This is a genomic window from Winogradskyella pulchriflava (genome assembly GCF_042434315.1).
GTDB classification, from domain to species: domain Bacteria; phylum Bacteroidota; class Bacteroidia; order Flavobacteriales; family Flavobacteriaceae; genus Winogradskyella; species Winogradskyella pulchriflava.
Genome location: NZ_JBHLTQ010000003.1, coordinates 57,672 through 115,342, shown reverse-complemented (window position 1 = coordinate 115,342; position 57,671 = coordinate 57,672). Strand labels below are relative to the sequence as shown.

The window sequence follows — 57,671 nt, the reverse complement described above, 5'->3', positions numbered from 1 at the left end:
CACAAATCCCATACCGTCAGAAAATGCCTGACCAGTGGTTGATAGGAATGTAATGGCACTAGCTTGGGTTGCCATTACAGACAAACCGATAGTCCACCATTTGGTAGTGTTTCCACCTCTTACATAATCCTGTACGTTTTTGCTGCCTCTAGTTTTCCAGGTACCATAACCTACAATTGTAGCTAAGGTTACAATTAAAACTGTCCAGTCTATCCAATCTAAAGTTTGTTGCATACTATGCGAATGAGGCCGTTATAAAGTAAAAAAGTACTATGTATAAAGCGTTAGCAATTAACACAACAGTGTACATTTTTTTCCATTTTTGTTTTTGTGGTGGTTGGTTGTCCATTAGTTTAGTTGTTGGTTGTTAGTTTTTGAGTTTGGTTTTATCTTCTTTACCTGCGGATAACAGATTAGCGAATAATCTATAAGCTCCAGAAACACCTGCTGGAAATTCCCTGAAAAAACTCAAGCCTGTGTAGATATAATTTCCTTTGCCATATTGGGCTACAAGTAAACTTCCTTCTTTAGAACTTTCACCTTTGTCGTTAGAAGCGAGTAGAGGTGTAAATTCATCTGCCCATTCATTCGGAAAATACAAACCGCGTTCCTGAACCCAACCTTCAAAATCTTGAGGTGTAATTTTATTAGGGAAATTAAGAATAGGATGCTCTGGATTTAAAATTCTAATTTCAGCATTTTCATCTGTAACTCTGTCTCTAGACAATTTTAAATCATAAGGTGCTAAATTATCTACTTTTATACCTCTGCTTGTGTTGTATTGAATGACTAAATTTCCTCCGTTTTGTACATAGTCTAGGAGGAATTTTTGTTTAAATTTTAATTCATCAACAATATTATAGGCTCTAATACCCACAACAATAGCATCAAAATTCACAAGATTTTCTGGCGAAATTTGTTCTGGTGAAATTATAGTGACGTTATAGCCAATTTGACGTAAACTTTCTGGCACTACATCACCAGCACCTTCTATATAGCCAATATTATTGCCTCGTTTTTCAATATCCAAACGTACCACTTTACTTTCGCTAGGCATTAAAACTGTTTGAAACGGAATATGCGCATAATCTATTTCAATTAGCTCGTCTGTATAAAATTCACCATTTACATTCACTATTGGTGTAATTAAGCCTTCGCTTTGATTTTTTGGTGGAATGACGGTAAATACGACTTTTTGAATATCTCCTTTGTTGGCAATTTCAATTTTCTGTTTTTGAGGAAAAACGCTCCAATCATTTGGATAAGCCATTTGTACAAAACCTTCTATCTGATCTCTACCAGCTTTTACTATAACCTCTATGTCTTTTTGTTGATCGTTTTCAAAAATAAAAACCTTGTCACTTATGCTTGCTGAAACTTCTGGTATAATTTCAAAAGGTCTGTAGAGCTCACCTTTGTCTGGTTTTGAATACCTATAAACTACAGGTTTTGTGATGGTTATAGGTGTGTTGTTAATGTTTAGATTAAAATCTACAAAAACGGCTCTTGGTGTTTCAGGTAAACCAATAAGATTTTGGTCTTGTACATTATACACTCCTAATGTACTTTTTTTATTGAGCCAATAAGGGGTTGTGTAATTTGTGTTTTTAGGTATGGTTATGCCTTCTTCAAAATTTATGCGTTGATTGGAAGGTAATTCCATGTTTTTTGAAATATCATCTTGAAGCGTAGAAAGGTTATACGATACTAGGTTGATTTTAGAGTCACTACGATTCAAAACTTCCATTTGAAGCTTTACTGAAGCACTTGGCGAAGCCGTTGGTGTGTCTGCTGAAACTTCTAGATATAAACCAGCACAGGCTTCAATAATAGCCTTGAGTTCTTTAGTCTTAATAGTTTTCCAATGCTCATTTTTTACATTTTGAAGCAGTTTGTATGCTTCTAAAAGTTGTAGTAAATGTGACGAAGGGTTTACAAAATTAAAATTGTTCTCTACGTCGTTCATAATGTTTCCTATGGCTTGCCCACCTTCAATTCTGTTCCATGAGGTATCAATTCCTGCAAAAACATCATTGCTGTCGTCTAAAGGTTCGCCTTTTAAAAATTCAATATATTCTTGTTGCGTACCACGAGTAGATAAGCGACCAAAGCCCTGACATAAGTGCTGACTGCTGGCCAAAGAAGCGACTTCGTTATTAGACATACCTTTGGTTGGGTAGTACACACCAATATCGAAATTTAGCATGTTGCTTTTGTCAATTTTATCGAACTCTTCTTGGCTTCCGTAGCGCCACCAAGATGTGTTGTAGAATAAACGCTTGGGTTGCCAGGTTTCAGTAAACTTCAGTTGTGACGCAAATTTAGACGCATCATTAGCCAAATCAAAAGCTTCTATACTCAACATTGCAGAGCTGGTGTGGTGTCCGTGAGTTTGACCTGCTCTTCTATGATCAAAACGATTGATAATGATATCTGGTTTAAATTCTCTTATAGCCCAAACCACATCAGAAAGGACTTCGTTTTTATTCCAAATTTCTAAGGTTTCATCAGGATGTTTTGAGTAGCCAAAATCGTTGGCTCTTGTAAAGCGTTGCTCACCACCATCAACACGTCTTGCGGCTAATAATTCCTGAGTTCTAATAACTCCTAAAAGTTCTCTAATTTCAGGACCAATAAGGTTTTGGCCTCCATCACCACGAGTTAATGATAAATATGCTGTACGTGCTTTAACATGGTTAGACATGTATGAGATTAAGCGTGTATTCTCATCATCTGGATGTGCAGCAATATATAGAACGGAGCCTAAAACGTTTAGTTTTTGAACCGCTTCGTATATTTCTGAGGAATTGAGTCTTTTGGGTTGTTGTGCTTGAAGTGAGACTATTGAACTTATAAAGAGTAAAAGGCAAAGTCTAATGTTTTGCATGAGGCTAATAGTTAGTTATCCTCAAATATATAAAAGTTAGTTTTTTGAGGCCTTGGTTTTAGGTTTTGTTTAACGGTTGCGTATAAATAACAATTTTCTTTTGGTATTCAAATTGGTATCGCGAGACGGTCTATTATAACCGTCAGTTACAGGATTAAAATTAATAATTTTCGGTTTAGAACTGGCGTTAGTAATTCCGAGTGGATTCGGACGCAGTCGAATCCGCCGTAATTGCGGTTATACATTGTTAGCAAACGTTTTTATCCCCATTTTTCTTCCAATTCCTTAAGGTTTCTTTCATAAAACAGCATAAACGCTTTAAGTCCATCTTCTTTAGTCTGTTCCGGAATTATACTACAGAAGTCTTTATCATAATAATCATATTCCACGAGTCCAAACCATTTTGTTTTCTTTCGGGTTATAGGTCTTTTGTAACAAACATAAAATTCATATTCATTTAAATCTCCAACTATTGAAACAGATACTCCATCGCCTTTGTCATCTTCAACGTTCAATGAAGGTGAGCAATGTACTTGATTTTCATTTGCACTTAGTTGAAGTTTGAGTAATTCGAACCATTGAAAGTTTTCATATTTTTTAATGAATTCTTCTTTGGTCAAGAATTGTTCATTCAGTAAATATGATTTCAAAGGGTGAGATTCAGAATATTTCAGTTTCACTTTGTTCAAATGTTTGCTAAACATAAATATACGAATGTATTAATGCAATTTACCTATCATGAAGGTATAATATTAGAAATATCCTACAACCATTTCTTACGCTTAAAGTAAAATAATAAAGCAATAAAAAGTAACACCATAACTCCTAAAAGGACGAAATAGCCATAACGGTATTTTAGTTCTGGGATGTATTCAAAGTTCATTCCGTAGATACCTGCTAAGAAGGTTAGCGGTATAAAGATGGTTGACATTATCGTGAGAACTTTCATCACTTCGTTCATCTTATTGCTAATGGTGGTCATGTACATATCCATTAAACTCCAGATCATTTCGCGATAAATATCTATGTTTTCTGATACTTGAATTAAGTGGTCGTAAATATCTCTGTAATAGGTGATTGTGCGTTTGTAAATTAATGGATGATCGCCTTTTTCAATACGGTTGATAATTTCACGAAGTGGAAAAATAGCACGACGCACTTTTAAGATTTCGCGTTTAAGTTGTTGAACTTCAATATTTATATTTTCCCTTGCGTGACCTTCAAATAACTCCGTTTCTAAATCCTCAATTTTGTTACCTAAGGTTTCAATAATACTAAAGTAGTTATCTACAACAGCATCAATTAAGGCGTACAATAAGTAGTCTGATTTTAAACCTCTAATGCGTCCGTTTGCAAAACGTAACCGCTCTCTAATAGAATCAAAGACATCGCCTTCAGACTCTTGGAACGTGATAACATAATTTTTGCCCAAAACAAAACTCACTTGTTCTATAACTATATTTTCGTCCTTATCGTAATACAACATTTTTAGCACCACAAAGAGGTAATCTTCGTACTCATCTATTTTTGGTCGTTGTGTTGTGTTTACAATATCCTCTAGTACCAAAGGGTGAAGATCGTATTGTTTTCCAATGTTTTCAATTTGGTCGGTATGCTTTAGGCCATCAACATTAATCCAAGTAACAGAATCTGTTTCTTTGTAACTAATAGCGTCTGCAATGTTTAAAAGCACAGATTCCTCAATGGTATCCTTTGTGTAGTCAAAACATTCGACATGAAAGTCTTTATCAGATTTTTGTCCAGTATATACAAGTGTTCCTGGAATTTGTCCAACATGTTTTTTGTATTCTTGGGTACGTTTTTTAATTTTTTTCCTTCTCATGATTTATAGGATACTACTATCGTCTAAGGCATCTTTCTCCATTAAAGTTACAGCTTTTTGAAGAATAAGGTTATTTGGGTATGTTACTAAATCGCCGTTATCTTCTCTAAGAATGAGTTGAAATGCTCTAATATCCTCAATGATAGCTTCCACAGGGTAATCTTTATCATGGATTTTTATTTTATCGCCTACCTTATAAGGAAATGAAAAGAACATAATAACACCAGAGGTAATATTGCTGAGTATAGACCAAATAGCAAATAATCCAATACCGATAACCGCAAATACGGACGAGAATACAAGGGTAATATCACTTGTTTTGGCGCCAAGAATAAAGGCTTCTATTAATGCGGCAATAAGCACTAGGGTTACGGTGACATAACGACCAATTAATGCTGCTCTTGCTTCTGTAGTACCGCTTTTATGTCCTATTTTTTTTACGGTAACAACTATAATTGCCCTTGTAATTAATAATATGACTAATAGGATACCTGTATAGATAATTTCGTCTTTGTAAATGGAATAAAACTCGCTCATGTTAGGTGAATTAGTACATAGCAAATATAACTTTGTTTTTTTATAAAGTATATTTCTATTGCCCTTTTGCTATGTTATTTAATGTTTTGTAGAGTAGGTGTGTAGGCAAACCAACAACATTATTGTAAGAGCCTTCTATACTGGTAATACCTATAGCTCCAATCCATTCTTGTATGCCGTAAGCACCAGCTTTATCTAGAGGTTTATAGGTGTTGATATAGTACCAAATTTCATCGTCTGTTAAAGCCTTAAAAGTCACATTTGTGGTAGTGTTCACAATTTTTTGTCTGTCTTTTTGAGTAAAACAAATTGATGTTACAACTTGGTGTGCGGTGTCGCTTAAGCTTTTAATCATAGAAAAGGCATCTGCTTCGTCTTTTGGTTTGCCGATAGCTTTTCCGTTTAGCCAAACAATGGTGTCGCTTGTGATTAAGATATCCTTATTTTGAAGTGTATTAGTAAAAGGTTCTGCTTTTAGTTTTGCGAGATAATCTGTTATTTCTTCTGCCTTTAAATGCTCAGGATATACCTCTTCAACGGGTTTTAATTTAATTTCAAAATCTAGTTGTAAGGTTTTAAAAAACGCATGACGTCTTGGAGAAGCTGAAGCTAATATGATGTTGAAATCTTTAAGTTTGTCGTTGAGCATAACTTACTTTAGTATAAAATTATATAGCAACAGAGACAGCATGCCTGTAAGCATCACTAATTTTAGCATTAAGCTAATATGTTTGTAATGTGATTTTTGCTCAGCACTAAATATTTTGATGGTAACATAAATAAGAGGAGCTATTACCAAGATTAAAAAATACCCAACTACGAGTTGTTGTTTAAACAAGTACGTAATCACATAATATGTAACAGAAAATATTGGGATTAATGATAAAATAAATACAATTTTATTAGCGCGCTCTCTTCCTATTACTATAGGTAATGTTTGCATACCAACTTTATGGTCGCCATCGATATCCTCAATATCTTTTATTATCTCTCTTATGAGATTAATCATAAAAGCAAAAATGGCATAATCTAAAATAATTTTGAAAAATGTAATTTGTATTTCGCGATTATTGTCTGTTATAGCTGGTAATAATTCAAAAATACCAACAAGCAATATACTCAATGCAACTACAAGGGATACGACGATGTTACCTACTAAAAGAATCTGTTTTAAATATGATGAATAAATGTAGAGCAGTGCAGATGCCATAAAAAATAGCATAAAAAATGCCGACTTATCAACTGTATTAGACAAATAGAAACCTAAGCCAACACCAATTACATTAAGTATAATAAAAAGGGTGAGTCCTTTTTTTTCTGTGATTTGGTTTGAGATAACTACTGCGTTGGGTTTATTTATTTTGTCAGCTTCAACATCATAAATATCATTAATGATATAACCACCAGCTGCGATACAGATTGTTGCCAATACTAATAAAGCAAAACCTAAACCATTTAATGTTGTTACGACACCATGACTTTCAAAAAATGGTAATAATAAAGCGTATTTTATGAGGTATTGCACGAGGGCAATCATTATTAGGTTTTTCCAGCGGATTAAATTTAGAAAGTGCATCATATTAAGCGTAAGTGATAATCTATTTTAGTTGTTTTTTTAATGTGATAGAAAACTGAGATTGCACACTAATCATACTTAGCATCAAAGTTGCCATTCCATTTCCCTTGAACTTTAAGCACTTGTTCTATGACATCTCTAACAGCGCCTTTTCCGCCATTTTTATGAGAAACGTATTTGGAGATTGCTTTTATTTCTGGAGCAGCATCTTGTGGGCAACACGGTAAGCCAACTAATTTCATTACTGGATAATCTGGTATATCATCACCCATATATAACATTTGCGGTTTTGAAATGTTGTGCTTATTCATATAATCGTTGAGCTGTTCAATTTTATTATGCGCTCCTAAATAAATGTCTTTTATACCTAAACCAGCTAAGCGTTTTCTTACACCTTCGTTAGAACCTCCAGAGATAATACATACATTAAAACCAGCATCTACAGCAGTTTTTAGCGCAAAACCATCTTTAATATTCATGGTGCGTAGCATTTCTCCATCAGTAGTTACGGTTATGGTACCATCGGTAAGCACACCATCTACATCAAAAATAAGAGTTGTAATATTTGCTAGGTATTCTTTGTAGCTTTTATCGTTGTCCATGTGTTTTTTTAATTGATTCGGTTAAAAGTTTGTATATCTTCTTGTGTTCTTCAGACTCTATTTGTTTTAAATGGCGCTTTATGGTTTTTTTGTCGTTTCGTTTTGCTGGTCCTGTTTGTGCCATGTAAGGAGACATGTTTTGTACCTTTTGAGCGGTTTCGGTTATTAAGGGTTTTAAAATATCGAAATTAATACTTTTTGCATCGCTAATTTCGTGAGCAATTCTATAGAGTTGATTGGTGAAATTATTAACAAACACTGCAGATAAATGCAAGGTTTGACGTTGTTCGGTATTTATTTTATAACTCTTACAGCCTAAGTTTTCTGCTAAATCTTTTAAAATTTGAAGGTTACGCTTCTCAGTAACTTCAATACATATAGGCACTTCACTAAAATCTAAATCAGCATCTTTAGAAAATGTTTGCAACGGATAAAACACGGCACGTTGATTTTTTTTATCTAAATCGTGTATAGAAACGCTTCCAGAAGTGTGCGCAACCAATCTGTTTTCAAAAGGCAATACTTTAGACAGTTTTGAAATACTATCATCACTTATGGCCATAATATAGATGTCAGCTTCTTTTAAATCTGCTAAACTATCAATGGTTTCTACCTCATTTGCATAAGATGATATAGCGCTATTAGAGCGGTTATACCATTGTGTAACGGTTATGTTTTCTGCTTTACTAAAAGCTTTATAGAGATGTGTGGCAACATTGCCAGCACCAAGTAATACTACGGATATCATGTTGTAAAAATACTAAGATTTTGTGTTTAAGAATAAGAACTTTTTAGATTAAAGCAATAACTTTGATGGATATGGAAAAAAAAGACATTACTACAAGAGAAGATGTGTACTTATTGGTTTCTCAATTTTATGCAAAAGTTAGAGAAGATGCTGTTTTAGGTCCTTTTTTTAATGAAACAATAAGAGATTGGGATGCACACTTGGAACACCTTACCACATTTTGGGAATCGAGTTTGTTTTTAAAAACAAAATATTATGGTAATCCGCTTGAGGCACATATAAAAGTTGATGCAGAACACAATAATAGCATCACCGAATTACACTTTGGCTTATGGTTGAATTTATGGTTTCAAACTATAGATGAGTTGTTTCAAGGTGATTATGCAGAAAACGCCAAACGCAGAGCTCGTAAAATGGGAACCTTTTTGTATTTAAAGATTTTTGAAGCGAGAAATTCCTAAATGTTTAGTGCCTTGTCTTAAATTTGTGGCTTCTAATCACATAAAATTTAAGGCATGAAATTATTGAAAGAATTTAAAGAATTTGCTGTAAAAGGTAATATGATGGACATGGCAATTGGTATTATCATTGGTGCATCATTTAATAAAGTTATAGATGTATTGGCAAAACAGGTTATTTTACCTCCATTATCATTACTTACCGATGGAGTTAATTTTAGCGATAGGAAATTAGTTCTAAGGGATGCTGTAACAGATACCACAGGAAATATAACAACCACTGAAGTTGCCGTAGCTTATGGTAAGTTGTCTGAAGTGTTTTTAGATTTCATCATCATTGGTTTTACCGTTTTTATTGTGGTTAAATTTATGAACAGACTTAGAAGCAAAGCACACGATACTAAGGATAAAACTGTTGTGACACCAAAGGATATACAGTTGTTATCTGATTTAAAAGATTTAATGGAAGAGCAAAATAAATTATTAAAAGCAAGTGTTGCTAAATAGAAAATAACATTTGACAGAATTTTAACGCTTTTTGAAGCTTTAAAAACTACATCTAAATCATCAAAAAGGCTTATCTTTGCACGAGCTTAAAATAAGCCTATAGCTATGCAAAAAAAACTCGCTAATTTCCTATTCTCCACTAAACTTACAGCTGTTTTATTTATTGTATTTGCTGTTGCCATGGCAACAGGAACAATACTAGATAGAAACATGGAGACCTCGCCAACACCATATACCAGAACACTGATTTACAATGCCTGGTGGTTTGAAGCTATTATGGTGATTTTTGTCATCAATTTTGTTGGAAACATCTCTAGATATAGGCTATGGAGGAAAGAGAAATGGGCAACACTAATTCTTCATTTAGCTTGGATTCTTATAATTGTTGGTGCTGCTGTTACGCGTTACATCGGTTATGAAGGGATGATGAATATAAGAGAAGGCGAAACAGAAAGTCAATTCCGTTCTCAAAAAACCTACATCAGTGGACGAATATTAGGTGATTATCAAATCAATGGTCAATTACAACAACGAAACATTATGGAAGAGGTTGATTTTTCACCTCGATTAGATAATGATTTTAAAGAAACTTACAGTTATGGTGATGCTGAAGTAACACTTGAACTTAAGAAATTTATAAAAGGAGCAGAGAAGGATATCGTACCACATGACAATGGTGAAAACTATCTAAAAATTGTTGAAGCTGGTGATGGAAGACCACATAATCACTTTTTAAAAGAAGGTCAGGTCTCTAATTTACATAATGTGCTTATTTCATTAAACAAAGAACAAGAAGGAGCCATTAATATTACCAATACGGAAGACGGTTTGTTTATAAAATCTCCTTACGAAGGCGAATATATGACCATGGCAACAGGTACAACAGGCAAGTTGGTTAAGGATAGCTTGCAGCCGTTGGCATTACGTTCGCGTTATATTATAGGAAATATGCAGTTGGTTTTTCCTAAACCAGTAGTAAAAGGTGTTTTTGATATTGTTCAAAAGCCAAGAATCTTAAAAGGAGATGAAAGTGGTATTGTGTTGGATGTCTCTGCCAATGGTGAAACAAAAAGCGTAAACCTCATAGGTGGACCTGGCACGTATTACGGTATCGAAGAGATAGAAGTTGGTGGATTAGATATAGCATTGCGTTTTGGCTCTAGATTAGAGCAACTACCATTTGCTGTTAAGTTAAACGATTTTATTGCCGAGAAATATCCAGGTACGGAAAAAGCATATTCATCGTACGAAAGTAAAGTTACTGTTTTGGATAAGGAAAAAGGTGATTTTGATTACCATATTTATATGAATCATATTCTAGATCATAGAGGTTATCGTTTCTTTCAAGCCAGTTTTGATGCCGATGAAAAAGGTACAGTACTCTCAGTAAACCACGATCGTTGGGGAACTTATATTACCTATGCTGGTTATATGTTATTGTATTTTGGTTTAATGGCAATTCTGTTTGCTAAACACACGCGTTTTGATGAGATACGTAGCAGACTAGATAAGCTAAAAAAGAAGAAAGCCAAAATGATGACTATGATTGCCTTGTTATTTAGTTTGTCTGGCTTTGCTCAAGAGCATTCAGCAAATGACGGTCACAATCATGCACAAAATTTAAAACCAGAAAAAGCACAAATAGACTCTATACTTAGGGCAAATATTACACCAGTTGAGCATGCAGATAAGTTTGCTAAAATGGTGATACAGGATTATAGTGGTCGTATGATGCCAATGCATACGTATGCTTCAGAGATGCTTCGTAAGTTGAGCAAAAGTGATACTTATGAGGATTTTAATGCCACACAGGTTTTTCTTTCCATACAAGAGAGTCCATTACTATGGTATAATGTACCAATCATATATTTAAAGTCTAGAAAAGCGGATTCAATAAGAACAATTATTGGTTTGGATTATGATGAAAAATATTCGAGTCTTATTGATTATTTTACTCCAGATGGAAGATATAAACTCGGTCCATATCTAGAAGAAGCCTATAAAGCACAAGTGCCAAATGGTTTTCAAAAAGAAGTGAAAGAAGCCGATTCGCGAGTTAATTTATTATATAATGCTATTGAAGGACGTTCCATTAAAATATTTCCTGTTCCAGAGGATGAAAACAATACTTGGATTTCTTCATTAGAATTTAGAGAAGGAGGTTATCGTGATAAGATTGCAGATTCGTTATATGGCAATTTTATTAATAATGGTTTTAGTGCCTATTTGGTAACCTTAAATAATAGCAAGCAAACAGGCGATTTTACAAAAGCCGAAGAACTATTGGAAGGCATAAAGAAAACCCAACAGAAATTTGGTAGTGAGATTATGCTTTCTGATAAAAAAATAGAATCAGAAATCTTATATAATAAATACGATATCTTCAAGCGATTGTTTAGTTGGTATATGTATGCGGCTACACTTTTGTTTGTACTCATAATTGTTCAGATTTTTCAGTATAAAAGCAGAGGACTTAAAATCGCTATTAATACAATGATTGGTATCGTTGTAGTATTCTTTATATGCCATACTTTAGGTTTAATTTGGAGATGGTATTTGTCTGGACATGCACCATGGAGTGATGCTTATGAATCTATGATTTATGTGGCTTGGTCAGTTATGCTATTTGGTCTTTTGTTGGGTAGAAAAAGTAATCTTACTGTAGCTGCATCAGCTTTTGTTTGTTCAATGATTTTAATGGTAGCACATTGGAATTGGATGGATCCTGCAATAGCAAACTTACAGCCAGTACTACAAGGCTATTGGTTGATGATTCATGTTTCTGTTATCGTTGCAAGTTATGGTCCTTTTGCTATAGGTATGATTTTAGGGTTGGTAGCTTTGTTGCTCATGATTCTTACTAATAAGGAGAATAAAGAACGCATGCTAATCAATATAAAAGAGTTGACCATTATTAACGAAATGGCTCTTACAGTTGGTTTGGTGATGCTGACCATAGGAAATTTCCTTGGTGGTATGTGGGCAAATGAAAGTTGGGGACGTTATTGGGGCTGGGATCCAAAAGAAACATGGGCTTTAATTAGTATTATGATTTATGCTTTTGTAATCCACATGCGATTAATACCAGGACTAAGAGGACGTTGGTTGTATAGCTTAATGTCTATTGTAGCTTTTGGAAGTATTCTAATGACGTATTTTGGTGTTAACTTTTATTTGTCAGGCTTACATGCTTATGCAAGTGGTGACCAAATATTGAGCTTCCAATTTATAGCAATTACTTTGGGTGTTATTGCTTTAGTAGCTTTCTTAGCTTATAGAAAGTATAAAGTATTTTATAAATAAGAATCGCTTAAAAAGCCTTGTAAATTATTACTTGGTTTTAATTTAATTATAGATTTTTCAAAAATAATACGCATATTTGCGTCATTATGATTGCTTAATAAAACTTTTAGGGAAAAATTATCGCGACTTCATGCGATGTCTGTGGTCAAACATTTTTGTTTGACTAGGTCTTATTTTAAATTATTAAGTAATGCAATCAAATAAAATCTCAATAAAACAATTTTTTAAGTATTTGAAAATCGCCGTTTCTGGAAAGGAACAAGATTTTACATCTGGAAGTATAAGACGCGCAGTGTTTATGCTTTCAATTCCAATGATATTGGAAATGCTCATGGAATCCATTTTCGCTATTGTAGATATCTTCTATGTCTCAAAAGTAAGTGTTAATGCCGTAGCTACTATAGGTCTAACAGAATCTGTAATTACATTGGTTTATGCTGTAGCCATTGGATTAAGTATGGCTGCAACAGCAATTGTAGCAAGGCGTATTGGTGAAAAGGATAGGGAAGGAGCTTCGCAAGCAGCAGTGCAGGTAATAGGTCTTGGTGTTTTTGTAGCTGCAATAATTAGTGTAATAGGTATTTTATATCCTAAAGAAATATTGCAATTAATGGGAGGTGAGCCAGAGTTAATTGCCGAAGGCTATGGTTATACTCAAGTATTACTTGGAGGCAATGTTACTATAATGCTTTTGTTCTTAATTAATGCCATTTTTAGAGGAGCAGGTGATGCTTCCATTGCAATGTGGGCTTTAGTATTATCTAATGGATTGAACATTATTTTAGACCCAATATTTATTTTCGGTTTGGGACCAATACCTGCTTATGGAGTAAAAGGTGCTGCAATTGCGACGACTATTGGTAGAGGTACTGCTGTAATATTTCAGTTGATGGTACTGTTTTATGGCTGGAGCAAAATAAAAGTAGGATTCAAGGATTTGGTTTTACGAGTCGCTGTAATGGTCAATCTTATTAAAGTATCACTTGGTGGTATTGGTCAGTTTTTAATTGGTACATCGTCTTGGGTATTCTTAATGCGAATTATGAGTGAGTTTGGTAGTGAAGTCCTTGCAGGATACACCATAGCCATAAGAGTCATGATGTTTACCTTAATGCCAGCTTGGGGAATGAGTAATGCCGCAGCTACTTTAGTTGGTCAGAATTTAGGAGCCAAAAAACCACAACGTGCTGAGGATTCCGTTTGGAAAACAGGTAAGTACAGTGCAATTTTTATGGGCTTGGTATCCATCATATACCTCATTTTTGCACCAGAAATAATAGCATGGTTTACGCAAGATACTGCTGTGATAGAAAATGGAGCTTTGTGTCTTAGAATTATAGCTGCAGGTTATGTGTTTTATGGTTATGGAATGGTAATCATTAATGCGTTTAACGGATCTGGAGATACTAAAACACCTACATGGATTAACTTTATTTGCTTTTGGTTATTTCAGTTGCCATTTGCTTATCTCATGGCATTGCAGTTCAATTTTGGACCTTTAGGTGTATTTATGGCAATTACTATTGCTGAGGTTTTAATAACAATTATTGGAATTTTATGGTTTAAAAAAGGCCATTGGAAGTCGGTTAATGTTTAGTTTAATGCCAAATTTAAGTTTCAGCAAATTGCTTAAATGTTAAAATTATACGCATTTAATCGTAAAAATATGCTTTTTGTGGATTTTTTTGAAAATTTAGATTAGATTTCGGGCAGATAGTTCACCTAACCGCCCAAATCTTATGAGAGCTTTTATCAAATTTCAGTACCTACTATTATTTGCGTTTAGTTTTTCTTTTGCGCAATCAGATATTCAAATTGTTAGAATAGATTTTCAAAATCCTGAAGGCTATACGCGACAATTAGCATTAGGCTTTGTGCAAGATAATTCTGCAACTGATGGAGTGGATTACGGATACGACTCACCTAATATAGAAGATTTAGAAGATGACTTAAACTGGATGATTGAAGACAATCGTTATGTTATTCAAGGTGTTGGTGCCTTTGATGCAACTAAATACTATCCCTTAGGAATGTTTTTATCAAATGCAGGAGAGGTTTCTATATCCTTAAATGCTTTAGAGAGCTTTTCGAGCCCAGTTGATGTTTATTTATACGATTTAGAATTAAATTCTTATACTTTACTGAATACTTCCAATTTAACTCAAAACCTATCGGCTGGTACTTATTTAAACCGTTATTTTGTCACATTTTCTAACTCAACACACTTAGCAATAAGTGCTCATTATTTGTTATCCACTAACGAAGCAGAAAAAAGTGAAATAAAATTATGGCATTCAAGAGCCAATAATGAGCTTCACCTTGTTGGTTTATTACCTGATGAAACTGCTAGATTAAGCCTATATAGCTCAGAAGGAAAAAAGATTAAAGAAGGTCTTTTTATGACTTCAGATTATACTATGAGCACCTTAGGAATTTCAAATGGTATTTACTTTGCTATCATCGAAACTTCAACTTTTGTGCAAACAATTAAAGTTTGCATCGCTAAATAACATATCTACTTTCATTTTTAGTAATTTTATAGTTTAAAAATCACTAAAAATGTCAAAGAAAAAAATAGGTCTCAACACTATATGTACTCATGTAGGTGAAATAAAAGACGAACAATTTAAAGGTGCAGTATCGCCTATATATTTGAGTTCGTCTTACGAATTTTTTGATGTCGATGTAAAACGCTATCCACGCTATTTTAATACTCCTAATCAAGAATTCTTATCTAAAAAAATTGCAGCATTAGAGCATACAGAAGCAGCGATGATTTTTGGTTCGGGTATGGCAGCTATTAGTACTATGTTTTTGGCTTTTTTAAAACAAGGTGATCATTTAGTAGTGCAAAATACATTGTATGGAGGAACGGTAAATTTTATAAAAGAAGAATTTCCTAAATATGGTATTGAATATACCTTTACCAATGGTTATAAAGTTGAAGACTTTGAAGAAGCTATTCAACCTAACACAAAACTGATTCATATTGAAACACCTTCAAATCCATTATTGACCATAACAGATATCAAAGCCATTGCCAAGCTGGGCAAATCAAAAAACATCTTAACCTCTATAGACAATACCTTTGCATCACCTGTAAACCAAAACCCAATTGATTTGGGTATTGATATGGTAATGCATTCGGCAACCAAATATTTTGGCGGTCACAGTGATATTTGCGCAGGTGCTGTAGCAAGTACTAAAGAGCACATGGACCGGATTTGGAATGTTGGAAAAAACCTTGGTGGCAGCTTAAGCGACATGACCGTTTGGATGTTGGAACGTAGTATGAAAACAATGGGATTGCGCGTAAAAGCCCAAACCAAGAATGCTATGAAATTGGCAAAGTGGTTAGACAAGCATCCTAAAGTATCAAGGGTTTACTATCCTGGATTAAAATCCCATCCAGAGTATAAGTTGGCAAAATCGCAAATGACCGGTTTTGGCGCTATGTTGTCTTTTGAGTTAGCTATGGATTTAGATTCGCAGCGCTTTCAAAAGGAATTAAAACTTATAAAACCATCTATGAGTTTAGCCGGTATTGAAAGTACAGTGCTTTCACCGCATTTAACATCTCATGCATTATTAACACAAGAAGAGAGAGATAAGGTTGGTATAAGTGATCAATTAATCCGATTTTCCGTTGGAATTGAAGAGGTGAAAGATTTAAAACAAGATATTGAACAATCAATTAATAAAATTTCAAAATAAAAAATAATAATGAAACTAGATATATTGGCTATTGGTGCACATCCAGATGATGTTGAGTTAGGTTGTGGTGCTACTTTGGCAAAAGAAGTTGCAAAAGGTAAAAAAGTTGGAATTATAGATTTAACTCGAGGCGAATTAGGAACTAGAGGAACTGCAGAAACCAGAGATGAGGAAGCGTTTAATTCGGCTAAAATACTAGGTGTAAGTTCAAGAGCTAATATGGGATTTGCCGACGGTTTTTTTGTTAATGACAAGGAGCATCAATTAGAAATTATAAAATTGATTCGTTTCCATCAACCTGAAATAGTGATTTGTAATGCTATTGATGATAGACATATAGACCACGGAAAAGGGAGTAGATTGGTAAGTGATGCTTGTTTTTTAAGTGGCTTACGAAAAATAGAAACAGTTCATAAAGACAAAAATTCTAAACAAGACGCATGGAGACCTAAAGCGGTATATCATTATATACAGTGGAAAGATATAGAACCAGACATTGTAGTTGATGTCACGGGTTTTATGGACAAGAAAATGGAATCAGTTTTAGCCTATAAGACGCAATTTTTCGACCCTAAAAGTAACGAGCCAGAAACACCTATTTCCAGTAAAAACTTTACTGACAGTATAATCTATAGAGCAAGAAATTTAGGAAGACTAATTGGTGTAGAACACGCAGAAGGCTATAATGTAGAGCGTTATCCTGCTGTTGATTCATTATTTGATTTAAAATAGAAAAACAAAAAAAGCCTTTCATTTCTGAAAGGCTTATCTTTTTGGGTGGAAGATGGGACTCGAACCCACGACATCTGGTACCACAAACCAGCGCTCTAACCAACTGAGCTACAACCACCATGTTAATTAGGATTGCAAATGTATATTATTTACTATTTTCTGCAAAACCTTTTTTAAACTTATTTTAAAAAGAAAGACCTTTCAATTGATTTTGAAAGGTCTATGAGTTTTTATTTATATCGCTAAATCTATTTTGAAGCTTTATCTACTACAATTCTTTTGTCTCTATTGGCAACTTCCCATGCAGTATAAAACACCAAGCGTGTTCTATTTTCCAATAAATCGTATTCAATTTTATCTGCTGTGTCTGTAGGTCTATGGTAATCATCATGAGTACCATTAAAGTAAAAGATTACTGGAATATTGTTCTTTGCAAAATTGTAATGATCAGAGCGGTAATAAAAGCGATTAGGATCATTTTCATCGTTGTATTTGTAATCTAATTCTACGTTGCAATATTTGGTGTTTACTTCTTCAGAAATATTGTGTAATTCTGTGCTTAATTTATCACTTCCAATGAGATAGATATAGTTTCTGTCTCCTTCTTTGCGCTTTGGGTCTGTTCTTCCAATCATATCAATATTAAGATCTGCAACAGTATTTTCTAAAGGGAAAATAGGATCGTTATCTGTATAGTGTCTTGAACCTAAAAGTCCCTTTTCTTCGCCAGTAACATGCAAAAATAAAATAGAGCGCTTAGGACCATTACCATCCATCTCTGCTTTTTTAAAAGCTTCAGCTATTTCTAAAATGGCAGTTGTACCAGAACCATCATCATCTGCACCATTATAGATTTCTCCATTTTTAATACCTTCATGGTCTAAGTGCGCAGAAATTACTACAATCTCATCTGGTTTTTCAGAGCCTTTGATGTACGCAACTACGTTTTCAGATGTAATAGTTTCAGATTTATTTTCTATGACTAAGTTCAAATTAGCATTTACACTTTTTTGTGTATCATCCTCTAATATTGAAGGGTATATGGCCTTGCCTAAATCTTCATTTACCATCAACATCACCATATCCTTTTCAAGACTTTTTAATGTTAGTCGTCCTGTTGATCCTGAAGACGCTTGCCTTTGGAAAAAAGGTGCATATTGCGAAAATAATTTATCATCCATATAAATCAGCCCTTTGGCACCATTACTGCTCGCAGCATCTCTCTTGCTCGATAATGATTGGCGTCCGTTGGTCCACTTAGTATCTTCGGTATCACCAGAAGTAACGTAATTGCCATTGGCATCTTTTGGTTCACCAGCTTTTGCAAGTACAATTTTGTCTTTTACATCGATGTTTTTATAATCTGAATAATTATCTGCATCAATACCATAGCCAACATATATTATCTCATCAACAGCGATCTCGTCATTTCCAGAGGCTCTTAAAACAATATGGTCTTCAAAACTCATAAAGTTTTTACCATTAACTGAAATTTTTGCTTCAGAAACGCTTTGTTTTTCTAAAGGCACTTCTTGAAAATAATCATCTCCTCCCAGTGGAGTAGGAATACCCATTGCTTTATATTGCTCCTTTAAGTATTCAACCGCCAGTTTTTGACCTTTTTCACCAGTTTCTCTTCCTTCAAATTCATCTGAAGCATACTTATAGAGCATAGTTTTTAGTTCATCGGTAGTAATAGTAGCAGCATATTTGGTAGGATCTGCCACTTTTGTTTCATCTTTTGATATAGAAGATGAATTACTTTTTGAAGATGTTCCGCAGCTTATTATTAAGCCAGAAACACAAAAAATAAGTATTAATTTTTTCATTATAATAAAAAATTAGAGTTAGTATTTTTTAAAGAATAAGGTGATTGATATTAAACTAAATAGAGGTTAAAATTACAAAAATAGCATAGGGCAGTCGTTTGCACTGAATTTCTTTTAACAAACTTTAACATTAGATAATTTCAACGTTTAAGCGGTCTGGTGAATTTGCTAAATACCAAGCTGTGGCAAAGATAAGTTTTGCGCGTTTTGTTAACAGAGGATAATTAATTTTGTCTGGAGTGTCTGTTGGTTTTGTATAATCATCGTGCTCTCCATTAAAAAAGAAAACAACAGGTACACCTTTTAATGCAAAATTATAATGGTCGGATCTGTAATAATAACGGTTAGTATCTCTTTCGTCATTGTATCTATAGTCTAGATCAATATTTACAAATTCTGAATTTGCTTTCTGAACAATAAAATCGAGTTCAGTACTTGCTCTATCAGCTCCAATGATGTAGATATAGTTGTCACCTTCCTCATGACCTTTATCAATACGACCAATCATATCAATATTAAGAGTGGCTACAGTATTTTCAATTGGGAAAATAGGATTTTCAGTATAATAACGAGAACCATGAAGTCCAACTTCTTCAGCAGTAACATGTAAAAACACAATACTTCGTTTAGGTCTATTACCTTCGTCAGCTGCTTTTTTAAAAGCTTCAGCCATTTCTAAAACTGCGGCTGTACCAGAGCCATTGTCGTCTGCACCTGGATAAATTTCTCCATTAATAACTCCTTCATGATCAGAATGCGCAGTGATAAAGACATATTCGTCTGGAAATTCGGATCCTTCTATATAAGAAATGATGTTTTGTGACTCATTTAAATTATTAGGCAATACGTCTTTCGGAACTTTTTGGTAATAATTAGGATGAGATTCAGGAGCTTTGATGCCGTGAGATTTGTAATAATTCCTAATATAGTTGCAAACTTGGTTATGACCTTCTTCTCCTGTCATTCGTCCATTGTATTTATTTGAAGATACTTCTTCGACATGGACCTTTAATTCTTCAGGTTTTATGGTATTTAGATACTTATCTACAACAATTGTATTGTCATAATTAATGCTGCTTTTTAGATTTTCTATTTTTTCGCTATGTCTAATAGTTGAACAAGACCCAACAAGGATAAGAGCAGATGCCACTAATACTTTCATGTAACTGATTGATTTGCGTAAAAGTAAGATAAAATAATGAAATGTTTTCTTACGTTCAGTTTGTAATTTTAAAAATCTTCATCAATTTCAATATCCTCCAGAATTTCTTTAGAATCTTCAAGATTTTTTTTGTCGCGCTCTTCTAGTTGTTCAGTATCACCGACTTCAGAGGTATAATAGATACTTTTGTATATAGTTAGACCTAAAGCTATAATCAACAAAAGAAATATATACTGTATGGTTTTAGTTTTGACATTATCTTTTTTGGAAAGGAAGAGTATGACCAATCCGCTTATAAAACCAACAACAATCGGAAAAACAGCTAAATTAGAAAGTGGTGTAACTGCGAGAATTACAGCTATGATTGCTGCAATAAAACCAAGAATTATAAATAGCTTTTTCATTTTTTAATTTTTTAATCCAGTTGCAGATTTAATTTTTAATTCACCATTACCAACTGGAATCTTAAACTTTGCATATACAGGTACTTTGTTAGCATCTGCGGTAAGCCATAAGAGATTATCGTTGTTGCCTTTTAATATATCACTACCTTTTATCGATATTGATAGTTTATAACATTCCTTGTTTCCTATTTCGGTAGCAATGGTTTCTTTTCCGATATATTTTAAGGTTATAACAGTTTCTTTATTGTCAAATAAAACCGTAAAGTTCTGCTGGTCACCAACACTTGCTTTATGTATATCTAAATTTCTGATATAATATAAGGTACTTACCAAATCTTTTGTTGAAGCTCCTATTTTCACAGTTTTATTTTCGTCCCAAAAGTTACCTTCTCTATTTTTTTTACGTTTAAGACTCTTAACTAAATGGGTTTTATGGTTGTATTTGTATTGCATAAATTTATAGTAACCACCTTCACTAATATCTCTTTTGTAGAGGTAAGGAGTGAGTGTTTTTGGGTTAACATAGCTTTCGTACAAATCTCTTATTTTAAAAAAATTGTCCCATTTTTTAAAAGTTGTTGCAGTACACTTTAAACGTAACAATGTACTTTTTGAAGTTTTAACTTCGCTAGTTTCCATTTTTACTTGTGCTATATCTGTTAATATACCAGACATATTATAGGATGCCGTGTAAACTAGGCTTTCACCTGCAGCTATTGTATTGTTTTGTGCAATACCATTAATACCAATCAAGGCTAAAAAGAGTAGAATATAATATTTCATAAAGATTGATTTGTGATAATAACGTTATCTTCAACATATATTGTGCCGAAAATACAATGCTAATTTAAATGTTGCTAATTTTTGGTTTTAAATCTGCGTATTGAAATTTATAAAAAAAACTAGAAAAAAACCTTTGCCTACAAGAAAAAGGATTTTATATTTGCATCCGCTAAAGGAGAAATGGCAGAGTGGTCGAATGCGGCAGTCTTGAAAACTGTTGAGGGTCACACCTCCGGGGGTTCGAATCCCTCTTTCTCCGCAAAAGAAACCCTTGTAATCAAATGATTTTCAAGGGTTTTTTTATTTTAACTATGTTCTTTCGTAACTTTATATATAATATTCACTTAAAGTTAATGTACTCTTTTTCTTCTTATCAAGAATTTTGTCAATTTCGGTGATGCATTCACTAATAGTGGTTTTATTAGTGTGTAAAGCAATACTACCATTTCCATAAGGCATATATTTTGCAGTTTTTGTTACTGAGAATAATCCAACAGTAGTTGTTTTAGCAGCACTTGCTAAATGCATTATTCCACTGTCTGCTCCTATAAACAATGTTGTATTAGCTATCACTGATGCTATTTCACGAATATCCTTACTATAAAATGATTGAGCTGCAAAATCAATTTGCGATATATTCTCAATAGGAAGTATTTCAATAATATTATAATCTTTATGGCTAGCCTTTAATTGAGTATAGAACTCATTCCACCATGTTTTTGAATAGCATTTTTTCCCAGTTGCATAAGTAAATATGCTAATGGTTTTTTTATCATTCTGTACAATTTTATCTAAGATGTTTTTGCCTTTTATGAGTTCATTGTTTGTTAATTTTAAATCAAGTTGAGCAATGGACTTGTTGTTGCGTTTTAATCCTATTCTACTAAGGTAATCCCTTAGGTTATAAATTGGATTTTTTGCCATATGCTTACTCTCAGCTGTTTTTAAATCATCAATTTCGCCAAATACTTTGTATTTTGAATTAGAGATACTTGTAAGTAACCGTCCAGAGGAAGAATCTTTTGTAGCATTAACAACCAGATCATATTTAAAGGTCTTTACTTTAACCCAGATATAACAATATTTTATTATTTCGCTAAAGGGTTTTCTTGGTAGGAGAATAAAATTTTTAATGTTACTATACTTACAAAAAACTATAGGTGCTAACTTACCTTTCGCTAATAAATCTATTTCGCAATCTGGAAATTCTTGTACCACTTCTTTAACTAATGGAGTCGTTAGTAGTAAATTTCCTAACCTATGATTTGGTCTAATAATCAATATTTTCTTTATCTCTGGTTTTGTATTTGTGTTTATAACTGTCTTAAATTGAGATTTTCCTACGTTCTTCGTTAAAGCTCCCATTATTTTTCTTCTATATTTATTGATATATCTAGAAAAATCTACTCTTTTTTTATTGGTTTTAAGCGGTTTTGTCTCCATAGCGGCTTAAAATTTTATGGCTAATCCTAGTCCAATTGATTCAGAATCAATCATGGGCATTAAATTAATATTTTCCTTGACTTCAAATGGGTTCCAATCAAATAGATAATCAAAATGATACACCAGTTTGGTTATGGTAATCCCTAATGCTGCGCCAAATAACACATCCGAAAGCCAATGCGCATTGTTTGCCATTCTTAAATATGCTGTACTTGAAGCGAATACATAGCCACTGTACGCCAGTATAGGACTAGAGTCCTTAAATTCTTCATAAAGCACTGTTGCAGATGCAAATGCGGCTGATGTATGACCAGATGGAAACGAATTGTTATTCCGTAAGTTGGGCCTTGGTTTAGATATTGTACCTTTCAAAATATTGGTGGTGTACTTGGTAAGCAATAAAGACAAAGCCAAATTTCTAGTTTGTGCAAACCAGTGATTTTTAGCCTCTACACCCAATAAATCAGCTGTGTACATTTGTAAAACAGGAACATATCGCGTGTAGTTGTCTAATGTGGTACTATAATTATTATTCAGATTTTTCTGTAATTTGTTTTGAAGACGTATTTCAAAATCACTATGTGTAAATAAAAATGCAGCACCAGTAAGGGTTGTTGGTACAATAAACTTTTTCTTTAGAAAAAAGGTTTCATTGTTAACCCTCTCAATAGTGTCGTTTTGGGATGATAAATTAATTGTAAATAAAAGGGCAAATACTATGGAGTAAATTTTCATAGCTCTAAAAGCTATAGAGTTAATCATGCTTGTTTTTCTAAATAATGAATTCTCTTGTGTTTTCATTTCTGTCTGTTGTGCCATTTTTTTTAAAATTTGGTGTGAAGTAATTATTCAGAATAGGCGTAGATATTTAGATTATGTTTTTTGTGTTTAATTAGACTGATGCAGATTTAGTTAATGATTCCACATTCGCTCTTACTACTATTACAGGCAAAAAAGACTTCACCCTATTTTTTAATGAGATATTTTAATTCTTTGAGTATTTTTGAAGTCTCATTGAGGAAAAAGATGCCAAAAAAAGAGCCTTCTGTTTGCGAAGAAAAAATCTATAACGAATTATTTCGAAAGTACTACGCACTTGCAACCAAGTACATCTATTATAAGTGTGGTAATCTTAATCAAGCGGAGGATATTGTTCAGAATGTATTTGTTAAGATTTGGAAGTTTTGTGCCACTATTATATACTCAAAAGCCAAGTCTTATATTTTTTCTGCTTGTAATAATTCGTTTTTGAATGAAGTAGAGCATAAAAAAGTGGTCTTAAAACATCAAAAGACTATTACAGAAAACACAAATTATGAAAGCCCTGATTTTTTAATAGAAGTTGATGAGTTTAGAGTTAAGCTTAAAGAAGCAATTAACACATTAAACCCTAAAGAGCGAGAAGTTTTTTTGCTAAGTAGGGTTGAAGATAAAACCTATAGAGAAATTGCAGAAATAACTGGGCTAACAGTTAAAGCTATTGAACGCAGAATGAGTAAAGCGTTAAAAGAATTACGCGAAATATTAGGAAAACATATTAAGATATAATAGGGTGGAACCTTTTTTTACTGTCTTATTATTAGAAGCTTATAAGTTATGATGGAAAATTACGATACAGATGAAACATTTTTGGCACGTTGGATAGCTGGTGAGCTTTCTGAAGAGGAGCTTATAGCGTTTAAAAAGACTGAAGCCTACAAGCAATATAAACTCATCAATGAAGAATCTCGACAATTAAGTGGTCCTGATATTGATGTTGAAGCTGCTTTGCAAAGCGTAAAACAAAAATTAGAACCTAAACCTTCAAAACCTAAAACTATTCGTCTTTGGCAAACAATAAGTGCTGCTGCAATATTAATTATTTCTCTAGGGCTGTTTCTAAATTCCTCAAAGACTATTAGTAATGGTATTGGAGAAACACAAACAATTGTTTTAGAAGATGGTTCAGAGGTAAACTTAAACGCCAATTCTAGTGTGGTTTTTAAACGTTTCTTTTGGTCAAATGACAAAACAGTAAACCTAACAGGTGAAGCTTATTTCACCGTGACGAAAGGAGATGGTTTTAAAGTAGAAACTTCAAAAGGAACCGTTAAGGTTTTAGGGACAGAATTTAATATCAAGGATAGAACAAATTTTGAACTAAAATGTTACGAAGGTAAAGTTGAATTTTCTCAAAATAATAAGCAATTACCTTCTAGAATATTGACTAGAGGAATGCAAATTAGCATAGAAAATAGTGATGTTAAGGATGTTACATTTAATGAAGATGAACCTTCATGGAAAAAAGGTTTTTCAAAATTTGAAGAGCAACCTCTATACTTAGTGCTTGAGGAATTAACGCAATATTTTGATGTTACTTTTAACACCAAAAACGTTAATGTAGATCGGTTGTTTTCAGGAAGTTTTGATCATAAAAACATAGATATTGCATTAAAGGCAACTTTAGTGCCAATGGGAATAAAATACAAATTAGAACAAAACGTTTATATACTTTCAGAATAAGATATTATATTTAAATTGTCTTAATTTATAAAGTAATTTATGAAGTATGTTATTTTCCTTAGTCTATTATTTACAATAGCAATAGGAAATGCCCAAAAACGACAGAGTTATAATTATAATAATACAAGCTTAAATGAGGTAATTAAACAAGTTGAAACGCAATACAACATCTGCTTTTCTTTTGCAATAGACCTTATTCAAAATAAAAAAATAACCTTAAATGTTGAGGATATTGACCTCAATGAATTGCTCGATATTTTAGAGTCTCAAACCAGTTTAAGTTTTGAGAAAATATCTAATAACCAAATCATTGTCGCTCCCAAAAACACCGATAATAAAATCTGTGGATATGTTTTAGATAAAGATTCAAAACTACCGATTCCATATGCTATAATAAATTCATCCACAGGCGAAAACACTTTTACAGACTCCAAAGGGTTTTTCTCTATTAACAAAACGGAAGACAATATCTATAAAATTAATAACCAAGGTTATGTATCTATAGATTTTTTGGGCAAAGAGACTTGTCAACAAGTCTTTTTAACAGCTAGTAATGAATTGCTTGATGCTGTAGTTATATCAGGTTATGTAACCTCTGGAATAGATAGAAAAAAAGATGGGTCAATAGATGTTACCAGCAATTCGTTAGGCATATTACCAGGTCTTGTAACTCCAGATTTACTTCAAAGTATCCAATTAATCCCTGGAATAAACAGTTTAAATGAATCTGTCTCTGGAATTCAAATTAGAGGTGGCTCACCAGACCAAAACCTTATTTTATTTGATAATATAAAACTCTTTAATACGGGTCATTTTTATGGCATGTTTTCTACACTTAACCCTTATGCAACCCAGAGTGCCAACATTTTTAAATCTGGTACAAGCGCTGTTTATGGTGATCGGGTTTCTGGTATTATAGATATTTCTTCAGGTGAAGACATACCTAGTAAAACTAAAAGTGGTTTAGGTTTTGATGGCATAAGCGTTGATGGGTATATTAAAACTCCATTATCAGATAAACTTGCAGTTTATTTGTTTGCAAGGCGCTCGTATGGTGATGTGGTAAGAAGCCCAACTTATGATAGTTATGCTGAAAAAATATTCAGAAATTTTGGTATTGTGCGAGATATTAATGGTGATATCATTAACGTTCCAAACGATGATGAATACACAGTAGATACGAGCTCTGATGATTTCTCATTTCACGACATCAGCTCTAAAGTTATTTTTGCTCCAAATGACAACAATAAATTTGTTTTAAGTAGCTTATATACCAGAAATGAATTGGATTTTGAATTTAGCGATGATGGTGAAACTAAAGATGATGAAGTAGCTACTGAAAACATAGGTTTTAGTTTCAAATGGAAACACATAAGTTCTGAAACCAATAGTGAAGAAGCAACTCTTTATTTTTCAAGATATAATTCTAAGTACATCACTGAAGAATTTATTGAAGGAGCGTTAGACGAAACAAATATTAGAAATAACTTTATAACTGATATTGGGTTGAATATAAAATCGCATAGGAATATAGGTAAGAGACAGTTTTTAACTTTTGGCTATCAAATTTCAAATAGTATAGTAGATATTAATGTTTATAGTTTTGAACCATCTGAGCCTGAAGATAACCTGAATATAAAAGACAGAGACAAAAATCTTAAAAATGCATTATTTGCGGAGTATAACTACAATGCAAAAAACTCTAGTGTCATAGGTTTTGGATTAAGAGCTGTACACTATAGTAGCTTAGGAGATGTATATATTGAGCCTAGAATAAATGCCGAATACGCTTTAAGTGAAACATTACGAATAAAAGCAAGTATAGAAAGGCGTCATCAACCTATTGCTCAAATTGTAGAATTTGACCAAGGTGAGTTGCGACTAGATAATAATACTTGGCGACTATCTAATAAAACAGATTATCCATTACTGCGAAGTGATCAAATATCTACAGGTTTGTTGTACGACAATAATAGTTGGACAATAGATGTTGATGCTTACCTTAAAAAGCTAGATGGTTTAACGTCCTATACTGACGGTTTTAGCACTCCTCAACTTCAATTAACCAAGGGAAAAAGTTCAATAAAAGGAATTGATATTTTACTAAAAAAACGCGTTAATAATTACCGTATTTGGGCTGGATATACTTTTAATGAAATAAGATTTAAATTTCCTAGCATTCAAGATGGTTATTTTCCAGGCAATAATGATATAACACATAGCTTCAGAATTTCAAATACCGTGACACTTAATGATTTTGAATTATCATTGGGTTGGCAATACAGAACAGGTGAACCTTATACACCTATTAAAAACTTTGATTCAGAAACAACTTTAGTAGAATTTGGTGATATTAATAGTGTCCGTTTAAAGGATTATCATCGCTTAGACGCTTCTGCTATTTATAACTTTAAAATAAATAAAACTAAAAATTGGAAAGCTCAAATAGGTGTTTCTGCCTTGAATGTTTATAATAGAAAAACACCTATTTCTATTGTGTACAGGTCAGAAGATGAAGGTTCAGGCTTAGAATTACAACAAGTCATACAACGTTTCTCATTAGGATTCACACCAAATATTTCCTTTAGGCTATTTTTTTAAAACAAAAATGAATCAAAATAGTCTAATTTAATAATCTAATCTAAATGGGCAATAATTCCTATAAAGTTAGCTTCAGTTTCACAGATAATCAATTTTTTTAGCATTTAAACCATTAATTATGAAGTGCTTCGGTATATAATAATATATTTCAACTCGTTAAAGCCCTGAACTAAGTAAAGCATATTATATTTTGCTTTCGACTTTAGCTATTTTTTTAAAATTCTATCTAACTTTGATGACTATATTTATCATCGATTTAATATTGTAACCTATGCACAAATCACCATTTTTAGAAAAAACAAAAACTTTACCTACAGATGCAGCCAAGGAAATTCATTCTACGGCTATTTCCCATCGTTTTGAAACTGAAGAATTAAGAAGACTTGCTCCAAAAGTTGTGGAACAACTTGCTGCTTCTGGATTATTTAGAATGGGACTACCAAAATTTCTTGGTGGTTGGGAAGATGACCCAGTAGAAGTATTAAAAGCCTATGAAGAACTCAGTAGTTCTGAAGCTGCTATTGGTTGGAGCGTATGGAATAATCATTTAGCTTGTACTTTTGGTCGTTATCTAGACGAAGAAAGTATGCGAGAGATTTATAAAGATACATCTCATGTTTATGCAAACTCAGCACGCCCAGAAGGAGTAGCGGAGATTGTTGAAGGAGGATATAATGTATCTGGAAGATGGACATTAGTATCTGGATGTGAGATTTCAGACTGGTTTGTTTTACGTTGTTTAGTTACAGGTGAAGGCTTACCATCTACATTAGGACCTGGTGCAAAATTAAAATTGTTTTTCATACCTAAAGAAGCTATTGAAATTATTGATACATGGCATGTTGGAGGATTGAAAGGTACAGGTAGCCATGATGTAAAAGTAGAAAATCACTTTGTTAAAGAGGCTTATGCTGTAGATTTTGATAGCCCTGTGGCTATTGACAATGCATATAGTCGTTTACCTATTGGATGTTTAAATTCTGCTGGATGTGCAGCTATTGCTCTTGGTATTCTAAAAGCAGCAACTGATGACCTTGTTAAAATATGTCTGGAAAGAGTTACACCTGGAAAAAATCCTGATTTAAGAGATCGTGATCGCATTCAAAGTGTGGTAGCAAAAAGTATTACAACTTTAAATGCACTTCGTGGACAATTGCATAAATCTGTAGCGGGCATATGGGAAGAATCTAAAAAAGGAAATACATATACAGATATACAACTTGCAGATGTATGGTCTGCTTCTTACGAAGCTGGTACTAATGCTAAAGCTATGGTATCCGAAATTTATGCAGCTGCTGGTACTGTCTCATTATATACTGAAAACAAAATAGAAAGAGCTCACAGAGATATTTTTGCGGTGTTACAACACGGAATTATTCAGCCACATTGGATGAATCAGGCTGGTATGGCTTATCTTGGTTTAAAACCAAATGGAGCAATGTTTAGAATTTAGATTTAACTTGTTAATAATATGATTTAGATTGACTTAACAAATTCATATTTTTTTATAATTTCAATAATACAAATTAGCTATAAAATGATTGAAGCAATAAAAGATAAAGAAGAATGGAAGGAGCAGATAGCATTAGTTGCACATTCAGACTTTTATTATACATACGATTATCATCAACTCTCAGCAAATGATGATGAGCAACCTATACTTATAAAATATTCAGAAGGAGATACTGTAATAGTAATGCCTATGCTATTAAGAGATATAGAAAACTCTAATTATAAAGACCTTACCTCAGTATATGGTTATGCTGGACCATTGGTGCAAAATATTGGTGAAGGTTTTAGTAACGAAAACTTCCAAAATGAGCTAAGTACATTTTTTAATGAAAATAATATAGTCTCAGTTTTTACCAGACTTCATCCTTATATGGACCACCAAGAAATGATTCTTAGTGGATATGGTACAGTGGCTACACATGGTAAAGTTGTTAATATAGATTTAACGGATACCATTGAAAACCAAAGAGCAAAGTTTAATAGAAGACTAAAAACGTATTTAAATAAATCTCGAAGATCATGTACTGTAATAGAAGGAAACATTGATGATCACCTTGATGCTTTTATCAACTTGTACCATGAAAACATGAAAAGAGTTGATGCAAAGGATATTTACTTTTTCTCTGATGAGTATTATCGTGAAATATTATCAAGTAATGAGTATGAATCTGAGTTGTCGTTATGTATTTTTAATGAAACTCAAGAAATTATAGGTGCTTCAATGTTTATGAAAAAAGGTGATATTGTTCAATATCATTTGTCAGGGCTTAGCGAAGATCATTTTGAATTAAACCCTATTAAGCTCATTATTGATGAAATGCGTATCAAATCCACAGAAGAGGGTTATAAGTATTTCAACCTTGGAGGTGGTTTAGGTAGTAGAGAGGATTCACTGTTTAAGTTTAAAAGTGGTTTCTCTAAAGACTTTAGGGAATTTAAAACCTGGAAACATATTGTTAATGAAGAAGCTTATAAAGCTTTAACAAAGGAAAGGCTAGGAGAGGTTGTGGAAACTGATGATACAGGCTTTTTTCCAGCTTATAGATCAAAAAAGATAACTACAGAAGTTTAGTAATTAAAAAAGCCCATTTATAATAAAATGGGCTTTTTATATCTAATTATACATTTATTAAACGCTCAAATCTGTTTTGCGACGCTCTAGTTCTTTAATAAATGGTTGCTTTGTTAAAGATGTTCCGGTTGCTGTTCTTATAGCATTTGCCAATGCACCACCAGCTGGAGGCAATCCTGGTTCACCTAAACCGGTTGGAGATAATTCGTTTTCTACAAAATAGGTTTCTACAATGGGTGTTTCTTTCATTCGGATTAAGCGATATGTATTAAAATTAACATCTTGAGGTTTTCCATTTTCAAAAGAAAAATCTCCGTACATAGCATGGCCAATACCGTCAATCACGCCACCTTCAATCTGGTTTTTTGCCCCAGTTGGGTTTACTACAATACCACAATCTACAGCAACAGTTACTTTTTCAACTTTTGGCTTTCCATTTTTCATAATGATGTCCACCACTTCTGCAACATGAGTATTATGACTATAGTAGGCTGCAAACCCTTGATGAACTCCTGATTTTGGTTTTCCCCAATTACTTTTTTCAGCAGCTAGTTCAATAGTCTCTGTCATTCGTTTTGCTGAATACTCAATGGTAGAATCTTTGCCATCTTCAACATTACTAAGTAAATCTAAACGTAACTGAACAGGATCTATATTCAGCTCTAATGCTAATTCATCAAAGAAACTCTGTTCTGCAAATGCTAAAAAATTAGTGTAAGGCGCGCGCCAAGCACCTGTTGTAATATTGCTTTTGTAATTTCCTGTTTCCACTTTATAATTTGCAATGGCACCAGCAGGAAAGAAATTAGGAATTAAGCCATACATATTAGAATTAATAGCAGCTTCTTTTAGGTGATATCCTGTAACTTTTCCATCTTGTAGTGAAGCTCTAATTTTATATTTTATGGCAGGTCTATAAATACCTGCAGCCATATCATCTTCACGAGAAAAAATTACTTTGACTGGTTGTTTTGTAATGTTTGAAATCTCAGCAGCTTCTAGCGCAAAATCACCATATAAGCGTCTTCCAAAACCACCTCCCATTCGGGTCATTTCTAAGTGAATATCATTTTCATCTCTATTAATTAGGGAAGCAATACGTTTTGCAGTGCCTGCAGGTGTCTGTATTGGACCAACTAGATGCACTTTTTCATTAGTTACATTGGCATAGAAATTCATAGGTTCCATGCAATTATGTGGTAAAAATGGAGACTCATAAACGCGCTCTATAACTTTGTCGGCTTCAGCAAAAGCTTTTTTTACATTGCCATCTTCACGTCGAACATCCAAATTATTGCTATCCAGTATTTTATTTAATTGCTTATCATGGTCAGAAGTACTCTCTAATGAGCCATTATTTATCCATTCAATTTTTAAAGCCTTTTTACCTTTCATAGCTGCCCAAGTATTACTTGCTAGTACAGCTATTTTATCACCAAATTGTATAATATCAGAAACACTAGAAACGGCTTTAGCATCAGTTGCGTCGTAAGAATTTATTTTTTGTCCGAATGCTGGTGGACGCGCAACACAGACATACTTCATACCATCAGTCTTATAATCCAAACCAAATAATGGTTTACCAGTAATGATATTGTCCATATCTACATTAATGGCATCTTTACCTATAATTTTATAATCTTTAGGTTCTTTTAAGGTGACGTTTTCTGGGACTTCCAATTTTGCAGCCTCATTAACAACATCTCCATAATTCAATTCATCACCATTAGCATTTTTTATTATTCCATCTGAAGCTGTACATGTAGAAGCATCAACTCCCCATTTTGCTGCAGCAGCATTAATTAGCATTTGTTTGGCAGATGCACCAGTTTGTCGCAGAGCATCCCAACCAAACCTAATGGACTGACTTCCTCCTGCAACTTGTCTGGTAAAGTTGTTAGTGTCTAAGATACCTTGAGCTACAGAAACATGCTCCCACGGTACATCTAACTCTTCTGCAATTAGCATAGGCATAGATGTTTTTACACCTTGTCCAATCTCTGGGTTTGGAGAAAATATAGTGACATAACCATTATCTGCAATTTTTATAAAAGCATTAAAGTCGTTAAAATTTAATTTTGAAATATCTACAGGTGGCTTCGCTGCTTCCTTACAAGCAGTAAAAAAATTAAATCCTATTAAAAGCCCGCCACTTGCTAGGGCAGAAGTACGGATAAAATCGCGTCTGCTAAAAGTTATTTTTTCTTGTTGTTTCATAATTTTTCAGCTTAAGACATTTTTTTCGCAGCCAATGCTACGGCTTTTTCAATTCGATTATAGCTTGCGCATCTGCAAAGGTTACTATGCATGGCATTTCTTATCTCCTCATTGTTAGGATTTGGATTTTGTTTTAAAAATGAAGAAGCCGTCATTATTTGTCCTGCTTGGCAGTATCCACATTGTGGAACATCGAGTTCTTTCCAAGCTTCTTGCACAGGAGTCAATTTTTCGTCAGCTAACCCTTCAATAGTAGTTATTTCTGAGTCTTCCATTCTCGAAGCAGGAACAGAACAACTTCTCATTGCAATTCCATCGATATGTACAGTGCATGCACCGCATTGACCAATACCACAGCCATATTTTGTGCCTACTAAATTGAGTTCGTCACGAAGTACCCATAAAAGAGGGGTATCGTCGTCTGTGTTTACAGAAACTTTTTTCCCGTTTACCTTTAAATTATAACTTGCCATAGACCTAGTGTATATTCAGCTAAAGTTAAAAAATAATTATGTTAAAACCTCTGATTATTAATTTTTTATGAACAATCATAACCTGAAGAAATTATAGCGATTCTAAAAAATCTTTGTAATCCTTAGGAGTGTCAATATCTTTAAATTCAGTTGTATTTATAGCTATAACTTTTGCTTTCTCAGAATTTAAAAATGTTTTAGCTCCTTTATCACCTTTTAGCTTTAGAAGTTGTTCAAAAGCGGATTTTGGGAAAATAGCAGGAACACCAAATACATTAGAATATTTTGAAGCTATGATGTGTTCAGGATTTTCATCAAAAGCATCCATTAGTTGATTGATATAGCTCGTGTCCAACCGTGGTTGGTCTGCTAACATTATAACGACAGCATCGTAAGATTTGGATTGTATATGTTTAACTCCTTCAATAATGCTGGTGCTTAGACCTTTATTGTAGTTTGGGTTAAGAATAATGTTAACACTTATATCCTTTATGGAGTTTTTAATTTCTTCTGAATTTGCTCCAAGAACTAGATGTACGTTATTTGCTTTAGAGTTCAATGCGTTTTCTAGAGTAAGACCTAAAAGTGTTTTATTACCAACAGGTAAGAGTTGTTTAGGAATTTTCATACGAGAAGAACTTCCGGCAGCAAGAATAAGAATAGCTATATTAGACATTAAAAAGAATTAGGATTATAAAGGTATTCAAAATAAATTGTACTAAAATTCAAATGCTTATTCCTTATTTTTGTAAAAAACGAGAACATGTCGATAATAGATAATTTAAAATGGCGCTATGCCACTAAAAAATTTGATGCCTCAAAAAAACTATCAGAAGAGCAATTACAGGTTTTAAAAGAAGCATTTAATCTTACAGCATTGTCTTATGGATTACAAACCTTAAAAATGGTTGTAGTAAAGGATGACGCAGTTAAGGAAAAGTTAGTTGAATTTTCTTATGGACAGCGTCAAGTAGCAGATGCATCCCATTTACTTATACTATGCATACAGAACGAGATTGATGATAAAGATGTTGATGAACACTTTAACCATATAAAAGCAATAAGAAATACACCAGATAGTATTTTAGAACCTTTTAAAAAAGGCATGAAAACCACTATAAATAATATGCCTGTAGATAAGAAGTATAATTGGGCTACACGGCAAGCTTATATTGCTCTAGGTAATTTAATGACAGTTTGTGCTGTGGAAGGTATTGATAGTTGTCCTATGGAAGGTTTTATTCCTGCCAAAATGGACAAAGCCTTACAATTAGATAAGCATGGTTTAAGTTCCGTACTATTATTACCTGTAGGTTTTAGGTCTGAAGATGATTTTTTTGCCGATCTTAAAAAAGTTAGAAAATCCATATCAGATACCATAGTTGAACTTTAAAAACGTTTTTATACATTGTAAAATGTTACGTTTAATGAGTTCATTTTTCAATTTAAAATTATAAAATTATATATGCCAGGATTTGAATTATTTAGTGATTTAGAGCGAAAGGAAGTTAATGATGTTTTAGAAAATGGTGTACTAATGCGCTATGGCTTTGATGGTATGAGAAATGGTCATTGGAAAGCCAGAGAACTTGAAAAAGAACTTGAAAGTCAACTCCAGGTTAAACACGCTCAATTGGTATCTAGTGGAACAGCAGCTGTTTCCGTGGCATTAGCTTCAGCTGGTATTGGTTCTGGTGACGAAGTCATTATGCCAACCTTTACTTTTGTAGCAAGTTTTGAAGCTATTATGATGCTTGGGGCAATTCCTGTTTTAGTAGATATAGATGACACTTTGACTTTAGATCCTGAGAAAGTAAAAGAAGCCATTACAAGTAAAACAAAAGCTATTATGCCAGTACACATGTGTGGTAGTATGGCAAATTTAGATGCCTTGCAATCAATTTGTAAAGCAAATAATTTAGTTTTAATTGAAGATTCATCTCAGGCAACAGGCGCAACTTATAAAGGAAAACCACTTGGAAGTATTGGTGATTTAGGCTGTTTGTCGTTAGATTTTGTTAAGATTATTACAGCTGGAGAAGGTGGTGCTGTTCTCACTAATAATGAAAAATTTTATAGACATGCCGACCATTACAGCGATCACGGACACGATCATGTTGGTAACGATAGAGGAGCAGAATCACATCCATTTTTAGGCTATAATTTTAGGATTTCAGAACTGCATGCAGCAGTTGGCTTAGCGCAATTAAGACGATTGAATGAGTTTGTTGCCAAACAAAAAATACATTATACAATTATTAAAGAAGCGCTTTCTCAAATTCCTGAGGTGAAATTTAGAACAGTACCAGAAGGAGGTGTAGAAAGTTATTCGTTTTTAAATTTCTTTTTGCCAGATTTGGAGTTTGCCAGAAAAGTTTCAAAATCCTTTAAAGACAATAGTATTGATGCTTGTTTTCATTATTACGATAACAGCTGGCATTATATTAGAGAGTGGCAACATCTTAAAGATTTAAAATCGCTTTATCCTATTTCTAAAGAAGTAAAAAATGGGTTAGCATATCTACAAACAAAAACCTTTGAACAGTCAGACAAATATATTGCTCGTAATATTTCTTGCTTAATTAAAATGTCATGGACTGAAGAGGAAGTCATTAACAGAGCCAATAAAATGGCGCAAATCATCAAAACTATTAATTAAATATATCATTTTTACCTATGAAGAAAGTCTATCTCTCCATAGCGGCAATCCTATTTGTTGCTTTTAACTGTTTATCTCAAAATAATTATGAGGATTTTTGGAACAAATTATTATCTAACGATAGAGCAGAAGCAGAAAAGTTAATTAAAAAACAAAAAAACTCTGATTTAGAATGGTTACTTACCAACGAGATATTGAGAAATGAAACGGGTAAAATTATTTCTAGTAAAAACTTTTTAGATGAATTTTTGTCTAAAGATGACTTTGAGTACTATCTGTTTGCGTTTTGGAATAAATCCTATTTGTTTCAGGATTATTTAGACGAAGGGTTTAATAATAAAGTTTTTGAAACTATTGACGAAATTAGTAATCATGGTGTGTCTCATGTGGACTTGCAGGATGCACTACTTTATTTAAAAGCCATAAAAGGAAGACATAAAAACGATTGGGAAGCCTATTATAGTTTTAATGATAAGATTAATAGTGTTAGGCAATGGCAATATTGTGGAAGTTTTGAGAATTTGAATAAAAGTGGCTTGGATAAATTTTATGAAGCCGAAAACAATCCAAGTAACGATGTAACTTTTGATGCGAGAAGCAATGGTTATTTAGGTTGGTACAATGGCACTAATGATAAAGAAGCTTATCAGTTTTTTACCAATCATAACGAGTATGGTTCTGGTGTAAACTATGCACAAACATTTGTAAACTCAGATGTTGATCAGAGAATTTTTATCCGTATGGGAAGTGGTTCTGCGTTTAAGATTTTTTTAAATGATGTTGAAATCTTTAAAAACGACAAAGATGTTTCCACAGATTTAAATGCCTATGGTGTTACTGTAAATTTACCAAAAGGCAATAATAGATTGCTGGTAAAAACGGCAGAAAGTAATTCTACCTCATACTTTTTATTGTCACTTTTTGATGAGAATAAAAAACCATTAGAAAATATAACTATTTCAAGTAATCCTGTTAGTTATAATGCTTCAAGTCTTGAAACTTTAAATCCAGAAGTGCAAGAAAATGATTTCGAAGCTTTTTTTAAAGAAAAAATAGAAGCTAACCCAAATAACTTTCTATATCATTACGCCTTGTATGCTACCTATATTAGAAATTCTAAATACGAAGAAGCAAGAAATGTATTAATGCCACATTACAATAAGTATCCTAAGAGTTCATTTCTTAGAAACGCATTAATTTCAACATATAATTTAGAAAACGATTATACATCAGCTAACGAACTTAGTGAAAATATAGAACGCGACGACCCAGATTATTACCTTCCTATTCTAAACAAGCTTTCAGAATATGGTGAATTAACCAGACTTACCATGGACGAGTTTGATGAATATATTGTAAAGCTAAAAAATGCATTTGATTCAGAACTCATTAAGACAGGAGCTGATTTTATTTCTTATGCAAGAAAAGAAGACATCAACGGTATTAAGAAGACATTAGAAAACCTAAATACACTAGCTGAAGCATATGGTAATGATAAGTTTAGACTTAAGTATGCGCCATTCTATGATCAAATTTTTCAAGATCAAGAAAAAACCATTTCTATTTTAGAGGACATAGTAGAAAATGGATTTAACCTTAGTGCTGAAAACAAACTTGCAAAGTATTACGAAGATAAAAATCAGAAGAAAAAGTCCTTAGCACTTGTTATTAAGAATTATGATGATTTAAATAAAGATAACATATACTTAAAGCGTATAGTCAATAATTACAAACGTTATCAAATGTATAAGGAAGCTTTACCTTATGTAGATGAAATGCTTGTTAATTACCCTTACAGTTTCACAACTATGGAACTAAAAGGTGATATTTTAAAGCAATTAGGTAAAACAAGTGAAGCTTTAGAATATTACGAAAAGGCACTAACTCATAATAGTGGTGATTCACAATTGAGAAATAAAATAAATGACATTTCTAAAAAGGAAAACCTTATTAACGACCTAGTGATTGCGGAAGCATATGACTATATAGAAGAAAATAGAAATAAAATCACTACTAACAACTATGGTTTTAATATTCTAATGGACGATAGCAATATTGAAATTTTTGAAGAAGGAGGTTTCAAATACCGCTATATCTACATTTATGAAGTTACTTCTAACAATGGTGTTGAGACATTTAAAGAATACGATTTAGGACTAGGTGGATCATACAAATTTTTAAAATCAGAGTTAGTTAAACCTAATGGTAATGTTGTTCCGGCTGATAGAAGTGGTTCTAACTTGGTATTTAATGATATTAGTATAGGTGATGTTATATATATAGATTATGAAGGTATCGTTTCTTCGACAGGTAGATTCTACAAAGACATCTCAGATAAGATACAGATGGCGTCTTTTCACCCAATGGTAAAATCTTCTGTAGAGATTTTAGTACCAAAGTCAGTAACCTTACATTACAAGTACATGAATGGTAACTTGGAGCCAGAGATTATAAAAAAGAAAGACCATAACTTATACAAATGGGAAATAAATAATGCCGAAACACTAATGTTTGCAGAAGACTATATGCCAAATTCTGTAGATCATGTTGGTTTTCTTCATTTTAGTACCATTAACGATTGGAATGACATATCCATTTGGTATTCAGATTTAGTAAGATCCAGAATAGAAATAAATACTAAAGTAGAAGAGGAGTTCAATAAGTTATTCCCTAACGGTTACAAACAACTTAGCGAAGACGAACGCGCAAAAATCATTTACAATTATATAACGTCTAATTTCAATTATAGCTATGTAAGTTTTAAGCAAAGTGGATTTATTCCTCAAAAGCCTGCAAAAACTATAAACACAAGTTTAGGTGATTGTAAAGATTTTTCCACATTGTTTGTAACGCTTGCTAAAATGGCAGAATTAAAATCTAATTTGGTTTTGGTTTTAACATCAGATTACGGAAGAAATAACATGGTGTTACCGAGTACTGATTTTAACCATTGTATCGTTAAAGTAATGATAGATGGTAAACCTCAATTTTTAGAGCTTACCAGTAAGTATTTACCATACAAGTCGTTGCCAACAAGTTTACGTGGAGCTACAGCTTTAGAAATCCCATTTGCATCAGAAAATCTTAATAAGACTTATAACTTAATTCATTTAGACAATGTCAATAGGATTACATCTCATATCGTGAACGAAGTGATTTTAAACGTTAATGAAAACAATATGAACCTTGATGTAACAACTGAAGTAAAGGGACATAATGTATCTTATTATAATGAAATTTTTAGCGAACCAAATGCCGAAGTTATTAAGAACAATATAACTGAAGATTATAAAGCAAAGCTTTCTGATGACTTTACGTTAAACGAGATTTCTGAAATTAAAAAGATTGATGATAATGCTGCTGTATCTTTTAAAACAGATCTAACCATAAACAAGAAATTGAGCAGTATTGGTTCTATTAAGATATTACAATTGCCGATTCTCACTCATCCATATGAAAATTCTATAATTCAATTAGAAGAACGAAATTATGAGATTGATTATTTACAATACGAAAATGTAGATGCTTATAAAACACAATATGTCATTGAAATTAAGGAAGGAGAAACTTTTGTAGAAGTACCGGAAAGCAAAAGTTTTAAGTTCAAAAACCATACATATTCTATTACTTATGAAATGCCAAAACCTAATACATTAAAGGTAACGATAGACTGTAAAACTCCATTAGAAAATATTAAGCCAGAGGATTATGCAGCTTATAAAACCTATGTAAAAGGAATTTTAGATGCTGAAGTTGAGTATATTGGTTTTAAATAATTTATTCAATTACCTCATATTTTTTTGATAACTTTAATAGTTGAAATCAACTATTAATGAGGCGAATAAGTTTATATTTTCTCTTATTTTCATTATCTCAATTTTTGCTATCGCAGAATAGTGATGTGCAAGTAGCGTTTAATGAATTGACAGTGGAGCATGGCTTGTCACAAAATAGTGTGGTGAGTATCGCCCAAGATCAAACAGGTTTCATGTGGTTTGCTACTCAAGATGGATTAAACAAGTATGACGGTAAACAATTTACCCACTTCCAATATCAGTTTGAGGATGTTACGCGCAGCACTTATAGTAAATTAGGAAAGGTATATGTAGATAACCAGGATGCGGTTTGGATAATAACCAATTCGGGTGTGCTTCATAAAAAAGAGTCCGCTTCAGATACCTTTGAGACAGTAAAACGTCTAAATGAGGTGAGCACTATGCTTCAGGCTTCAAACAAAGATTATTTTTTTGGAACCTATGGCTCTGGATTATATTATATTTCTGAAACAACAAAAGATACACTTCAGCTATTAAAACCTACTGATAAACATTTATCGACCTACGATTTGTTTGAGTTTAATGATAAGGTATTGGCGGCAACATCAAATGGCATTATCAAAATAGATTCAAAAAAAAATTATCATTTTGTAGATGTACAGGAAGATACAAACTTTAGCTCCTTTACGCATTCCATTAAAAGTAACAAGCTTTTCTTAGGCAGTTACGGAAAAGGTTTATTTGTTTCAGATGGGAATAATATTGACTTTAAGCCATTTGAAGGATTTAACACCGCGACACTACCTAAGGATTTAATCATTCAAGATATTTTGGTTGATAGCACTGATAAATTGTGGGTGGCAACTTATGGAGATGGAGCGTATTTAATAGACTTTCAAAAAGAAACCATTCAGCATTTTATAGCCAACAAAACCAATCCGTATGCTTTGCATTATAACGATGTACTTAGTCTATATGAGGATTTCACAGGCATTGTTTGGCTTGGAACAGATGGGTCTGGTTTGAGTTACTATGATGAGGATTTGGTAAAATTCAATGTACTAACCAATAAACAAGCTCCTAATAACGTGAGTATTGATTTTGTAAGAGCTATTGTTGAAAAAAATGACAGAGTATGGTTGGGAACCTCCAATAAAGGACTTACATCAATAGAATTTAAAACCAATTCCTATACAATGTACACTACAAGCAACTCAAACTTAGCAAGTGATAGAGTAATGAGTTTGCATGCAAATGAAGATGGTTTGTGGGTAGGACATCAAAACAATGGACTTCAAAAATTAGAAGGTCATGATTCATTCAAGTCTTTTGAAGTTACTAAAGGAATGTCTATTTGGAAAATTTATCAAGCGCAAAACAATATGCTTTGGTTGTGTACTTTAAATGGATTGATACTTTTTGATGAGCACAAGGGCATTGTTAAAACATACCATTCCGAAAACTCTATCTTAACTTCAAATGCTATTAGAACTGTTGAGGCTGGTGATGAAAACCAACTTTGGATAGGAACTGAAAGCGAAGGGCTTTACCTATTAAATACCAAATCAGATACTATTCTTGATGTTTCGGATATACAAGACAGAGTTAAATCGCTTTACTATAGTGAAGATATTTTATGGATAGGAACCAATGGAAATGGTTTAAAATCATATAATACAAAAACCAAACACATCAACCATTTTACAACAGAACAAGGTTTAGCTAATAATGTTATTTATGGTATTTTACCTGGTAATAGTAATAACCTTTGGTTAAGTTCCAATAAAGGGTTAACAAGGGTAGCTGTAGATAATGATGTTATAACCGAAATTGAAAACTTTAGTAACTATGATGGTTTGCAAACCAATGAATTCAATACAGGAGCTTATTACAAGGATAGTTATGGAATATTATATTTTGGTGGCTTAGAAGGGTTAAATTGGTTTAATCCTAATCAATTATCCTATAATTCTGATAAGCCAAAAACTGTAATTACAGGATTTGATGTATTTGCTAAACCTTACCCAATGGTACAAAATCATGTGTTTTCGGCCAACCAAAACACAATGACATTTACTTTTTCAGGCTTGCATTATTCTCAACCAGATAGAAATCAATATAAATACCAATTGGTAAATCATGATCCAGACTGGATTTCTTCAGGAAATAACAACAGTGCACATTACACCAACCTTCCACCAGATGATTATACATTTAAGGTGATTTCTAGTAATTATGATGGTGTTTGGAATGAAGAACCAGCAACATATACCTTTACTATTAAAAAACCTTGGTATATAAGTAATGTAGCGTTATTGTGTTACACACTTTTAATTTTAGGGATTGGGATTTGGGTATATAGATACTTAAAATGGAGATGGCACGTAAAAATGCAATTAGAGTTTGAGCATCAAGAAACCGAACGATTAAAAAAACTTGATGAATTTAAAACCAAGTTATATACCAATATTTCCCACGAATTTAGAACACCATTAACCCTCATTACAGGTCCTGTAGAAAAGCAACTGTCTAAACCCGAACTTTCAAAGCAAGACAAAAAAGAGTTGCTGATGGTACAAGAGAACTCAAAACGTTTGCTGAACTTGGTAAATCAAATGTTAGATCTTTCAAAATTAGAAACAGGACATTTTAAGCTTTCTGTAAAACAAGGAAATTTAGGCGTATTGCTAAAGCAACTGGCTGAAGCATTTCAGTATAAAGCAAAACAAAACAATATTCAATTTCAGTATAAAATTCAGGAATTAAAACAAGTATGGTTTGATAGTGATATTATTGAAAAAATTGTAAGCAACTTATTATCTAACGCAGTAAAATATACACCTAGTTCAGGAGAAATTCTATTTGAAGCATCCCAAAACAATGGTCAATTGGTGATGAGTTTTATAAATAATGGAAACACTATACCCAATGAACAATTAGGAAAGTTATTTCAACGCTATTATCAGAATCAAAAAAGTACTGATGGAGTAGGTATTGGTTTATCACTGGTTAAGGAACTCGCAATCTTATCGCATGGAAATATTGTAGCTAACACAATAGATTCAGATGATATCCAATTTACGGTCACATTACCAATAGAACGTTCATTCTACAGCTCATCAGAAATTATTGAAGGTGATTTTCAAACAACTACAAAGGAAGTTAAGCTTAAGGATGATACAGAACATTCAACTTCTAAAAATAAGGGTAAACCACTATTATTAATTGTTGAGGATGAAAAAGAGATCAATGATTTTATAAACTCAATTTTTAATAAGGACTATCAAATAAAGCAGGTTTTTAATGGAGAGGAAGGGATAAAATTTGCATTAGAGTCTATACCAGACATTATAATTACAGATGTAATGATGCCAAAGCTAAACGGAATTGAACTTTGCGACCAATTAAAGCAAGATGCAAGAACGAGCCATATTCCAATAGTGATGCTAACGGCAAAAGCAGGAGATACCAATGAAATAGAAGGATTTAAGTCTGGTGCTGATGCTTATTTAACTAAGCCTTTTAATACCGAAAAGCTCAAACTTATTGTAATAAAACAATTAGAACTTAGAGAAAAACTAAAACATCACTACGGAAGAACATTGAGTATTGAACCGAGTTTAAAAATTAATTCTGCCGAAAATCAATTTCTCGAAAGGTTAAAGACAGTTTTAGACAAAAATATTGTAAATCCGGATTTTAATAGCACTCAATTCTGTAAAGAAATGCAAATGAGCCGTACACAACTTCATCGCAAGCTCAATGCGTTATTTGGTGTAAGTACTTCTGAATTTATAAGAACCCAACGCCTTAAGTTGGCTAAAGAATTATTGAAAAAATCTGATGGTACCATTGCAGAAATTGGTTATCAAGTAGGATTTAATACACCATCGTATTTCAATAAATGCTTTAGGGAGAAATTTGGCTGCACGCCAAATGAGTATGCTTTAAAACACTCATAAACACTACATTTTCAGTTCTGTAACATATGTTCTATACTTTGGAACATACGTGGTGTATCGCTGTACAAAACCTATATAATTTTACTTCAGACTAATCCTACAACCCACTTAATAGCAATGGAAAACGGTACAGAAAAGGATAAAGAAAGAGATATCTATATGAGTATAGATCACTTAAAAAAAGGAAAATACCAATTGCGGATTATACAAGAAAATGAGGTTGTTAAATTGGTAAGGATTGAAAAGAAATAATTTTAAACATAAAATCAAAATATAATGAAAACTACAAAATCAATCAACAGTTTTAAACTACTAGTTTTAACATTAATTTTTCCAACAGCATTGGCATTAATTAGTTGTTCTAGTGATGATAGTGATGATGGCAGTGATGCTGTTCTTGGTTGTAACCAATTAATCAATTTGTCCACAGAATATTCTGATGCATTCACTGATTTTCAAGCAAATCCTTCTGAAGAGACATGTAACGATTTACGTAATGTAGCATTAAATTTAATTGATGCAGTAGGGAATTGCCCAGAGTTTGCAGATCAATATTCAGAATTAGAAGCTGCAGCACAAGGTTGGACAGAACTGGATTGTTCTCAAGATTTTGATTGATAAGCTATGTGCTTAAGAAGCGTAACATTACACCAAATCTATTGTAATAAAATATAAAGGTCATGAAGAATAAAACATTAATTACAACGCTCTTAGTTTTGTGTTTTGCATTGCCGATGCAAGGCCAAATTTTTAAAAAGCTTAAGCAAAAAGCCGAGCAAGCAGCCGAACGAACGATTCTCAAAAAAACGGATGAAATTGTTACTAAAAAAACAGAGAAAACAATTGATGATGCTACGTCTGAAAAAGACAAATCAAGCGAAGCTCCAAACTCTGCTTTAAACAAAAATAAGAAGGCGAAAAAAGCATTTTTTAGTGAGGATGTTGTAATTCAACTTCACGAAAATGGAAACCTTAACCAAACACAGTATTTTGATGCAGATGAAGTTGCTGTGCGTTTAGATCAGGATAATTTACAAAAGCCTGGCTATATAGATAGTGAAGGTTTTATGTATGTATTTAAGCATGGTGAATATACCAAATCTTCAATAGTAGCACTGCAAAGTCAAGGTATGATGGTACCTACAATGATGCTTGAAGCGTACAAACTTCCACCAGAACCCTTTATGGCAATGCTTCAAAAGCAACACGACCAAGGGATAACAGCCAATCCATTTAATGGTATTGTTGAGTTTGCTTTTATATACAAACAAGATGATTTTAGATACGAAGACTATAAAGAAACGACCCAAATTATACGTGGAGAAAAATATACAAAGTTTGAATTATTGAATGAACCAGGTTACAAGGGTAACTATGTGCTTTTTGATACTGAAGGTAGATTAGTAGAGGTGTATTCAAATAAACTAGATGCAGAACAATCCATGAATAACATCACCGAAATGAGTATGGTACCACCAGGCAAAAGTCTTTTGGTATATAACTATACACCAGTAGATGTAACGCTACCGCAAGCAAGGGAAGTTAGGATGCAAGGACAGGAGCTTATGGAAGCCGTAATGGGAGGAGTGGTTAAGGACGGAAGTGGATCAAATTCCGAAATAGATGATGATGACTACGATACTAGTGATAGTAAAGGGATGACCAAACGCGTGAAAAAATCTCTAAATGACCATAAAACTACTGTAGCCGATTTACCAGAAAGTTATGACTTTAATTGGCAATTAGAAACCGAAATGGTTTTAGGGGACAAAAAAAAGGATGTTATGGAAATGACATTTTTAATCAATGAAAATGCCAATTACCAAGCTACCAATATTGTTGACAGAAAGTCAAAAGATATGGGTAATGCCACAATGCTTTTTGATGCAGACTTAAATACCATGGTGATGTTCATGGATGCTCAAGGGTCTAAATTTTTACAAATGTATCCTATTCCTGAAGTTGGAGAATCAAATGAGAATCTCGATAATTATAAAATTTCAAAATTACCATCAAAAACAATTATAGGCTACAGTTGTGAAGGATTACAGCTTGAAGACGATAGGTATATCATTAAAGTTTACCACACAGCAGATGCAAAAATTAAACTTTCCAACTTTATGAATTTTGGAGGTCAGAATAATAAAATGGACATGCCAGATATAGACCCAAGAGTTATAAAGCAATTTTCTAACGGTTTAATATTAGAAATGGACGTTACAGACAAAAAGAAGTCTAAGAATCATATGAACATTATTGCTAAAGCCTTAAAGGACAAAAAATCATCAATTAAAAAATCAGAATATAAAGTAATGGATTTATTTTCTGGCAGAAGTATGTTTAAAAACTAACACACTACAATATTTAATAATATATCATGAAACAAATTGGTTTATTAATTAAAATGAGTTTAATCATTGCTATAATGGTTTTATCTCAAAATTCAATTGCTCAGTGTCTTGTAGCCCATAACCAAAACGGAACAAATGTTTTTACATCAGAAGCTTTTCTTTGGGGACAAACATTTATTGCAGAATGCGATGGAGAATTAGAATACGTGCAATACATTTCTGATGAAACAGGAGTTGTATCTGCCGGAACTTTAAGCATATATGATGGTAATACAGTTTCAGATACGCCAATATACACACAATCACATCCTGCAATTACTATAAATCAGATTAATGATCCAATTAGAGTTTATATTACAAGCACGTTAAATTTAGTTCAAGGCAATCAATATACATTTGAGTTCACAGTTGACAACGTAGATATTTTAGCAGATTTTAACAATGGATATTCTGGAGGAACTCCATTTCAAAATGGCACTGAAAGTCCAACCGTAGATTTAATATTTGAGGTTTCAATATTAAACTCAACCTTAAGTGAAAATGAATTTAGTGAAGATACAACCATACGTCTGTTTCCTAACCCTTTAGCTAACTATGTAGTTATTTCCAATTTAAAAGAAACCCAAAAATATAGCATTGTAAACGCATTAGGACAAGAAGTCTTAAAAGGAAAATTAAGTAATAATGAGAGAATTGATGTTCAAAACTTGATTAGCGGACTGTATTACTTAAAATTAAAAAGCGGAATTACTTTAAAATTTATAAAAAAAATAAAGTAAAAGCATTTTTGAGGTTAGTCTAAATTTTAAATCAGCTATTAATTAAACAATATTATGAAAACAAAACTATTCACATTAGCACTTTTATTAGTAGGTCTTTTGGGCCATGCACAAAAGGCTATAAATTATAAAGCAATAATAAAAGATGACCTAGGTAATGTTTTAGCCAATCAGTCGATAACTATAGAGTTTTCAATTCTAGATGGACCAGAAATTGAGTTTACAGATGAGGTATATGCTGAGACTCATACTACTAATACAGATGCCAATGGTGTTGTTATTGTAAATATAGGAGAGGGTGTGCCTTTATCTGGTTATGAAGATGGATATGAACAATTAGATTGGAGAACAACAAGTTTTTTTGGTTCACGCTTTTTAAAGGTTCAAATAGATTCTGGTTCTGGTCTTATAGATATGGGTACTACAGAATTTAAGGCAGTGCCTTATGCATTGTATGCAGAACAATCTAACAACACAGGGCTTGAAGTAATCGATGAAGGTAATGGACAAGGTTGGCGTTTAATAAACAGACCAGAAGATTTTTATGGACCTATTGCTGATGGAGCAGTAGATCTAAGTTATAGTTGGGCTCCTTCGATAACTAGAGGAGCCACTGGAAATTATGCAATTGCTGTTGGATTAAATACAACTGCATCTGGTCAGGGCTCGTTTGCATCTGGTGTAGGTACAATAGCATCTCAAGCACAAGCGACTGCAATGGGTGCAGGTTCAGTAGCTTCTGGACATACTTCAGTAGCATTAGGACAAGGTACCAAAGCAGAAGCACCCAACTCTACTGCAATAGGGATTTACAATATTGGAGGTGGTGATCCATTATTGGCTGCATCAACAGATCCTTTATTCGAAATTGGAAATGGATACTATGTAGATGGCACCAATGATGTACGCACAAACGCTTTAACAGTACTGAGAAACGGTACCATTACAGCACCAAGTTTTGATATGGCTGAAATAACAGATAATAAGGCTTTAATCACCAAAGAATATGCTGACGCCAATTATTCAGGTGGTGGCTCAGGCACTAACCCAACAGGGCTAGAAGCTCTAGATGAAGGAAATGGTATTGGGTGGAGATTAGTTGGCGTAGATGATAATAATTATGGAAACATCGGTAATGAAGCGATAGATTTAAGTATTAACAACATTACCTCAACTGTATATGGTGCTACGGGTAACCGTTCTGTAGCCTTAGGGTTTAGTACAGAAGCTTCGGGAGCTTATGCCATGGCAACAGGTTATAATACGGAAGCATCTGGGGAAACGTCAACTGCTATGGGCTTGGAAACCGAAGCATCAGGTGATAATAGTACTGCTTTTGGTAAAGGAACAAATGCAATTGGAGAAAATTCCATGGCTGCGGGTGAACTTTCATTCGCAACGGGAAAAAATGCTACAGCTATGGGAAATGGCATAACAGCATCTGCTTTGTTTTCAACAGCTATAGGAGGTTTTAACATAGGCGGTGGTGACCCATTAACTTGGGTTGGCACAGACCCTGTATTTGAAATTGGTAATGGTACCGATTTTGGCAATAAAAGTAACGCACTTACGGTACTTAAAAATGGAACAATTACAGCACCAAGCTTAGATATGGCAGAGATTACAGACCCAAAAGCATTAATTACCAAAGAATTTGCTGACGCTAATTATTCTGGTGGAGGCTCTGGAACTCCACCAACTGGATTGGAAGCTATAGATGAAGGGAACGGTGTTGGTTGGCGGTTAGTAGGAAGTGATCCAAATAACTATGGAAATATAGGCTCTAAATCGGTAGATTTAAGCTTTTCAGGTACACCCTCTACCATTTATGGACCAACGGGTGCAGTAGCCATAGCAGCAGGAACCGGAACAACAGCATCAGGAGATGCATCAGTAGCCTTTGGTGCAGGAAGTACAGCCTCTGGACATTTCTCTTTATCTAGCGGTTATTATACTACAGCTTCTGGAAATTCTTCAACTGCTCTTGGTAGTAACACAATTGCAGATGACAGCTATTCTACAGTCGTTGGACAATATAATAATGAAACTGAATTATCAAATATAGCTTTTCAGGTTGGTAATGGAACTAGTTCAGGTAGTAAATCCAATGCTTTAAATGTCACAATGAATGGTATTATTACAGCACCTAGTTTAGATATTAACGAAATAACTGATTCTAAAACCTTAATCACCAAAGAATATGCTGATAATAACCTTTCAGCCTCAGGCTTAGAAGCCATAGATGAAGGCAATGGTATTGGATGGAGATTAAAAGGTAGTAATCCTGCTAATTTTGGGAATGTAGGGTTAAATGCAGTGGATCTAAGTATTAGTGACTACCCTAGTTCTACCTATGGAGCTACTGGTAGCTATGCAACAGCATTTGGAGGATTGTCAACAGCTTCAGGGTTTAGTTCTACAGCAATAGGAGTAGGTGCTACAGCCTCTGCAACAGGGTCAATAGCATTAGGGGATAATACGCATGCATCAGCTAATTTTGCAATTGGCTTTGGACGTCAATCCATAGCATCAGGAGAAGATGCAATAGCATTAGGTTATTCAGCAGAAGCTTCTGGATTAGGTGCTATTGCTATTGGGAATTCGTATGCCAACGGGTCAAATTCCTTATCATTTGGGAATTTTTCAGTTACTAATGGTAGAAATTCAGTTGCTATGGGTTCTGGTTTAATAGTAAATGCATATAATTCAATGTCAATAGGTAACCTAAATGTTGGTGGAGGAAATCCTGATAGTTGGATAGCTACAGATCCATTATTTGAAATAGGTAATGGTATAAATTCTTCTAACAGAAGCAATGCATTAACAATATTAAAAAATGGTACAATTACAGCACCAAGCTTTGATATTGCAGAAATTACTGACCCAAGAGCGTTGATTACCAAAGAGTATTTAGAAGCTAACAGTTCATCGGCAACAGGTTTAGAAGCTATTGATGAAGGAAATGGAATTGGTTGGCGTTTAATAGACAGAGACCCGAATAATTATGGAGACATAGGTGCAAATGCCGTTGATTTAAGTATTAGCACAGCTTCAGGCAATTTTGGGGCCATAGGAGGAGGCTCTTTTGCTACAGGAAGAGGCACAATGGCTACTGGTAGTTACTCAACCTCAATGGGCTTTTCTACTGAAGCAACAGGAGGTTATGCTACGGCTTTAGGTAGTCAATCTGAAGCAACAGGAGCTGTTTCAACAGCTTTTGGATTCAGTTCATTGGCTTCAGGTAACCAATCAACAGCATCAGGAAATAACACTGAAGCATCTGGAGATAGTTCAGTAGCTATTGGAGAACAAACAGAAGCCTCTGGTTTTGCCTCTACAGCTTTAGGTAATATCACAGTAGCTTCAGGTTTTAGTGCTACAGCAATGGGTTTTGAAACTTTAGCTGATGATCAATTCTCAACAGTGGTTGGAAGGTTAAATGATTATACAACTTCTACAAGCACATTGTTTCAAGTAGGAAATGGTACTACTGGTGGCGGACGTTCAAATGCTTTTACCGTTTTTCAAAGTGGTAATGCTTTATTGGCTGGTACATTAACCCAAAGCTCTGATAAACGTTTAAAGAAAGATATAGAAGACTTAAGCTATGGCTTAAATGAAATTTTAGCTCTTTCTCCGAAAGCTTATAACTGGAAAAATAGAGAGCAAGATTATAAATCTATGGGTTTAATTGCTCAAGATGTACAATCTGTAATAAAAGAAATTGTTCACACTGCAGAAGACAAGGACAAAACCTTAAGTGTCAGTTATACAGAGTTAATACCTGTACTTATTAAAGCTATGCAAGAGCAACAAGTCATTATAGACCAACAGGCACAAACTATACAAAATCAAGAAACAGCCAATGCAGATCAAGCATTGCTTCTACAAACACTTTTAGATAGAGTAGAGGCTTTAGAAAAGCATTCTAAGGCATCGGAAGTAAAATTAGCCAAAAACTAAAACAAACATTACAGTAAATCCATTTTATACAGTTAGCTATTAACCAAAAATATACTTATCATGAAAACTAAACTATTACTCACAACAATTGCCCTAATTTTATTTCAATTTGCAGTGGCGCAAACCGTTTACACTGTAGATAACCGACCAGAGTCAGGTGCGCAGTACACTACAGTACAAGCAGCTATTGATGCTGCCTCAGCAGGTGATGTTATTTATATTCACCCTTCACCAACAAGTTACGGTAGTGTCAATGTAACTAAAACACTTAAGTTAGTAGGTCCTGGACATAATCCAGAAAACTCAGATGGACTTACTGCAGATTTATCGACAATTGCTCTACATGCCGATTCTGCAAATTCAATTATTACAGGCTTGGTGTTAAGCAATATAACGGCCTATTCTCTTGGCACTAACACACACGGAATTCACATTATAAACAATAGAATCACCAATTATATTGATGGATATGCCTTTGATGGACAAAGTAATAACTGGATTGTAGAAGGTAATTATTTTGATGCTGGTAGTTATTTAACGGATTGTATAAGGGCAAATAATTTGAATAATTTACAAGTAAGAAATAATATTATAAAAGGTCAAATAAGTAGTTCTAATCATACCAATGTTTTTACCAACAATTTATTTATACAAGAGGATCCAAGCGGTGATGCACAAGTGTTTGTTGGTAGCAATGGGATTACGAGTCCTATTGTAGCCAATAATATGTTTGTGTTTACCGATGCGGATATCACAGGGCTTTCAAGTACAGGAACAGCAATTACATATACCAACTGTTTAACATGGAAAGTTGCAGGGGGAACACCTTTACCTGCACTTTCAGGTTCAGGAAATTTAGATAATACGGATCCACAATTTGCAAACATCCCAACGTCTTTAACAGATTATTATAACAATGACTACAGTTTAAATGCAGGTTCGCCAGCCATTGGATCAGCAACAGATAGTGGTGATTTAGGTATCTTTGGTCGAAATTTTCCTTATGATATTAATGGTAGGGCACACTCAATGCCTTATCCTGAAGCGATGACTATATTAAATACTGTTGTTCAACCTGGACAAGATTTAAATGTAGAATTTCAAGCAACTCAAAAAAATTAATATCATGAAAAAACTAGGTCTCATATGCTGTATATGGGTCTTTTTCGTGAATTATGCTTTAGGTCAGCAAATTACAGCTGCAGAGTATTTTTTTGATGACGATCCAGGTGTAGGAAACGCCACGGCAATAAATGTAACACAAGGTGTTTCAATTGATGAAACTTTTGTTATACCCACTACAGGACTTTCTGAAGGTTTGCATGTGCTCCATATTAGAACTCAAGATTCTGACGATGTTTGGAGTTTATATTTGCGTAGATACTTCTTTGTTAATAGTATTGAATCTTATGAAGATCCCACAGATTATAAAATTTTAAGCGCAGAGTATTTCATTGACGATGATCCAGGTGTAGGTAATGGAACAGAACTCGAAGTTACAAGTGGTAATACCATCAATGAAAATTTTTCTATACCTACAGTTGGTTTATCAGAAGGTTTGCACGTTCTCCATATAAGAGCTTTAGATGATAATGGTACATGGGGTTTGTACGATAGAAAATATTTCTATATCCACGCAAACACTGGTTATGTAAACCCGACACCATATAACATTGTAGAAGCAGAATATTTCTTTAATTCAGATCCAGGTGTTGGAAACGGAAACACATTGGCAGTAACGCCAAGCAATAGTATTAACGAAAGTTTTGCTATCAATACAACAGGACTTCCTGGAGGATTACATGTGTTGCACATTAGAGCTAAAGATGGAAATGGTACTTGGAGTATGTATGAACGACGCTATTTTTTCATCTATACAAATGACGGCTACGTTGAGCCTACTGAATATCTAATTACTGAGGCTGAATATTTCTTTGATAATGATCCAGGTGCAGGAAATGCCAATCCGCTATCTGTAACTTCTGGAAATACCATCAATGAATCGTTTGCTATCGATACATCAGAATTAGAAGAGGGTCTACATGTTCTTCATATAAGAGCCAAGGACAATAATGGTACATGGAGTTTATATGACCGAAAATATTTCTATGCCATGCAACCATACAATGGGCCAACACCTGTGCAATTAGTAGAGGCAGAATACTTTTTAAATGACGATCCTGGAGTTGGGAATGGAACACCAATACCAGTTACTCCAGGAACAACTCTAGACGAAATTTTAGTAATTCCTGTAGAGTGTTGGAATCCTGATGACTATACACTTCATATTAGAATAAAGGATGAAAATGATACTTGGTCACACTATATGTTTGATGATTTCACTGTAGAAGAAGATATGGTGCCACCAACTGTTATCACTCAAGATGTTATTGCAGAGCTTGATGCTTCAGGCAATGTATCTCTTACGGTTGATGCTATTGATAATGGCTCGTATGATGCTTGTGGTATCTTAAACATGTCTCTTGATATAACGGATTTTAATTGTTCTAATCTTGGTGAAAATACAGTTACACTTACAGTTGCTGATAATAATAACAACGTAGCCACAAACACAGCTATAGTTACCGTAGTGGATGTTACACCACCAAGTGTAGTAACACAAAACATTACTGTTCAATTGGACGAAGATGGTTTAGCAACCATATCTGAAAATGCAGTAGATAATGGTTCTTCAGATGCATGTGGTCCATTAAGCTATGATACAGATGTAACCAGTTTTGACTGTTCAGATTTGGGCGATAATATTGTAACATTAACCGTTACCGATGGAAGTGAAAATAGTAATCAAGCTACGGCAATAGTTACGGTTGTTGACACAATCTTCCCAACGCTTCAAGTACCAGATAATATTTCAACAGTAACAACTACTGAAAGTTGTGAAGCTTCAGTCTTATTACCAGACGTTGTGTTTTCTGATAATTGTGAAAGTAGCTTGTCGTGGGAAATGTCTGGTGCAGTTTCCGATAGTGGTAATGGTCAAATAGGAACGTATGTATTTCCATTGGGAACTACCAACATTTCTTTCGCAAGTATAGATACTTCCGGAAATACTTCAACAGATGCCATGACCGTAGTAGTTATTGATAATGTTCTGCCTAGTATTAGTAATCTTCCTTTGGATATAGATACAACCACAGATTTAGGTACTTGTACTGCTGTTGTCAGTTGGACGGAACCATTAGCGATAGACAATTGTACTGCAACAATTACTCAGATATCTGGTCTTGCAAATGGTAGTCAGTTTCCCATAGGTGAAACCATAATTACCTATGAAGTAGAGGATTCAAGCGGGAATAGTTTTTCTGATAGTTTTTCTGTCAATGTGGAAGATGTTGAGAACCCATTAATAGAAAATATGCCATCAGAAACAATCTTAGATACAGAGATAGGAACTTGCTCTGCTTCATTTAGTTGGGTAGAACCAACAGCAGATGATAATTGCTCTGTGGTTTCTTTTAATCAGATTGCTGGTCCAAGTAATGGTTCATCATTTAGTTTGGGAGAAACAACTGTGACATACGAAGCTATTGACAGTAGTGGAAATGTAAAAATCGAATCGTTTATAGTGATTGTAAATGATAACGAGTTACCAACCATTTCAGAAGTTGGTGACTTTGAGGAAACTTTAATAAGTGGATGTGATTTTAGTATTCCAGATTACACAGGTTTAACCACAGTAGCAGATAATTGTGGTGTGGCATCATTAGTACAAACGCCAAGCGCAGGTACGATAATCTCAGGTCACAATGCCTCTCAAACGATTACACTTTTGGTTACAGATAATAGTGGAAATACAAATTCAACGTCATTTGTTATTACTCTTAAGGGAACTAGTGTTTACTATGCAGACACAGATGGTGATGGTTTTGGTGATGAGAACAATACCATTGAAGACTGCGAATTGCCAGTTGGCTATGTGGAAAATGCACTGGATTGCGATGATACTAATGAGAATATTAATCCAGATGCTACTGAGATAGCTTGTAATGGTATTGATGAAAATTGTAATGGAATGGAAGACGACGACAATATTATTCCTGTGTGTTTAACAACAGACATTACAGTTGAATTGGATGAAAATACTGGACAGGCAACCATAGTGGCCAATGATGTAGATAACGGATCTTATGACAACTGCGGAATTGATTCCATGACAGTTTCTCCATCTACTTTTGATAATTCTAACATAGGAGAAAACGAAGTAATTTTAACTATTATAGATGTTAATGGAAATGTAGCTGCATGTCAAGCTACTGTTACCGTTAATAATCCAACACTGAGTGTTGAAGCATCTGAATTAGATGATATTTCAATATATCCTAATCCATTTGGTGATAAAGTTATAATTAAATTACCAGCAATTTTTAGTGGCAGTAAATTCAATATTAAATTATTCGATTTAAGAGGTAGGTTGGTAATTGATTATCAAAAACAAGTGATTAACCAACAGATTATAATTGAGGACTTAAATCAATTGGATGCCGCTGCATACTTTATAAAAATTATTGATGTGAGTAATGGAAATTTCGTTCAGCGAAAATTAATAAAACATTAAAAGTTATTTATAAATTTATAACAACCATAAAACCAATTAAATATGAAAAGTTTATCAGTGAAGAATGTGCTATTATTCTGTTTTTTAATTACATTAATTATAAGCTGTAAATCAGATAAAAAGGAAGTAGATAGTAAAACTGAAAAAGTAAAATCTGAAGGTAATATTGTTGAGATGCCTTCAAACGTTATAAATATTATAACCAAGAGCATGGATTTTACAACCAAGGATACTATAACTTCTGGATGGAATACCTTTAAGTATCAAAACCTTTCTTATGAAACCCACTTCTTTTTAATGGATAAGTATCCTGAAGGAAAAAACGTTGAACATACTTTAAAAGAAGTAGCTCCAGTATTCGAAGAGGGTATGCAGCTTATTAACGAAGGTAGGAGAGAGGAAGGGTTTGCTGCTTTTGGCAAACTACCAGAATGGTTTGGCGACATTGTTTTCTCAGGTGGATCCGGACTTGTAGGCCCAAGAGAAACAGCTATGACTTGTATTAATTTAGAACCAGGTTATTATATTATGGAATGCTATGTAAAAATGCCAAATGGTAAGTTTCATACCTCAATGGGAATGGCTAAACCTATTATAGTAACTACCGAAGACAGCGGTAATTCACCACCAGAAGCAACTATTAATATTACAGTTTCTAATGACGAAGGTATAACTTATGATAAACCTATGACTAAAGGAAAACATGTGTTTTCAGTCTTTTATAAAGAACAAAGACACCATGAAAATTTCATGCAACATGACGTAAACTTGGTAAAGTTAAAAGACTATGCAAGTATTGAAGCATTAGAAAAGTGGATGGATTGGTCCGATCCTAAAGGTTTAATTACACCAGTTCCTAATGGAGTAACCTTTTTGGGCGGTGTTAATGAAATGCCTGCTGGCAGCAAAGGATATTTTTATGCTGATTTAAAACCAGGAAAATACGCTCTAATATCTGAGGTGCCAAATGCTAAAGAAAAAGGACTATTAAAAGAGTTTACAGTTATTGATTAGTAATTAACATACTCAACAATCTCTAATCCATAACCAATCATACCAACACGCTTGGTTTGTAAGGCATTAGACATGAGCTTAAGCTTGCTAATTTTTAGATCGTGTAAAATTTGGGCACCGATACCAAAATCTTTTGAATCCATTGGAATTCTTGGTGCTTTAACCAATTGTCCTTTTATTTGATTTTCTTTTAAAATAGTAAGTCGAGACAGGAGGTTTATAGATTCTGCCTGCTGGTTAATAAAAATAATGGCACCTTTCTCTTCAGAGTTAATGGCGTTAAACATATCGTCCAACTTTTGGTCAACGTTATTAGTCAACGTACCAAGAATATCATTGTTTACTAGGCTAGAATTAACACGAGTTAATACAGGTTCTGAAGACTTCCAGTTGCCTTTAGTTAATGCTATATGAATTTGATTGTTTGTAGTCTGTAAATAAGCTCTTAATCTATATCTGCCAAAACGCGTTTCTATTTCAAAGTCTTCTTTCTTTTCAATAAGCGAATCGTATTCCATACGATAGGCTACTAAATCTTCAATAGATACAATTTTTAAATCAAACTTTTTGGCAACTTCCATCAGTTGAGGTAAGCGTGCCATTGTACCATCTTCATTCATTATTTCAACAATAACACCTGCAGGTTCAAAACCTGCTAAACGTGCAAAGTCTATAGCTGCTTCTGTATGTCCTGTACGCCTAAGGACACCTCCTTCTTTTGCAACTAACGGGAAGATATGACCAGGTCTAGCTAATTCAAATGCTTTGGTATCATTATTAACTAAAGCCTTAATTGTTTTTGCTCTGTCACTTGCAGAAATACCAGTACTTACACCATTACCTCTAAGATCTACAGAAACGGTAAATGCAGTTTCCATTGGATCCGTATTATTTCTTACCATCATGTTAAGTTCTAATTCTTCACAACGATGTTCTGTTAGAGGTGCACAGATTAATCCTCTACCATGCTTAGCCATAAAGTTTATCATATCTGGAGTCACTTTTTCGGCTGCTGCTAAAAAGTCGCCTTCGTTTTCTCGGTTTTCGTCATCTACAACGATAATTACTTTACCTTGACGAATGTCTTCAATAGCTTCTTCAATGGTATTTAAACTAGTATGCTTATTCACGGTTTTAGTAGTCATGGGTATTGCTTTGTCGAAGCAAAGATACATTTATTTTATGTTTTGAAGACAACTTTGGTAGAAGTCCTGCCCAATCTTAGTTCTAAGAATCATATATTTTATTGGGTAAAACGGGAGAGTTAAAATTAAGACCAGCGGATTAAGAGCCTTATTCTTCTGGTTGATGGTCTTATAAAATTTTGAATAGACTATGGCATCTACAACAAGATATATAATAAAAAACACAAAAGCAATAATGCTAAGGCTTAAGGACGCGTCAGCAACTTCAGGTAGTTTATTGTTTTTAAATACAAAATGCAGAATCAACAAAACAGCACCTATACTAAAACTAATTAAGCTGGTTTTAGAATAATCTTTATAATCCTTTAATAAGGTTCTTGCCTTAACAAGTTTATCAGGAATATCCAAACCTTCTTCTTTTAAAGCTTCAAGTGAAACGTTACGATTTAAGAGGTTGTGAAGTGCAATTTCCTTTGGTTTCTTGTTTAAATCAAACTCATCTTGCTCCTTAATAATCTTTACTAATTCTTCTATAGAATAT

General features: G+C 33.5%; 44 protein-coding genes and 2 tRNA genes (2 of these 46 cut by a window edge). 25 read left to right on the top strand and 21 right to left on the bottom strand.

The annotated features are described in order from the left end of the window. The 9 genes from ACFFGA_RS06700 to ACFFGA_RS06660 all read right to left on the bottom strand — a co-directional run. Positions 1-234 carry the 5' portion of a sodium:solute symporter family protein gene (locus tag ACFFGA_RS06700; protein WP_386061501.1) on the bottom strand. The gene continues 1,584 nt to the left of window position 1, outside the view, so 234 of the gene's 1,818 nt are visible here — the first part of the coding sequence; its start codon is at positions 232-234; its stop codon lies beyond the left edge, outside the window. Between the two features lie 133 nt (positions 235-367). Then, the gene (locus tag ACFFGA_RS06695; protein WP_386061499.1) at positions 368-2,887 is read right to left on the bottom strand and encodes a PIG-L family deacetylase; all 2,520 of its coding nucleotides are present in this window, start codon (positions 2,885-2,887) and stop codon (positions 368-370) included. 260 nt (positions 2,888-3,147) lie between these two features. Then, a complete protein-coding gene (locus ACFFGA_RS06690) occupies positions 3,148-3,567 on the bottom strand; it encodes a hypothetical protein (protein WP_386061496.1) in 420 nt (139 codons plus the stop codon). Between the two features lie 83 nt (positions 3,568-3,650). Continuing rightward, complete coding sequence (gene corA / locus ACFFGA_RS06685) at positions 3,651-4,730, bottom strand: magnesium/cobalt transporter CorA (RefSeq protein ID WP_386061493.1); 1,080 nt, start codon at positions 4,728-4,730, stop codon at positions 3,651-3,653. A gap of 3 nt (positions 4,731-4,733) precedes the next feature. After that, the gene (locus tag ACFFGA_RS06680; RefSeq protein WP_386061490.1) at positions 4,734-5,267 is read right to left on the bottom strand and encodes a mechanosensitive ion channel domain-containing protein; all 534 of its coding nucleotides are present in this window, start codon (positions 5,265-5,267) and stop codon (positions 4,734-4,736) included. Between the two features lie 55 nt (positions 5,268-5,322). Continuing rightward, the gene (locus ACFFGA_RS06675; protein WP_386061487.1) at positions 5,323-5,916 is read right to left on the bottom strand and encodes a Maf-like protein; all 594 of its coding nucleotides are present in this window, start codon (positions 5,914-5,916) and stop codon (positions 5,323-5,325) included. Positions 5,917-5,919: 3 nt separating this feature from the next. Then, positions 5,920-6,843: a geranylgeranylglycerol-phosphate geranylgeranyltransferase gene (locus ACFFGA_RS06670; RefSeq protein ID WP_386062409.1), complete on the bottom strand. Its 924-nt coding sequence runs from the start codon at positions 6,841-6,843 to the stop codon at positions 5,920-5,922. Positions 6,844-6,911: 68 nt separating this feature from the next. Then, positions 6,912-7,445, bottom strand: coding sequence for a KdsC family phosphatase (locus tag ACFFGA_RS06665; RefSeq protein ID WP_386061484.1), 534 nt, complete (start codon positions 7,443-7,445; stop codon positions 6,912-6,914). Continuing rightward, positions 7,432-8,193, bottom strand: coding sequence for a Rossmann-like and DUF2520 domain-containing protein (locus ACFFGA_RS06660; protein WP_386061481.1), 762 nt, complete (start codon positions 8,191-8,193; stop codon positions 7,432-7,434). The genes ACFFGA_RS06665 and ACFFGA_RS06660 overlap by 14 nt, the downstream gene beginning before the upstream one ends. A 71-nt stretch (positions 8,194-8,264) precedes the next feature. Between ACFFGA_RS06660 and ACFFGA_RS06655 the strand changes: the two genes are divergently transcribed. From ACFFGA_RS06655 to bshB1, 7 genes are all read left to right on the top strand, one after another. Further along, positions 8,265-8,654: a group III truncated hemoglobin gene (locus tag ACFFGA_RS06655; protein ID WP_386061478.1), complete on the top strand. Its 390-nt coding sequence runs from the start codon at positions 8,265-8,267 to the stop codon at positions 8,652-8,654. Positions 8,655-8,708: 54 nt separating this feature from the next. After that, a complete protein-coding gene (mscL, locus tag ACFFGA_RS06650) occupies positions 8,709-9,158 on the top strand; it encodes a large conductance mechanosensitive channel protein MscL (RefSeq protein ID WP_386061475.1) in 450 nt (149 codons plus the stop codon). A gap of 105 nt (positions 9,159-9,263) precedes the next feature. Beyond that, entirely contained in the window at positions 9,264-12,461 is a 3,198-nt protein-coding gene (locus ACFFGA_RS06645) for a cytochrome c biogenesis protein CcsA (RefSeq protein WP_386061473.1), read from the top strand. A gap of 190 nt (positions 12,462-12,651) precedes the next feature. Beyond that, complete coding sequence (locus ACFFGA_RS06640) at positions 12,652-14,058, top strand: MATE family efflux transporter (protein WP_386061470.1); 1,407 nt, start codon at positions 12,652-12,654, stop codon at positions 14,056-14,058. A 142-nt stretch (positions 14,059-14,200) separates the two neighbouring features. After that, a complete protein-coding gene (locus ACFFGA_RS06635) occupies positions 14,201-14,971 on the top strand; it encodes a T9SS type A sorting domain-containing protein (protein ID WP_386061468.1) in 771 nt (256 codons plus the stop codon). Positions 14,972-15,020: 49 nt separating this feature from the next. Next, on the top strand, positions 15,021-16,175 hold the full coding sequence (locus ACFFGA_RS06630) for a trans-sulfuration enzyme family protein (protein ID WP_386061465.1): 1,155 nt from the start codon (positions 15,021-15,023) through the stop codon (positions 16,173-16,175). Positions 16,176-16,184: 9 nt separating this feature from the next. Further along, on the top strand, positions 16,185-16,907 hold the full coding sequence (gene bshB1, locus ACFFGA_RS06625) for a bacillithiol biosynthesis deacetylase BshB1 (protein WP_386061462.1): 723 nt from the start codon (positions 16,185-16,187) through the stop codon (positions 16,905-16,907). Positions 16,908-16,950: 43 nt separating this feature from the next. Here bshB1 and ACFFGA_RS06620 read toward each other — a convergent pair. The 5 genes from ACFFGA_RS06620 to ACFFGA_RS06600 all read right to left on the bottom strand — a co-directional run bounded on the left by ACFFGA_RS06620 (position 16,951) and on the right by ACFFGA_RS06600 (position 21,085). Further along, positions 16,951-17,026: transfer RNA gene (locus ACFFGA_RS06620), tRNA-His, on the bottom strand. A gap of 129 nt (positions 17,027-17,155) precedes the next feature. Next, complete coding sequence (locus ACFFGA_RS06615; protein WP_386061460.1) at positions 17,156-18,736, bottom strand: M28 family metallopeptidase; 1,581 nt, start codon at positions 18,734-18,736, stop codon at positions 17,156-17,158. Positions 18,737-18,866: 130 nt separating this feature from the next. Then, a complete protein-coding gene (locus tag ACFFGA_RS06610) occupies positions 18,867-19,898 on the bottom strand; it encodes a M28 family metallopeptidase (RefSeq protein ID WP_386061457.1) in 1,032 nt (343 codons plus the stop codon). 68 nt (positions 19,899-19,966) lie between these two features. Then, positions 19,967-20,302 carry an FUSC family protein gene (locus ACFFGA_RS06605; protein WP_386061454.1) on the bottom strand — a complete coding sequence of 112 codons (336 nt, stop codon included), beginning with the start codon at positions 20,300-20,302 and terminating at the stop codon, positions 19,967-19,969. Between the two features lie 3 nt (positions 20,303-20,305). Further along, a complete protein-coding gene (locus tag ACFFGA_RS06600; protein ID WP_386061452.1) occupies positions 20,306-21,085 on the bottom strand; it encodes a DUF3108 domain-containing protein in 780 nt (259 codons plus the stop codon). A 174-nt stretch (positions 21,086-21,259) separates the two neighbouring features. Between ACFFGA_RS06600 and ACFFGA_RS06595 the strand changes: the two genes are divergently transcribed. After that, positions 21,260-21,344, top strand: a tRNA-Ser gene (locus tag ACFFGA_RS06595). 68 nt (positions 21,345-21,412) lie between these two features. On the opposite strand, the gene ACFFGA_RS06590 is transcribed toward ACFFGA_RS06595, so the two are convergent. Both ACFFGA_RS06590 and ACFFGA_RS06585 read right to left on the bottom strand, forming a co-directional pair. Continuing rightward, positions 21,413-22,528: a glycosyltransferase family 9 protein gene (locus ACFFGA_RS06590; RefSeq protein ID WP_386061449.1), complete on the bottom strand. Its 1,116-nt coding sequence runs from the start codon at positions 22,526-22,528 to the stop codon at positions 21,413-21,415. A gap of 6 nt (positions 22,529-22,534) precedes the next feature. Then, positions 22,535-23,347 (bottom strand): phosphatase PAP2 family protein, encoded by an 813-nt coding sequence (locus ACFFGA_RS06585; protein ID WP_386061447.1) that lies wholly within the window; start codon positions 23,345-23,347, stop codon positions 22,535-22,537. A 207-nt stretch (positions 23,348-23,554) separates the two neighbouring features. Between ACFFGA_RS06585 and ACFFGA_RS06580 the strand changes: the two genes are divergently transcribed. The 5 genes from ACFFGA_RS06580 to ACFFGA_RS06560 all read left to right on the top strand — a co-directional run bounded on the left by ACFFGA_RS06580 (position 23,555) and on the right by ACFFGA_RS06560 (position 30,215). After that, positions 23,555-24,076 carry an RNA polymerase sigma factor gene (locus tag ACFFGA_RS06580; protein ID WP_386061444.1) on the top strand — a complete coding sequence of 174 codons (522 nt, stop codon included), beginning with the start codon at positions 23,555-23,557 and terminating at the stop codon, positions 24,074-24,076. A gap of 48 nt (positions 24,077-24,124) precedes the next feature. Further along, positions 24,125-25,030, top strand: coding sequence for a FecR family protein (locus ACFFGA_RS06575; protein WP_386061441.1), 906 nt, complete (start codon positions 24,125-24,127; stop codon positions 25,028-25,030). A gap of 39 nt (positions 25,031-25,069) precedes the next feature. Continuing rightward, positions 25,070-27,631 carry a FecR domain-containing protein gene (locus tag ACFFGA_RS06570; RefSeq protein ID WP_386061439.1) on the top strand — a complete coding sequence of 854 codons (2,562 nt, stop codon included), beginning with the start codon at positions 25,070-25,072 and terminating at the stop codon, positions 27,629-27,631. A gap of 271 nt (positions 27,632-27,902) precedes the next feature. Continuing rightward, entirely contained in the window at positions 27,903-29,084 is a 1,182-nt protein-coding gene (locus tag ACFFGA_RS06565) for an acyl-CoA dehydrogenase family protein (RefSeq protein ID WP_386061436.1), read from the top strand. An 84-nt stretch (positions 29,085-29,168) separates the two neighbouring features. Continuing rightward, positions 29,169-30,215: a GNAT family N-acetyltransferase gene (locus ACFFGA_RS06560; RefSeq protein ID WP_386061433.1), complete on the top strand. Its 1,047-nt coding sequence runs from the start codon at positions 29,169-29,171 to the stop codon at positions 30,213-30,215. 57 nt (positions 30,216-30,272) lie between these two features. On the opposite strand, the gene ACFFGA_RS06555 is transcribed toward ACFFGA_RS06560, so the two are convergent. The 3 genes from ACFFGA_RS06555 to ACFFGA_RS06545 all read right to left on the bottom strand — a co-directional run bounded on the left by ACFFGA_RS06555 (position 30,273) and on the right by ACFFGA_RS06545 (position 33,581). Then, complete coding sequence (locus ACFFGA_RS06555) at positions 30,273-32,432, bottom strand: xanthine dehydrogenase family protein molybdopterin-binding subunit (RefSeq protein WP_386061430.1); 2,160 nt, start codon at positions 32,430-32,432, stop codon at positions 30,273-30,275. 11 nt (positions 32,433-32,443) lie between these two features. Continuing rightward, complete coding sequence (locus tag ACFFGA_RS06550; RefSeq protein ID WP_386061427.1) at positions 32,444-32,905, bottom strand: (2Fe-2S)-binding protein; 462 nt, start codon at positions 32,903-32,905, stop codon at positions 32,444-32,446. Positions 32,906-32,996: 91 nt separating this feature from the next. Beyond that, entirely contained in the window at positions 32,997-33,581 is a 585-nt protein-coding gene (locus ACFFGA_RS06545) for a nucleotidyltransferase family protein (protein WP_386061425.1), read from the bottom strand. Between the two features lie 87 nt (positions 33,582-33,668). Here ACFFGA_RS06545 and ACFFGA_RS06540 point away from each other — a divergent pair, with 87 nt between their 5' ends. The 12 genes from ACFFGA_RS06540 (at position 33,669) to ACFFGA_RS06485 (ending at position 55,985) form a co-directional block, all read left to right on the top strand. Then, positions 33,669-34,298: an NAD(P)H-dependent oxidoreductase gene (locus tag ACFFGA_RS06540; protein ID WP_386061422.1), complete on the top strand. Its 630-nt coding sequence runs from the start codon at positions 33,669-33,671 to the stop codon at positions 34,296-34,298. A gap of 72 nt (positions 34,299-34,370) precedes the next feature. Further along, a complete protein-coding gene (locus ACFFGA_RS06535; RefSeq protein ID WP_386061419.1) occupies positions 34,371-35,564 on the top strand; it encodes a DegT/DnrJ/EryC1/StrS family aminotransferase in 1,194 nt (397 codons plus the stop codon). A 17-nt stretch (positions 35,565-35,581) separates the two neighbouring features. After that, the gene (locus ACFFGA_RS06530) at positions 35,582-39,340 is read left to right on the top strand and encodes a DUF3857 domain-containing protein (RefSeq protein WP_386061417.1); all 3,759 of its coding nucleotides are present in this window, start codon (positions 35,582-35,584) and stop codon (positions 39,338-39,340) included. 56 nt (positions 39,341-39,396) lie between these two features. Further along, positions 39,397-43,302, top strand: a complete 3,906-nt coding sequence (locus tag ACFFGA_RS06525; RefSeq protein WP_386061414.1) for a hybrid sensor histidine kinase/response regulator transcription factor — start codon at positions 39,397-39,399, stop codon at positions 43,300-43,302. Between the two features lie 117 nt (positions 43,303-43,419). Continuing rightward, the gene (locus ACFFGA_RS06520; protein WP_386061412.1) at positions 43,420-43,554 is read left to right on the top strand and encodes a hypothetical protein; all 135 of its coding nucleotides are present in this window, start codon (positions 43,420-43,422) and stop codon (positions 43,552-43,554) included. Positions 43,555-43,578: 24 nt separating this feature from the next. Next, the gene (locus tag ACFFGA_RS06515; protein ID WP_386061409.1) at positions 43,579-43,920 is read left to right on the top strand and encodes a hypothetical protein; all 342 of its coding nucleotides are present in this window, start codon (positions 43,579-43,581) and stop codon (positions 43,918-43,920) included. A gap of 62 nt (positions 43,921-43,982) precedes the next feature. Continuing rightward, on the top strand, positions 43,983-45,653 hold the full coding sequence (locus ACFFGA_RS06510; RefSeq protein ID WP_386061407.1) for a DUF4412 domain-containing protein: 1,671 nt from the start codon (positions 43,983-43,985) through the stop codon (positions 45,651-45,653). Positions 45,654-45,679: 26 nt separating this feature from the next. Beyond that, positions 45,680-46,432, top strand: coding sequence for a T9SS type A sorting domain-containing protein (locus ACFFGA_RS06505; RefSeq protein WP_386061405.1), 753 nt, complete (start codon positions 45,680-45,682; stop codon positions 46,430-46,432). A 54-nt stretch (positions 46,433-46,486) separates the two neighbouring features. Beyond that, positions 46,487-50,395, top strand: coding sequence for a tail fiber domain-containing protein (locus ACFFGA_RS06500; protein WP_386061402.1), 3,909 nt, complete (start codon positions 46,487-46,489; stop codon positions 50,393-50,395). Positions 50,396-50,455: 60 nt separating this feature from the next. Continuing rightward, positions 50,456-51,517, top strand: coding sequence for a right-handed parallel beta-helix repeat-containing protein (locus ACFFGA_RS06495; protein ID WP_386061400.1), 1,062 nt, complete (start codon positions 50,456-50,458; stop codon positions 51,515-51,517). Positions 51,518-51,521: 4 nt separating this feature from the next. Then, complete coding sequence (locus tag ACFFGA_RS06490) at positions 51,522-54,971, top strand: HYR domain-containing protein (protein WP_386061397.1); 3,450 nt, start codon at positions 51,522-51,524, stop codon at positions 54,969-54,971. Between the two features lie 42 nt (positions 54,972-55,013). Beyond that, a complete protein-coding gene (locus ACFFGA_RS06485; RefSeq protein ID WP_386061395.1) occupies positions 55,014-55,985 on the top strand; it encodes a hypothetical protein in 972 nt (323 codons plus the stop codon). Here the strand turns inward: ACFFGA_RS06485 and ribB are convergent. Next, complete coding sequence (gene ribB / locus ACFFGA_RS06480) at positions 55,982-57,130, bottom strand: 3,4-dihydroxy-2-butanone-4-phosphate synthase (RefSeq protein ID WP_386061392.1); 1,149 nt, start codon at positions 57,128-57,130, stop codon at positions 55,982-55,984. The genes ACFFGA_RS06485 and ribB overlap by 4 nt on opposite strands. Before the next feature lie 30 nt (positions 57,131-57,160). Further along, positions 57,161-57,671 carry the 3' portion of an LptF/LptG family permease gene (locus tag ACFFGA_RS06475; RefSeq protein WP_386061390.1) on the bottom strand. 1,472 nt of this gene lie beyond the right edge of the window, so only the last 511 of its 1,983 coding nucleotides appear in the window; the start codon falls outside the window, past its right edge — the gene reads right to left on this strand; its stop codon occupies positions 57,161-57,163.

What these genes read in the sequence shown, in the direction of transcription:
- ACFFGA_RS06660 (WP_386061481.1), bottom strand. Translation starts at nt 8,193, where the DNA reads ATGATATCCGTAGTATTACTTGGTGCTGGCAATGTTGCCACACATCTC.
- ACFFGA_RS06550 (WP_386061427.1), bottom strand. Translation starts at nt 32,905, where the DNA reads ATGGCAAGTTATAATTTAAAGGTAAACGGGAAAAAAGTTTCTGTAAAC.
- ACFFGA_RS06540 (WP_386061422.1), top strand. Translation starts at nt 33,669, where the DNA reads ATGTCGATAATAGATAATTTAAAATGGCGCTATGCCACTAAAAAATTT.
- ACFFGA_RS06615 (WP_386061460.1), bottom strand. Translation starts at nt 18,736, where the DNA reads ATGAAAAAATTAATACTTATTTTTTGTGTTTCTGGCTTAATAATAAGC.
- ACFFGA_RS06490 (WP_386061397.1), top strand. Translation starts at nt 51,522, where the DNA reads ATGAAAAAACTAGGTCTCATATGCTGTATATGGGTCTTTTTCGTGAAT.
- ACFFGA_RS06495 (WP_386061400.1), top strand. Translation starts at nt 50,456, where the DNA reads ATGAAAACTAAACTATTACTCACAACAATTGCCCTAATTTTATTTCAA.
- ACFFGA_RS06530 (WP_386061417.1), top strand. Translation starts at nt 35,582, where the DNA reads ATGAAGAAAGTCTATCTCTCCATAGCGGCAATCCTATTTGTTGCTTTT.
- ACFFGA_RS06545 (WP_386061425.1), bottom strand. Translation starts at nt 33,581, where the DNA reads ATGTCTAATATAGCTATTCTTATTCTTGCTGCCGGAAGTTCTTCTCGT.
- ACFFGA_RS06610 (WP_386061457.1), bottom strand. Translation starts at nt 19,898, where the DNA reads ATGAAAGTATTAGTGGCATCTGCTCTTATCCTTGTTGGGTCTTGTTCA.
- ACFFGA_RS06645 (WP_386061473.1), top strand. Translation starts at nt 9,264, where the DNA reads ATGCAAAAAAAACTCGCTAATTTCCTATTCTCCACTAAACTTACAGCT.
- ACFFGA_RS06640 (WP_386061470.1), top strand. Translation starts at nt 12,652, where the DNA reads ATGCAATCAAATAAAATCTCAATAAAACAATTTTTTAAGTATTTGAAA.
- ACFFGA_RS06535 (WP_386061419.1), top strand. Translation starts at nt 34,371, where the DNA reads ATGCCAGGATTTGAATTATTTAGTGATTTAGAGCGAAAGGAAGTTAAT.
- ACFFGA_RS06555 (WP_386061430.1), bottom strand. Translation starts at nt 32,432, where the DNA reads ATGAAACAACAAGAAAAAATAACTTTTAGCAGACGCGATTTTATCCGT.
- ACFFGA_RS06695 (WP_386061499.1), bottom strand. Translation starts at nt 2,887, where the DNA reads ATGCAAAACATTAGACTTTGCCTTTTACTCTTTATAAGTTCAATAGTC.
- mscL (WP_386061475.1), top strand. Translation starts at nt 8,709, where the DNA reads ATGAAATTATTGAAAGAATTTAAAGAATTTGCTGTAAAAGGTAATATG.
- ACFFGA_RS06520 (WP_386061412.1), top strand. Translation starts at nt 43,420, where the DNA reads ATGGAAAACGGTACAGAAAAGGATAAAGAAAGAGATATCTATATGAGT.
- ACFFGA_RS06630 (WP_386061465.1), top strand. Translation starts at nt 15,021, where the DNA reads ATGTCAAAGAAAAAAATAGGTCTCAACACTATATGTACTCATGTAGGT.
- ACFFGA_RS06515 (WP_386061409.1), top strand. Translation starts at nt 43,579, where the DNA reads ATGAAAACTACAAAATCAATCAACAGTTTTAAACTACTAGTTTTAACA.
- ACFFGA_RS06570 (WP_386061439.1), top strand. Translation starts at nt 25,070, where the DNA reads ATGAAGTATGTTATTTTCCTTAGTCTATTATTTACAATAGCAATAGGA.
- ACFFGA_RS06505 (WP_386061405.1), top strand. Translation starts at nt 45,680, where the DNA reads ATGAAACAAATTGGTTTATTAATTAAAATGAGTTTAATCATTGCTATA.
- ACFFGA_RS06580 (WP_386061444.1), top strand. Translation starts at nt 23,555, where the DNA reads ATGCCAAAAAAAGAGCCTTCTGTTTGCGAAGAAAAAATCTATAACGAA.
- ACFFGA_RS06585 (WP_386061447.1), bottom strand. Translation starts at nt 23,347, where the DNA reads ATGGCACAACAGACAGAAATGAAAACACAAGAGAATTCATTATTTAGA.
- ACFFGA_RS06605 (WP_386061454.1), bottom strand. Translation starts at nt 20,302, where the DNA reads ATGAAAAAGCTATTTATAATTCTTGGTTTTATTGCAGCAATCATAGCT.
- ACFFGA_RS06510 (WP_386061407.1), top strand. Translation starts at nt 43,983, where the DNA reads ATGAAGAATAAAACATTAATTACAACGCTCTTAGTTTTGTGTTTTGCA.
- ACFFGA_RS06560 (WP_386061433.1), top strand. Translation starts at nt 29,169, where the DNA reads ATGATTGAAGCAATAAAAGATAAAGAAGAATGGAAGGAGCAGATAGCA.
- ACFFGA_RS06575 (WP_386061441.1), top strand. Translation starts at nt 24,125, where the DNA reads ATGATGGAAAATTACGATACAGATGAAACATTTTTGGCACGTTGGATA.
- ACFFGA_RS06675 (WP_386061487.1), bottom strand. Translation starts at nt 5,916, where the DNA reads ATGCTCAACGACAAACTTAAAGATTTCAACATCATATTAGCTTCAGCT.
- ACFFGA_RS06485 (WP_386061395.1), top strand. Translation starts at nt 55,014, where the DNA reads ATGAAAAGTTTATCAGTGAAGAATGTGCTATTATTCTGTTTTTTAATT.
- ACFFGA_RS06665 (WP_386061484.1), bottom strand. Translation starts at nt 7,445, where the DNA reads ATGGACAACGATAAAAGCTACAAAGAATACCTAGCAAATATTACAACT.
- ACFFGA_RS06680 (WP_386061490.1), bottom strand. Translation starts at nt 5,267, where the DNA reads ATGAGCGAGTTTTATTCCATTTACAAAGACGAAATTATCTATACAGGT.
- ACFFGA_RS06655 (WP_386061478.1), top strand. Translation starts at nt 8,265, where the DNA reads ATGGAAAAAAAAGACATTACTACAAGAGAAGATGTGTACTTATTGGTT.
- ACFFGA_RS06525 (WP_386061414.1), top strand. Translation starts at nt 39,397, where the DNA reads ATGAGGCGAATAAGTTTATATTTTCTCTTATTTTCATTATCTCAATTT.
- corA (WP_386061493.1), bottom strand. Translation starts at nt 4,730, where the DNA reads ATGAGAAGGAAAAAAATTAAAAAACGTACCCAAGAATACAAAAAACAT.
- bshB1 (WP_386061462.1), top strand. Translation starts at nt 16,185, where the DNA reads ATGAAACTAGATATATTGGCTATTGGTGCACATCCAGATGATGTTGAG.
- ribB (WP_386061392.1), bottom strand. Translation starts at nt 57,130, where the DNA reads ATGACTACTAAAACCGTGAATAAGCATACTAGTTTAAATACCATTGAA.
- ACFFGA_RS06590 (WP_386061449.1), bottom strand. Translation starts at nt 22,528, where the DNA reads ATGGAGACAAAACCGCTTAAAACCAATAAAAAAAGAGTAGATTTTTCT.
- ACFFGA_RS06500 (WP_386061402.1), top strand. Translation starts at nt 46,487, where the DNA reads ATGAAAACAAAACTATTCACATTAGCACTTTTATTAGTAGGTCTTTTG.
- ACFFGA_RS06565 (WP_386061436.1), top strand. Translation starts at nt 27,903, where the DNA reads ATGCACAAATCACCATTTTTAGAAAAAACAAAAACTTTACCTACAGAT.
- ACFFGA_RS06670 (WP_386062409.1), bottom strand. Translation starts at nt 6,843, where the DNA reads ATGCACTTTCTAAATTTAATCCGCTGGAAAAACCTAATAATGATTGCC.
- ACFFGA_RS06600 (WP_386061452.1), bottom strand. Translation starts at nt 21,085, where the DNA reads ATGAAATATTATATTCTACTCTTTTTAGCCTTGATTGGTATTAATGGT.
- ACFFGA_RS06635 (WP_386061468.1), top strand. Translation starts at nt 14,201, where the DNA reads ATGAGAGCTTTTATCAAATTTCAGTACCTACTATTATTTGCGTTTAGT.